We start from the raw sequence: 57223 nt of genomic DNA on the forward strand, positions 1-57223 counted from the left end.
CCGGCGCGGTCGAGTGCGAGGTGACGGCACGGGCCACCGAACCGAGGAGTGCGCCGCTGAACTCTCCGAGCCCACGGCTGCCGAGCACGATCATCGACGCCTGCGGCGCGTACTGCAGCAGGATCTCCGCGATCCGCCCCTCGTGCAGCTTGGTGTCGATGTCCAGGTCGCCGACCTCCTCGGCGACCTCCCGGGCGAGCACCGCGGCGCTGTCGAGGTGAGCGCGGCCGGCGTTCTTCAGGTCGTCGCCGTAGCCGCGCACCAGGTAGGGCTCGGTGTAGTAGTAAGCGGGCACGTGCACGACGGAGACCAGCAGCAGGGGAAGCTTGCGGGCCGCGGCGGTACGGGCGGCCCACACAACGGCCGTCGACGCCGACTCCGATCCGTCCACTCCCACCACGACTGGATTGCTTGCGCTCATGCTGCTTCCTCACTGGAGATCCGTCACCGACAGTCGGGGCATCGTGTGCCCCGCACCTATTGTCCGGGTTTTGCACCGGGTTCGCGTGGGTCGAAGGTCCCCGTGTCGCGTCTCGGTCGCGCTCGCGGCGGTGAATTGCGTCTCGGGACGAGCCCCAGACCGGGTCGCGGGGGGCCGGTGCGACCGTGCGACACAGTCCCGTTTGACGCCGGATCGGCCGCCTCCGCGGCTACCATGAGGTATGTGACCTGCGGATTCACCCGTCGGGTCGGCAGCCCGGCACCGGTGGGCGCAGCCAGGCAGGAGTGTGCGATGTCCGATCAGAGAAGCGCGAAGACCTCGCTGATGTCGCGGATGACCCCGGGCAGATGGTTGGCGCTGGCCCTGGTGGTGCTGGCGGTGATCTTCATCTTCCAGAACACCGCGACGACCACGATCCAGTTGGCCTGGTTCAGCTTCGAGGCGGCGCTGTGGGTCTTCCTGCTGGCCGTGTTCGTGATCGGGTGGATCGCCGGCTGGCTGGTCGGCCGGCGGAAGTCCGGCAGCTGACCGGCCCGATTGTCCACATCGGCCGTCCGGCGGACCCGCGACTACGTACGTGGGACGACGCCGTCCGGTCGATCCGCGGCTAGGTTCGAGTCCATGGCAGCCCGTCCGGTCGACGTCGCGGTCGCACTCGTCGTCGGTGCCGTCGCAGCCGCAGGCACGGTGGGTTCGGCGCGCCATCAGAACGCGGCCCACCCACTCGACGTCTACGCGTTCGTCCTGATCGCGGCCGCGTCGGCCGCGTTGGTGTGGCGCAGGGTCGCACCGTTGACGGTGCTGGCGGTGACGCTGGCGGCCGCGCTGGTGTTCCTGCTGCGCGGATACCCGATGGGCCCGATCTTCCTGCCGATCGTCATCGCGTTTCTCACCGCGGCGCCCCGGTACCCGCGCTGGCCGCTGTACGCGGCACCGGCGGTCGGCTACGTGGTGTACGTGTGGGGTGTGCCGTGGGTGACCGGCCGCGAGTACCCGACGCCGGCCGCGGCGATCGGCATCGGGGCGTGGCTGCTGACCCTGCTGGCGATCGCCGAGGTCATCCGGCAACGGCGCGAGGCGATCCGGGCCCGGCGCCAGCGGGCCCGCGAACTGGCCCGGGCCGCCGAGGAGGAGCGACTGAGGCGGGCCAGCGAGGAACGGCTGGACATCGCCCGCGAACTGCACGACGTGCTGGCACACAGTCTGTCGATGATCAACGTGCAGTCCGGGGTCGCGCTCGAGCTGCTCGACAGCCGACCCGAACAGGCCGGGATGGCGCTGGCGTCGATCAAGGAGGCCAGCCGCGACGCCCTCGTCCAGGTCCACGCAATGCTGCAGTCCCTGCGCCGGGGCCCCGAGGCGCCGCCGGTGGCGCCTGCGCCGTCGATCACCGATCTCGACGGTCTCGTCGCGCGGGCACGCGATGCCGGAATCGATGTCACCACAGACATTTCCGGGACCATCCGCCCCGTACCGACGGGGGTGGACCTCGCGGCGGCCCGGATCGTGCAGGAGTCGCTGACCAACGTGGCCCGGCACTCCGGGCAGTCGACCGCCCGGGTGACCCTGCGGTACCTGCCTGGGCTGCTGGAGGTCCAGGTCGACGACGACGGCCACACCGCCGCGGCGAACCCTCCCGGCAACGGCATCACCGGGATGACCGAACGCAGCCGCGCCCTCGGCGGCACGCTGTCTGCGGGGACGCGACCGGACGGCGGATTCCGGGTGCGCGCCACGCTTCCCCTGCCCGCCGACGGGGCCGGCGCGTCATGACGGTCCGGGTGCTCGTCGCCGACGACCAGGCGCTGGTTCGTGCCGGCTTCGTGGCGCTGCTCGACGCACAGAGCGGGATCGAGGTGGTCGGCGAGGCCGAGGACGGCGCGCAGGCGGTGCGACTGGCCGAGGAGCTGAGGCCGGACGTGGTGCTGATGGACATCCGGATGCCGGTGCTCGACGGCCTCGAGGCCACCCGCCGGATCGCGGACCGCCCGGAGCTGGCCGGGGTCCGGGTCGTGGTGCTGACCACCTTCGAGCTCGACGAGTACGTCTTCGAGGCGATCCGCGCCGGTGCCGCCGGGTTCCTGGTCAAACACACCGAACCCGCCGACCTGGTCCGGGCGGTGCGGGTGGTGGCCGACGGGGAGGCGCTGCTCTCCCCCACCGTCACCCGGCGGTTGCTCGCCGAGTTCGCCGCCCGCGCCAAGGCCGCCCCGGACGGCACGTTGCTGGCCACGCTGACCGACCGGGAACGCGAGGTGATGACGCTGGTTGCGGAGGGCCTGAGCAACGCCGAGATCGCCGAGCGGCTGGTGCTGAGCCCGGCCACCGCGCGCACGCACGTCGGCCGGATCCTGCTCAAGCTCGGCGCCCGAGACCGCACCCAGCTCGTGGTCCTGGCCTACGAGTCCGGTCTGGTCCGGCCCGGCTGGCGCTGAGATGCAGTCGCCGTCGCCGGTACCCGCGAATTGCGACGGCAACTGCACACCGGCCGTACGCATCCGGACGTACCGACGATTCCGCACACGGACCGACGCGTCGGCACCCGAACCGGCGCAGGCTCGACGTCATGAACACCGTGAACGCACAGACAACCCTGTTACTGGCCGACCACTGGGACGGCCCCTGGGGACCGGGATGGGGCGTCGGCCCGTGGTTCATCCTGATCCCGATCACTTTCTGGCTGATCGTCATTGCCGCGTTCGTACTCCTCGGGCGGCGGCGCCGCGGCCGCCACGGCGAATCCACGCTGCGCGACGTCTACGCCCGCGGCGAGATCACCGAGGCGGAGTACCGGGCCCGCCTCGCCGTACTGCGGGAGACCCGACGATGAGGTTCGTGGTGGTCGACACCCCTCGCGTCGGCGGCGCCGCCTGGACGGACCGCGTGAAACTGTTCGAGGACATGGGATTTCACGCCGTTCTGGTGCCGGACACCCTGTGGACACCGTCCCCGTTCCCGGTCCTCGCCGCCGCGGCGGCCGTGACCTCACGCCTGCGGTTGCGCACCTGGGTGGCGGCGGCTCCGCTCCGCACCTCGGCCGCGCTGGTTCGGGAAGTCGCTGCTCTGCAATCACTCTCGGACGCGCGGTTCGAACTCGGCATCGGCGCGGGCCGACCGGACGCCGAGGACGAGGCACGGCGGCTGGCAATGCCCTGGGGCGGCGCCACCGAACGGATCGCGCAGGTCGAGGAGTCCGCCGCGGCGGTGCGCGCGGGCGTCGATCCGGCCCCCGAGGTGGTGGCGTCGGCGGCCGGGCCGCGGATGCTGGCGGCGGCCGGACGGGTGGCGGACCGGGTGGCGCTCGCGCTGGGGCCCGCCACCACGCTTCCCGAACTGGCGGACGCCGTCATCCGGGCCCGCGAGTCCTGTGGTCCGGCAATGCCGTTCACCTTGTCCCTCGTCGGGGTCGGCGACCGGATGCCGGCCTGGATCGGCCGCGACGGCCTCACCGCGGATCGGATCCGGGCGACCGGCGGGATCGGACTGCTGGACGCCGACCCGCACCGCGCGGCGCAGGCCCTGTCCGAGCATGAGCGCCGCTTCGGCGTCGACGAGGTGACGGTGCCGGGCGAGCTGGCCGACGTGTTCACCCCGATCCTGACCCGACTGTCCCGCTGACCGACGCCGAGTGCGCACCCGAGTGCACACTCGGCGAACTGTCGGGGCTACGCGTCGATGATCGCGCGCAGCTTCTCGATCTGCGCGACCCGACCGGCGGTGTCGGGGGCCATCGCGTTGACGGTCAGGGTCGTGGCACCCGCCTCCTTGAACGCCGCCACCCGCTCGCGGACGTAGCCCTCGGGGCCGATCAGCGAGATCGAGCGAACCAGCTCGTCCGGGACGGCGGCCGCAGCCTCCTGCTTCTTGCCGTCCAGGTAGAGGTCCTGGATGGTTTTCGCCTCGGCCTCGTAGCCGTAGCGGCAGGCGAGGTCGTTGTAGAAGTTCTTGCCGCGGGCACCCATGCCGCCGATGTAGAGCGCCAGGTGCGGCTTGATCCAGTCGATCATGTGGTCGACGTCGTCGCCGATCGCGAGCGCCGGGCCTGCGAAGATCTCCAGCTCGCCGAGCGACGCGTCACGCTTGGCCTTGCCCTTGGCCACCGACTCACCCCACACGTCCATAGCACGCTCCGGGTGGAAGAAGATCGGCTGCCAGCCCTCCGCGATCTCCGCCGTCAACGCCACGTTCTTCGGGCCGATCGCGGCGATGACGATCGGGATGCGTTCGCGCACAGGATGGTTGATCAGCTTGAGCGGCTTCCCGAGCCCCGTGCCCTTCTCCGGGGGCAGCGGGATCTGGTAGTACTTGCCGTCGTACTGCACCTTCTCGCGGCGCCACACCTGGCGGCAGATGTCGACGAGTTCACGGGTCCGGCCCAGCGGCGCGTCGTACGGCACCCCGTGGAAGCCCTCGATGACCTGCGGGCCCGACGCCCCCAGCCCCAGCACGAACCGCCCGTTCGAGACGAAGTCCAGGCCGGCGGCGGTCATCGCCATCAGCGACGGGGTGCGGGTGTAGATCTGGAAGATGCCCGATGCGAGCTTGAGCGTCGTCGTCTTGGCGGCGAGGTAGCCCAGCTGACTGACGGCGTCGAACGAGTACGCCTCCGCCATGAAGGCGATGTCGAGTCCGGCGCGTTCGAGGTCCGCGACCTCGGCGACCGTTTCGGCGAACCCGCCGCTGTAGGTGATCTGCGTTCCGATGCGCACCGGGACACTCCAATCGGCTGTGAGGGACTGCTCGGGAGGGACATTACGCAGGGTCGCCGCGAAACCGTAGGACCGAGGCGAGCGGGATCGATGACCGCCGGCCGGTGAGGGCGGTCACAGCACACCGCTCCATGTGGGCAACCACACAAAATTGCATAGGTGTGCAAGTTTGCAGGATTGTGCAACTTCCGTACCTTGAATGGGGTGAGCACCCAACCCGGCCTGCGCGACCAGAAGAAGGCCGCCACCCGCCTCGCACTCAGCGAGGCGGCGATCCGGCTGGCCAAGCCCGCCGGCCTCGACGCCGTCACCGCCGAGGCCATCGCCTCCGAGGCCGGGGTCTCCACCCGGACCTTCCACAACTACTTCGCGTCGAAGGAAGAAGCGGTCCTGTACCGGTTCGAAACCGACGTCACCCATTGGGCGCAGCGGCTGCGCGAACGGCCCGCCGACGAACCGATCTGGGATTCGCTCGAGGCGGTCGTCCTGTCGATCGTGCTCGATCCGATCCGCGACCTCGGCGAGATGGCCGCCGAAATGATGCTGATCGAGGAGAGCCCCGCCCTGCTGGCCTGCCACCTGGAACTGCACGGCCGGGTCAGCCGGATCCTCGGCGAGGCGATCGCGGAACGGACCGGCACGAACGTCGCGACCGACCTGTACCCGAATCTCCTGCAGATGGCGATCGGGGCGTCCTGCAAGTGCGCGATCGAGCTGTGGTTGCAGGGCGACACCGGCCACGACACCCCCGAACCCCTCGTGCGCGAGGCGTTCGCGATGCTGCGCGCCGGCATACCCCAACCGACCGTCGAACCACCTGTCCCCTAGCGCGCCCACCGACGACACCGCCCACCCGAGACACCCGTCCCCACGCAACCCGAAGGGTCCTTCATGGCCACCTACCTGTACCGGATCGGCAAATTCGCCTACCGGCGCAAGGGCACCGTCCTGGCGATCTGGCTCGCTCTGCTCGTCCTGATGGGCGTCGGCGCCGGAACGCTGTCGGGTCCGACCAACGATTCGTTCTCGATCCCCGGGACCCCGGCGCAGAAGGCGCAGGACCTGATGGCCGAGCGGTTCCCGTCCTCGGGCAAGGATCCGTTCAACTCCATCTCCGCCCGGTTCGTCTTCGCCGCTCCAGAGGGCCAGACCCTCGACAGCGAGGAGAGCCAGGCCGCGATGGATGCGACCCTGGCCAAGGTCCGCGCCATCGACCTCGTCGATCCGGCCGCGAAGGTCGACCCGGCCACCGCCTCCCCCGAGGCCGCCCAGGGCGCGCTGGTCAATCCGGTCGTCGCCGACGCAGGCCTGACGGAGATGACGAAGGCGCAGGCCGAGCAGACCGGCAAGCCGCTCGACCAGGCGGCCGCAGACGCGCAGGCCCTGTCCCCGCTGAGCCCGGACCGGACCGTCGGTTACGTGGAGGTGCCGTTCAGCGGTGATTTCAAGGACGTCACCACGGAACTGACCGACCAGATCGACGTGGCCGCGCAGGCCGCCCGGGACGCCGGTCTGACCGTCAAGGTCAGTGGCACCGCCGCCGCCACCCAGGAGGCACCCGGCGGATCCGCCGAGCTGATCGGCCTGGCCGTGGCCGCGGTCGTCCTGATGCTGACCTTCGGCTCGCTGGTCGCTGCGGGGCTGCCGCTGATCGCCGCGATCATCGGCGTCGGTATCGGCAGCCTCGGCATCACGATCGCCACCGGATTCACCGAACTGGGTTCAATGACCCCGACGCTGGCGGTGATGATCGGCCTCGCCGTCGCGATCGACTACTCGCTGTTCATCGTCTCGCGCTTCAAGCACGAGGTCAGCGTCACCGGTAACCGGGAGGAGGCCGCCGGCCGGGCGGTCGGCACCGCAGGCTCGGCGGTCGTGTTCGCAGGACTGACGGTGATCATCGCGCTCGTCGCGCTGCGCGTGGTCGGCATCAAGTTCCTCAGCGACATGGGCATGGCCGCGGCGTTCGCGGTGTTCGTCGCGGTGCTCGTCGCGCTGACCTTCCTGCCCGCCTTCCTCGGCCTGCTGGGCCGTAGGGCGTTCGCCGGCAGGATCCCGTTCGTCAAGGCCCCGGACGCCGAGGCCGAGGACGCGGCCCCCGGCCCGGCCACCCGCTACGCCGGCTGGGTCGCGCGCAAGCCCCTGATCCCGCTGATCGCCGGCATCGCCGTTCTCGGTGCGCTGGCGCTGCCCGCAACCGGGCTGAAGCTGGCCCTGCCGTCCGAGAGCACCGGCGATCCCGCCACCAGTTCGCGGCAGGCCTACGACCTGGTCTCCGACGCCTTCGGTCCGGGCCGCAACTCCCCGCTCGTGGTCGTCGTCGACGCCAAGGACGCCACCGTCCCGGCGGCGGAGGCGTTCGGCGAGGTGGTCAAGACCATCTCCGCGCAGGACGACGTCGTCAACGCGCAGATCGTCGCGATGAACCCGGCCGGGGACACCGCGCAGATCCTGGTCACCCCCGGCAGCGCGCCGACCGACCAGAAGACCGTCGACCTGATGCAGTCCATCCGCGACGGCGAGGGCGCGCTGCACGAGCAGATCGGCGTCAACTACGGCGTCACCGGGCAGACCGCGCTCGAGACCGACGTCTCGGACCGGCTGCAGGGCGCACTGGTCCCGTATCTGATCATCGTGGTCGGGCTCGCGTTCATCCTGCTGATGCTGGTGTTCCGGTCGATCCTGGTGCCGCTGACCGCGGCCCTCGGCTTCCTGCTCAGCGTCGCCGCCACGTTCGGTGCCACCGTCGCGATCTTCCAGGAGGGCTGGGGCGGCCTGATCGCCAACCCGCAGCCGCTGGTCAGCTTCATGCCGATCTTCCTGATCGGTGTTGTGTTCGGTCTCGCGATGGACTACCAGGTCTTCCTGGTCACCCGGATGCGGGAGGAGTACGTGCACGGCGCCTCCGCGAAGAAGGCGATGACCATCGGCTTCAGCCACGGCGCCCGCGTGGTGGCCGCCGCCGCACTGATCATGATCTCGGTGTTCGGCGCGTTCATCCTCGAGGACAACGCGTTCATCAAGTCGATCGGCTTCGCGCTCGCCTCGGCGGTCTTCTTCGACGCCTTCATCGTCCGCATGGTGATCATCCCCGCGGTGATGGCCCTGCTCGGCGACAAGGCGTGGTGGCTGCCGAAGTGGCTGGACAAGATCCTGCCGAACGTCGACATCGAGGGCGAGAAGCTGCGCCGCGAACTGCCGGCGGAGCAGGACACCGCGGAGGCTCCGGCCACCGCGTAGACCGCGGCACTCGAGGCACCCCCGGCCCTGTCGGATCACCCGACACGACCGGGGGTGTCGTCGTGTCCGGCCCCGGTTCCCCACCTAGGCTGAAGTCCTGATCAGTGCGGGCGGAGGCCCGCGTCCGGCGGCAGACTAGGAATTCCATGGCACACCAGAAGCATTCGGGCGTCATCTCCGGCCTGAACCGTATCCAGAAGGCCGCCCTGACCACGGGCGCCGACTTCTGGCACACCGCCTCCGTGCCCGATGCCGCGATCCCGTCGATCATGCTGACCGACGGCCCGCACGGTCTGCGCAAGCAGTCCGAGGGCGGTGACGCGCTTGGACTGGGCGACAGCGTCCCCGCCACCTGCTTCCCGCCCGCCGTCGGGCTCGGTTCGAGCTGGAACGTCGACCTGATCCGCACCGTCGGCACCGCGCTGGGTGACGAGGCCCGCGCCGAGGGGGTCTCCGTATTGCTCGGCCCCGGCGTGAACATCCGCCGGTCGCCGCTGTGCGGACGCAATTTCGAGTACTACTCGGAGGATCCGTTCCTCGCCGGTGTCCTCGGCGCGGCATGGGTGCAGGGCGTGCAGTCCCGCGGGGTCGCCGCGTCGCTGAAACATTTCGCCGCCAACAACCAGGAAACCGACCGGATGCGCATCGACGTCCAGGCGGACGAGCGCACCCTCCGCGAGATCTACCTGCCCGCCTTCGAGCGGATCGTCACCACCGCAAGGCCGTGGACCGTGATGTGCTCGTACAACAAGGTCCGCGGCGTGCAGGTCAGCGAGAACCGTTGGCTCCTCACCGAAGTGCTGCGCGACGAGTGGGGATTCGACGGCCTGGTCGTCTCGGACTGGGGCGCGGTCAACGACCGGGTGCGGGCGCTGGCCGCGGGCCTGGACCTGACGATGCCCGCCGCGGCCGGCGACGAGAGGGTGGTCGCGGCGGTCGAGTCGGGCGAACTCGACGAGTCGGCGCTCGACGACTCGGTCGGCCGACTGCTCACCCTGATCGAGCGCACCACGGCCCCCACCGGCGCCGCGCGCGCCTACGATGCCGACGCCCACCACGAGCTCGCCGCGGTCGCGGCCACCGAGTCGGCGGTCCTGCTCAAGAACGAGGGGCTGCTCCCCCTCGACATCGCCGCCCTCGACTCGGTCGCGGTGATCGGCGAGTTCGCCCGCACCCCGCGGTTCCAGGGATCGGGCAGTTCCCAGGTCGTGCCGACCCGCGTCGACTCGGCGCTCGACGCCATCGCCGCCCTCGGCGGGGATGGTGCCTCGGTGCGCTTCGCGCCCGGCTTCCGATTCGACGGCACCGCCGACGCCGACCTGGTCGCCGAGGCCGTGGCCCTCGCCGAGTCCGCGGAGACGGTGCTGCTGTTCCTCGGGCTGCCGACCGAGGTGGAGTCGGAGGGCTTCGACCGCACCGACATCGACATCCCCGCGAACCAGCTGGCCCTGCTCGACGCCGTCGCGGCGGTCAATCCCCGTGTCGCCGTGGTGCTCTCGAACGGTGCAGTCGTCGCGACGGCGGGCTGGCAGGACCGCGCACAGGCGATCCTCGAGGGCTGGCTGCTCGGGCAGGCCGGCGGCCCGGCGCTCGCGGACCTGCTGTTCGGCCTGGCGAACCCGTCGGGGCGGCTGACCGAGACGATCCCGCTGGACCTGGCGGACACCCCCAGCCGGATGAACTTCCCCGGTTCGGACGGTGTCGTCGTCTACGGCGAACGGATCCACGTCGGCTACCGCTGGTTCGACACCCTCGACATGCCGGTGGCGTACCCGTTCGGATTCGGGTTGTCCTACACCACCTTCGAGTACTCCGACCTCACCCTCACCCCCGCCGGGGACGCGCTCGAGGTGACGTTCACCGTCACCAACACCGGCGACCGGGCCGGGGCAGAGGTGCCGCAGTTGTACGTGCGCGACGTGGACGCGAGCGTGGACCGGCCCGTGCACGAACTGAAGGGGTTCACCAAGGTGCACCTGGCTCCCGGCGAGGCCCGGAAGGTGACGATCACCCTCGATTCCCGGGCGTTCGCGTTCTGGTCGTCGCGCGAACACCGCTGGGTGGTCGAGGCCGGCGACTTCGAGATCCGGGTCGGCGCCTCCTCCCGCGACATCCGGCTGACCGCCACCCACGCCTCCCCCGGCGACGGCATTCCGCCGACCCTGACCGGGATGTCGACGCTCGGCGACTGGTTCGCGCATCCGGTCGGCGGACCCCTGTTGATGGAGGCGTTCGCGGCGGCCGGTGGCGACGACGCCCTCGGGATGGGCGAGGTCAGCCCCCTCGTGCTCCAGATGGTGATGGGCGCGCCGCTGGCCAAGCTGTCCTCGTTCAGCCCCGCGATGAGTGCCGCCCTGGTCGACGAACTGGTCGACGAGGTCCGGGCGCGGACCCCACGTTCGTAGACAGCGACAAGAGCGAGAGTGTGAGCGAGTGGCCGTGACCTCCCCCAAGCACGAAGCACCGGAGCCGATCCTTCCGGGGCAGCGGACCGGAAAACTGCGTAGTCCGCTGTTCTGGGCGGCCCCGATCGTGGTCGTGGCACTGCTCATGTCGCTGCTGGCCACGCTGTACCTGGGCAGCATCCTCGATCCGAAGGGAAACCTGCGCGGCTTCCCGATCGCGGTGGTCAACCAGGACGAGGGGGACGTCACCCCGGGTTCGGACACGCGGCAGAACATCGGCGACCAGATCGTGGACGGACTCGTCGCCGGGGTTCCTTCCGACAAGGTGGATCTGAAGCAGGTGGGGATCGGGACCGCGCAGTCGATGCTCGACTCCGCGGAGGTGTACGGCGCGATCGTCATCCCGTCCGATTTCACCAAGCGGCTGATGATCCTGGCCCAGTCCAGCGTTGTCCCCGGCGACGTGGAGAAACCCGTCATCACCGTCTACACCAACCCGCGGGCGGGGACGTTCGGGACCGCGCTCGTCGGTGCGATCGCCGGCCCGGCGTTGACCACGGTGAACGAGAAGGTCGGCACCCAACTGTCCGACCAGGTCGCGGCCGCGGTCGGCGACACGCCGGTCGCCGGTGCGGCCCGGTTGACGCTGGCGCACCCGATCGAGGTGCTGACGGTGCAGCACAAGCCACTGCCGGACGGCACCGGAAACGGGCTGTCCGCCTTCTATTACGCACTGCTGGTCATCCTCGCCGGGTTCACCGGCGCGATGATCGTGAACACCCTCGTCGACGGCATGCTCGGCTTCGCTCCCACCGAGTTCGGCCCCCGTTACGTCCACAACCCGAGGGTGGAGATCTCCCGCCTGCAGACGCTCGCCGTCAAATGGGGGGTCATGGTCGTCGTCGGTCCGCTCGTGTCGGGTCTGTACCTGTGGATCTCGCACCTGCTGTCGATGCCGCTGCCGAATGCGTTGGGGCTGTGGATGTACGGCAGCTTCGCAATCATCGCCGTGGGTGTCACCGCGATGTCGGTCCTCGCCGTCTTCGGCAGTGTGGGCATGATCCTCAACCTGATCCTGTTCATCGTGCTCGGGCTGCCGTCTGCCGGCGGCACCATCCCCATCGAGGCGACGCCGCCGTTCTTCGGTTGGCTGGCGAGTTTCGAGCCGATGCATCAGGTGTTCCTCGGGGTGCGGGCGCTGCTGTACTTCGGTGAGGGCGGTTCACGGGAGATGACGCACGCGGTCGCGATGACGACGATCGGCCTGGTGATCGGACTGGTACTCGGCGCGGTCGTGACGACGCTCTACGACCGCAAGGGATTTCATCGAGGGGTCGCCACCCCCGCACCGGTCGCCGAACCCGATCCTGCCGCCTGATTCGCGCGGGCGAACGCCCGGTTGGCGACGGCGATGTGGCGACGATCGGGCAGCGCGGCGGCAACGAGCCTGCGCCGCAGCGCATACCGGGTGAGCGCACCGGACCCCGAGGACTGCACCCCGTACAGTTCCCGTGCCCGCGGATGCATCATCTGCCGTACCGCGGCGGACGGCACGCGTTTGACCACCCAGTGATCCGGCCGCAGCACCTGGTCGCGGTAGTACTCACCGTCCGGGCCGAGTGCCAGTTCCCGGGCACATGCGTCGGCGAACCACTTCTCGAAGCCGCCCCACGTCTCCGGCATCGCCCGCGCCGAGATCCCGTACCGGCGGTACCACGAGCAGCACTCGCGGTACAGCTGCTCCCGCTCGTCGCCGTGCAGCGGCCGGATGAAGGTGTCCACCATCGTCATCAGGGTGTCGACGTAGGTGGCGTGCTGGAAGAAGAAGACGTCCGGGTTCAGCGCGTGGTAGCGGACTCCGCTCTCCAGGCGCCCCTTGACCTGCTCGTGCCCGAACCGGATCACCGAGGACAGGTCCCGGTCCTCGTAGGCGATCGCGATCAGTTGCGGGACGGTGTGACGGGCGTGCATCCACACGTGCCGCGGGGTGCGCGAGTGCTCACGGATGCCGCGCGCGATCACCGGGTGCAGCATCTGCAGCGACACCGCGCGGGGCAGGGTGAGCAGGAATCGGCGGTCTCCGAGGTAGTCCCAGAGCAGGCTCCCCGGACCCAGTTCGTCGTCGACGCGCGCCATCAGATCAGGTTCGAGCCCTTGCCGATTCGCCGGCGCAGGTCTCGCATCAACAGGTAGCTGCCCCCGTTGCGGATGAAGCCGGGCAGGAACCGGTTGACGAACGAGACGAAGATGAACAGGTGCTCGAACCGTCGGCGGTCGTCCTCGGTCCACTCCAGGTCGAGCTGCTCGCGGAACAGCGGCGACAGGAACCCGATCGTCAGGAACCTGAGCAGGTTCCGGAAGGTCGCCCGCAGCGGCCACGCGATCATCCGCAGGCCCACGAGGTCCTCGAAGAACTCCTTCGTCCGCTCGTCGAAGACCACCCGCTCGCAGGCGGTGTTCCAGTACACGTCGAAGTCGGCGCGGGTGGCCGGCCACATGTCCTCGGTCACCTGCAGGGTCGTGCCGAGTGTGGAGGACCGCTGGTAGAAGTGCTCGAGGTCCTCGGCGGACAGCTTCCCGTGCAGCAGTTGGTGCGAGTCCTCGAAGCCGATGTACAGGCACGCCGCGACCCACAACTGGAGTTCCCGGTTGAAGGCGTTGTACCTGACCGGGCTGGTCTCGTCGGACCGCACCTGCCGGTGCGCGCCGTTGACCGCCTCCCGGTACGCCTCCCGCTCGGCGTCGGTGCCGAGGATCGCGACCGCCAGGTACTGGGTGGTGGTGCGGGCCCGCTTCCACGGATGATGCATCAGCGCGCCGGACGGCACCTTGCTCTCCATCACCCCGTAGGCGACCTCCGGCCAGCCGATCTGCATGGCCACGTTCGCGGCGGCGCCGGCGAACGACCAGAAGTCCAGCGCATCGGTGAGGTCCGGGTTCTTCCGGGTCCACCGCTTGCGGGTGCTGGTGATCGTGATGCGGGTCCGCGCGGTGGTCAGCCGCGGCCGCTCGTCGAGATTGACATAGCTGCGAGGCATACGCCCCTCCTTCGATGGATCCCCCGTGGGCGAAACGGTCGGCACACCAACAGTTCTCGAACCCGATCGTGACCGCCCCTCCACGGTCACGATCGGCACCTATGCGAATTGCGGTTAACATACCACTCGCCTGAGCGGCGTCAAGACCGTTCACCCGGAGCACCCGCCACGGGCGATGGCGTCCCACCCCACCCGTCCCCGCTACACTGCCTACTGCAGCGGGGACGGGCAGCGATGCCCGCACCCCACGCCCTCGTAGCTCAGGGGATAGAGCACGGCTCTCCTAAAGCCGGTGTCGCAGGTTCGAATCCTGCCGAGGGCACAACATCTTCCCAGGTCAACCGGATGTTCGGCCGGTCGATCACAACTTCTCCGGCGCCTGACCGCGCTCGTACAGGTCCGTCCGGTCCACGACGTTCCACAGTTCGACGGTCTGCACGATCCAGAACGTCGCGAACTCCGCGATGAGCAGGACCTCCGCGACGAGGACCAGATGCCCGAAGTCCGGGAACGCCAGATGCACGACGAGGACCGCCACGAGGGTGGCGAACATCCAGCCGGCGATCGCCTGGTACGCGCGGACGTAGGTCCCGGCGTTCGGCGTGTACGAGGCCGAGACGGCGCTGGCCACGGCCACACCGACGATCCCCGCGAACATGAGCGATGCCGCGATCGTGTGGCCGTGTGCCGCGAAGAAGTCCGGAAAGAACAGGAAGCAGGACACCCCGGCCGCCAGCAGCACCCACCCGAAGTTGCGGACCCACCGGGCCACCGGTTTGAGCGACCGGTCGGCGCCCGTCCGCCACGCGATCACCAATGTCACCACCTGGGCGATCACCGCAGCGATCAGGATCGCCCAGACACTGTTGCGCATCGCGTCCGACAGGCCACCCTCGAACGCGATCTCCCGCCAGCCACACGAACCCGGCTCCGGCGGTGCAGTGGGCACCACCGCGACGACGAACGCGAGAAATCCGGACAGGTTCAGCGCGACGTCCTCTGTGTCCGAACTGCCCTTGTAGACGATCAGACAGACGCCGAGCGCACAGAGGACCGCGACGAGGACGTTGTGCGCCGTGCTGTAGTAGTACGCACTGATCGAGTCCCGCCAGCAACCGGACTTCGCCGTCGCGACGAGCACCGAGGCGGCGAGCGTGACGACCAGCACGACCATGGCCAGCCTGAGGTACCGATAGGTGGAGAGAACTGCGCTGCCGCGACCGTCGCCCATCCGCCGACCTCCTGCACGCCCATACGCAGTATCGCTCGCCGCACGGCGCGCCCGCGAGGGTTCCTGACGCCGCCGAGCCGACCCAGGCAATCGACCCACGTAACGCTCATCAGAGTAAACCGACATACCGGTTGGTAGGTTGCAGCCAATCACGGTAGGGGGAATTCATCGATGATCGACATCTCGGTCAAGCGCGTATTCGCGGGGGGCCTGGTCGCGGTCGCGGTCGGCGTTGGGGTGGTGGCGCCGGCGGGTGCCACATCCACGGATTCGTTGGAGTCGATCACCGCATCGGCTTCCAGCCTCGTCAACCCTCCGAGCATGACCCTTCAATCCCTGATCGCCGCCCGGAATGCGGGTTTCCCGATCTACGAGGCGGCCGAAAGGGTCCAATACCAATCCCCGAAGAGGGCGTTCTGGATGATCGAATATCGGCGAGTGTCCAGCGACTACGACCTGAGTTCGCCGACCACGAAGTTCGTGACGTTCGGCGAAGCCGGGCCGGATACCTTCTGGGTGTCCCCTGACTCGATCCCCAGCGTGATCGACATCAATCGGACCTGGCGACACCAAGAGAACGTCGGCTTCCCGATGGTGGAATTCGAGCCCACCGATCAGCGCTTCACCAACAGCCCACCGGTACAACTGCTCGGCGGCGGACCGAGCATCGGAATCGCACTCATCACGTCCGGACCCACGCTGTCCTCGTGACCTGGATTCAATGCCTGCCACCCACCGAAGCCAGGTGCGCCCACGGGCCGCACGGACACCCCGCCGCATGGCGAACCGCCGACTCCGCAGACACCCGTTACCCGGCGTTGCATCATCTGTTGCCGCCGGTCGTCCACGCAGGCACTATGTCCGGGTGCCCCGAATCGGACATCGACCCGCCGCCCTGTTTCCGCTCGCACTGGCCGCGGTCCTCGCAGTGTCCGGCTGCTCGTCGTCGGACGCAGGCACCGCGGCCGCACCCACGTCGACCCCGGTTCCGAACGCGTACACGAAGCTGCCGTCGACCGCGGCGATCGGCGACTGCGGCCCCGATACCGGGGCGACGAGGGCCCCGGGGACCCTCACCGTCGCCACAGACTCCCCCGCATACGCACCGTGGTTCGTCGACGACGACCCGGCCAACGGCAAGGGATTCGAAGGTGCGGTCGCGCGCGCGGTGTCGGAGCGCCTCGGCTACGACCCCGCGCAGGTGACGTTCGTCCGGGTGCCGTGGGCGGAGGCGATCGCGCCCGGGCCGAAGTCCTTCGACTTCGACATCAACCAGGTGACGATCGTCGGCGACCGCCGGGACGCCGTCGACTTCTCGTCCCCGTATTACGCGGTGACGCAGGCGATCGTCGCGATGGCGGGCACCCCCGCCGCCTCGGCCCGCAATCTCAACGACCTCACCGGGTTTCAGCTCGGGGCCCAGGCCGGCTCGACGAGCCTCGCCGCCATCGAGGGAACCATCCGGCCGGGCGACGAGCCGCTCGCGTTCGCCACCACCGACGAGGCGAAGGCCGCACTCGCCGACGGCCGGATCGACGCGCTGGTGGTGGACATTCCGACGGGCTTCCAGATCACCGAGTCGGATCTGCCGGAAAGTGTTCTGGTCGGCCAGTTCCCGCGGCCGAACACCGTGACCGAGTTCTTCGGGCTGGTGCTCGAGAAGAACAGCCCGTTGACCCCGTGCGTCTCCGCAGCGGTCGATTCGCTCTACGCCGACGGCACTCTCGACGAACTCGCGCAGGCGTGGCTGGTCGACTCCGTCTCCACCCCGATCCTGGAATAGCCGCCACCCGATCGGCTCCTGCGGGAGCGTGACCGATCCGACACGGCCGAATTTATACCCCCAGGGGTATACTGGGCCGTGATGTCGAACCCGACCCCGGAGAGTGTCATGCCCCTGCCCCGCCACGACGGCTGGACCGTCGCACGTGTCGTCCCGCTGCTCGCCGGCGTGCTGGTGCTGCTGAGCGCTGCCCTCGCCGCGGTCCTGTCCCCCTGGTGGCTGGTACTCACCGGGTTCGTCGGCGCCAACCTGGTGTTCTACGCCGCGATGGGCTGGTGTCCGGCGAGCCTGGTGATGCAGCGACTCGGCGTGCCCGTCACCTGCGCGGCAACCCGCTCCTGATCGCCCGGTCCACGGGGCGATCGGCCACCGTGATCGAGGACACCGACGAGGCGGGACGTTCGCCCCTAGCCGCCGCGGCCCATCTCGACGAGCATGGGATCTGCGGGGCACCGACGGACCGACCGCCGACCCGCTCCGCGGAGGAGGCGACATGATCATCAATCCCCCGATCGTGGTGGGCGTCGACGGATCGGAGACCTCGAACGCGGCGGCCCTGTGGGGGGCCCACGCCGCGGCGCGACACAAGGCACCGCTACGAGTGGTGTCCGCACTCCCGACGCCGGTCGTGTACGGCGGGGTCCTGGTCACGTCCCAGGAATACTTCGACGACCTCGCCGCCGAAACGCAGCGGATCCTCGCCGCGGCAACGGAGCTCGCCAAGAAGGCCGCACCCGGCGTCGAGGTCGAGACGGCGGTGCTCCGCGGCTCTCCGATTCCCTCCCTGCTGGACCTGTCGGAGTCCGCCCGCATGATCGTGCTCGGCTGCCGAGGGCTCGGCGCCGTCCGGGGCGCACTGCTCGGCTCGGTGACCTCGGCACTGGCCACGCACGCGCGCTGCCCGCTCGTGGTCGTCCCCGGCGCGGAGACCGTGCCCGACGCAGGCCCGGTCGTCGTCGGTGTCGACGGGTCCGCGAACAGCGTGCCCGCCATCGAGGCCGCGTTCACCGAGGCCTCGCTGCGCGGTACGTCCCTCGTGGCGGTGCACGCCTGGAGCGACGTCGACTTCGACACCCTGCCCGCCGCGGTCGAGGACCTGCCGTGGGAGGGCCTGGCCGAGAACGAGGAGGCGGCGCTGGCCGAGAGCCTCGCCGGCTGGCAGGAACGCTTCCCCGACGTCGCCGTGCAGCGTGTCGTGGTCCGGGACCGCGCGGTCGAACAGCTGCTCGACCAGTCGAAGTCGGCTCAGCTCACGGTCGTCGGCAGCCACGGACGCGGTGGTTTCCGCGGCATGCTGCTCGGCTCGACGAGCCGGACCCTGCTGCACCGCGCCGAACGACCGCTGATGATCGTGCGGGAACGCCGCTGACGCCCAGGCACCTGTGTTCCTGACGGCCGGCCGTCAGGAACACAGGATGGCCGGCCGGTCACCCGTAGAGGGCGACGAACGTCTTCAGTGATGATTCGATGTCTCCCTTGAGGGCACGGGCCACTCCGGAGCCGATCGGACCGAACAATGGAGCGCCGCCGAGGTCGATGTTCAATCCGACCTCGGCGCCGTTGTGCTTCGGCGCCACCGACAGCACGAGCCCGATCTTCACGCCGCCCTTGCCGTCCCCCTTGAGGACGAGCTTCTGCGGGGGCGCGTAGTCGGTGATGGTCCAGCGGACGCGGTTGCGCAGTCCCTTGACCGAGACCACCGACTCGGCCGTGATGCCGGTGGCCAGCTCCACCGGGAGCTCGCAGCGCCAGCCGTCGTGGATCGACAGCCACTTCTCGAATTCCGCCAGATCGCTTGCCTTTTCCCACGCGGCGTCGGGAGCGAGCGGCACATCGACCGAGACCTTCAGCTTTGCCATGGGCGAATCGTAGCGGCCCGCTCGTTCCAGGTGACCCCGTCATGCGAACGTCCCGCACCTCGGGCGAGGGCTCCGAGGTGCGGGACGGATCTGGTGGGGCCGAGCCCCGGGGTGCAGCTAGTGCGCGACCGCCTTCTCCACACCGACACCGGTGAGGGATCGGACCTCCATCTCGGCCTGCTTGGCCGGGTCCTCGAGCTTGCGCCGGCCGACGTAGGTGCCGACGATGCCGAGCACGAAGGCCAGCGGGATGGAGACGATGCCCGGGTTGGCCAACGGGAACCAGGAGAAGTCGCTGTTCGGGAACATCGAGCTCTTGGCGCCGGAGACGGCCGGGGAGAAGACGATCAGCACCAGGCAGCTGACCAGGCCGCCGTAGATGCTCCACAGGGCGCCGGTGGTGTTGAAGTTCTTCCAGAACAGCGAGTACAGCAGCGTCGGCAGGTTCGCGGACGCCGCGACGGCGAAGGCGAGTGCCACCAGGAACGCGATGTTCTGCCCCATCGCGAGGATGCCGAGCACGATGGACGCCAGGCCGATCACGACGACGGTGATCCGCGAGACCTTGACCTGCTGCTCCTCGGAGGCGTTGCCGCGCTTGATGACGCTGGCGTAGATGTCGTGGGCGAACGACGCCGACGCGGTGATCGCCAGACCGGCGACGACGGCGAGGATGGTGGCGAACGCGACCGCGGAGATGATCGACAGGAACAGCGTGCCGCCGAGTTCGAACGCGAGCAGCGGGGCGGCGGCGTTCTCCTTGCCGGGGGCGGCGAGGATCTTGTCCGGGCCGACCATCCGGGCCGCACCGTAGCCGAGGACCAGGGTGAACAGGTAGAAGGCGCCGATCAGGCCGATCGCCCAGGTCACCGAGCGGCGGGCCTCCTTCGCGGTGGGCACCGTGTAGAAGCGCATCAGCACGTGCGGCAGGCCGGCGGTGCCGAGCACCAGGGCGATGCCGAGCGAGACGAAGTCCAGTCGCGACATCGAGCTGATGCCGTACTTGGCGCCCGGCGCGAGCACGTCGCGGCCGGCGACGGCCTCGTTGGTCGAGTTCGTGACCATGTCCTGTGCGTCGGCGAGCAGCTGCGAGAAGTTGCCGCGGACGGCGAGCAGGACCAGCACGAACATGATGCCTGCACCGGCGATCAGCAGGACGGCCTTGACCATCTGCACGTAGGTGGTGCCCTTCATGCCGCCGACCAGCACGTACACGATCATCAGGACGCCGACCACCGCGACCACGATGGCCTGACCGGCCTTGTCGTGGATGTCGAGCAGCAGTGCGACGAGGCCACCGGCGCCGGCCATCTGCGCGAGCAGGTAGAACAGCGAGACCACCAGCGTGGACAGCGCGGCGGCCATCCGGACCGGCCGCTGCTTGAGCCGGAAGCTGAGCACGTCGGCCATCGTGAACCGGCCGGTGTTGCGCAGCATCTCGGCGACCAGCAGCAGCGCCACCAGCCAGGCGACCAGGAAGCCGATCGAGTACAGGAAGCCGTCGTAGCCGTAGACGGCGATGGCACCGGCGATGCCGAGGAACGACGCCGCGGACAGGTAGTCACCGGCGATCGCGAAACCGTTCTGCGGGCCGGAGAACTGGCCGCCACCGGTGTAGAAGTCGGAGGCCTTCTTCGTGGTGCGGCTCGCGCGGATCACGATGCCCATCGTGATCACCACGAACGCCACGAAGATGGCGATGTTGAGGGCCGGGTTGCCCACCTGGGAGCCGCCGGCGGCGAGGATGGTCGTCATCGGTCCTATCCCTCCAGCTCGTCACGGATGGCGGCGGCACGCGGGTCCAGCTCGCGGTTCGCGAACTTCACGTACAGCGCGGTGATGACGAACGTCGTCACGAACTGACCCAGACCGAGGACGATGCCCAGGTTGACGTTGCCGATCACCTTGGTCGCCATGAAGTCCGAGGCGTAGGTCGCCAGCAGCACGTAGACGGCGTACCAGGTCAGGAAGAACGCCGTCATCGGGAAGACGAAGCGGCGCAGCCTGCGTCGCAGGTCCTGAAATTCAGGACTCGCCTGCATCTCGATGAAGGCCTGCGCGTCCGGGGTGCGCCGGGACGGCGTCGCCTCCGAACTCAGGTCTGCTGTGGTCACGTCGGACTCCTCGGTCTGTGGGGCCGGCTGTGAGGACCGGCAGGCCACAGACGTTATTGAGACCCAGGTCACAAAAGAAGACCGTGACGGCAGTCACACGCCCAGCTGCCGGATCGCGCGCCGGACGGTCGGTTCGGCGCGACGAACGGCGCAGGCGCCTCCGGCGCCCGTGAGCACTTGTGGCCCGCACCGGGACCACAAACACTCACAGGCAGCGGAGCTGCCTACAGGTCGCGCTCGCGGTCGCGGCCGACGCCGAGCCGTTCCGGGGCGTGCATGCGGGTGAAGGTGCGCCCGACATCGGCGGGCACGCTGCCGCGGGTCGCGCGGCTGACCGCCACCATCGTCACGAACGCCAGCGGCACCGTCACCGCGGCCGGGTACCCGACCAGCACCTGCAGCCAGCCACTCCACGGACCCGCGCCGACACCGCCGAACGCGGTCACCAGCGCCGCCGATCCGGACGCCACTCCACCGACGATCAGCCCGGCCGCGGCGCCCGTGGCGGTCAGGCCGCGCCACCAGATGCCGAGCACCAGCAGCGGGCACAGGGTCGACGCGGCGACCGCGAAGACCATCCCGACGGTCCGCGACAGGTCGATCGAGGACACCCCGATCGCCATCGCGAGCGGCACCACACCCGCGACGACGGCAGCCACCCGGAAGTCGCGGATCCGGCCGCGCAGCACGTCGGTGCTGAGCACGCCCGCGACGCTGACCAGCAGACCGGACGACGTGGCCAGGAACGCGGCGATCGCGCCCGCCGCGACGAGCGCCGCCAGCAGCTGTCCCCCGACCCCGGACACCACCGACGCGGGCAGCAGCAGCACCGCCGCATCGGAGGTCCCGGTGATGAGCAGCTGCGGCACCCACAGCCGGGCGAACACCCCGAGCAGGGTCGGGAACAGGTAGAAGCCGCCGACCAGGCCGATCACGACCAGCGCGGTCCGCCGCCCCGCCCGGCCGTCGGGATTGGTGTAGAACCGCACCAGCACGTGTGGCAATCCCATGGTGCCCAGGAAGATTCCGACGATCAGCGAGTACACCTGGAAGAGCGGGTGGGCGCCGCCGAGGCCCCAGCCCGGCTCGAGCCACTGCTGTCCGGTGGGCGGCGCCCCCGCGACGACGGGCACCGCGGCGCCCGCGTCGAGCACCAGCGCGGTGCCCGCCCCGAGCGTGTGCTCCCCGACCGCCAGCGCGACCGGACCGTCCACCTGCTGCCCGTCGAGGGTGCCGGACATCATGGCGGGCAACGGTTCCGACACCTGCACGACCACGTCGGTGGTGATGTCGACGGTGGTGCGCTCGGCGACCGTCGGCGGCGCGGGTGTGCCGAGGGCACCGCCGGCACCGGCGAGATGGCCCGCGAGGACGAGCGCGGGCACCGCGACGGCGGTCAGTTTGAGCCAGTACTGGAACGCCTGCACGAAGGTGATCGACCGCATGCCGCCGCCGACGACGTTCGCGATCACGATCAGCGCCACCACCACCGCGCCCACCCAGGTGGGCCATCCGAGCAGGATCCCGAGCGCCAGGCCCGCGCCCTGGAACTGCGGCACCATGTACAGGATGCAGATCACCGCGACCACGACCATCGCCAGCAGGCGCAATCGCTTACTGCCGAGCCGGAATTCGGCGAAGTCCGGCACGGTGTACGCGCCCGAGCGGCGCAGCGGGGCCGCCACGAACAACAGCAGCCCGAGGTAACCGGCGGTGAACCCGACCGGGTACCACAGCGCGTCCGCGCCGTACTTGGCGATCAGTCCCGCGACCCCGAGAAACGAGGCGGCGGACAGGTACTCACCGGAGATCGCGGCGGCGTTCCACCGCGGCCCGACGCTGCGGGAGGCGACGAGGAAATCGGAGGTGGTGCGCGCCAGGCGAACGCCGTAGAAGCCGATCGCGACGGTCGCCACGGCCGCGATCGCGAGCGCGACGACGGTCACCAGTGGAATCGGCTGCCCCGACACGCGTCACCTCCGCCGCTCAGTCGTCGGCCAGGTCGACGAATTCCTGTTCGGTGCGCTCGGCGAGGCGGATGTAGAGCCGTCCCGCCCCGTACAGCACCGGATAGGCCGCCACCCCGAGCACCAGCCAGGGCAGCCGCACCCCCGCGACGGTGACGTCCCCGAGAGACGGGAAGGCCGCGAGCAGCAGGGGGATCGCAGCGGCCACCAGCACCACCGCGGCCGCGAACCGCAACGCCAGGCCGAGCTGCGCGCGCACCAGCGCCCGGATCATGGCCTCGCCCACCTCGGTCTGTTCCTGGACCTCGACGCGAGTGCGGACCGTCCGGGCTCCCTGCCGGTGCGCGAGCACCACTCGCTCACGCGCCCGGGGTCGACCGTCCGGGGGTCCGCTCATCGGCTCGTCCAGCTCTGCCGCGGCACCCGGACCAGACGGTCCTTGAGTTCGCGGGTGTGCCTGCGACTGACGGGCAGCTCCACCACCGGGGCGTCCTCACCGACCCGCAGGCACACCACCGTTCCGGTTCCCACGCTGCGGATGCCGGTGACCAGCGGCAGCGCGACGAGGTACGAGCGGTGCACGCGCAGGAACCCGGCGGGCTGCCAACGGGATTCGAGCGACGAGATCGGAATCCGGACCAGGTGCGAGCCGGTGGCGGTGTGCAGGCGCGCGTAGTCTCCGTCCGCTTCCACCCACGCCACGTCGGATCGGTGCACGAGTGTGGTGACGCCGCCGAGCTCGACGGGGATCACCTCGTCCGCCTGGGTCGCGTCCGGTTCCGAGGGCGCCGGCTCGGAGGTTCGGCGGGTGGCACGGATCCGGCGCACCGACTCGGTCAGTCGCTCCTCCCGCAGCGGCTTGAGCAGGTAGTCGACGGCACCGAGGTCGAAGGCGTCGACCGCGCGGTCGTCGTGGGCGGTCACGAACACCACCGCGGGCGGGGTCGCGAACGCCGCGAGCACCCCGGCGAGTTCGAGACCGTCCAGTCCGGGCATGTTGATGTCGAGGAACACCGCGTCGATCGGCGCTGCCGCACCGAGCCGGTCCTTGATCACCCGCAGGGCGGTGGTCGCGTCACCGGCGGTGAGGATCTCGCCGACGTCGTCCTGGGCGCGCAGCAGATACGCCAGTTCGTCGAGCGCGGGGCGCTCGTCGTCCACGGCCAGCACGGTCAGCGGGGTTTCGGAAACCCCTTCGGGAGTCTGTGTCACAACAGGTCAATGGTGCCACGCCGGACCGGGTCGAACGGCTCACACCCACCCCGGTGGAGCCGGGAACCCTCAGACCCGGATCCCGGGTCGGAACTTCGGCACCCGCATGCTCACCCGTGTGCCTGCGCCGGGCGCGGTCTCCACCACCAGGCCGTAGTCGTTGCCGAATGCGGCCCGCAGCCGGTCGTCGACGTTCGCGAGTCCGACGTGCGCGGATTCCTTCGCGGCCGGACCTCCGGTGCCGGAGGCGACGGCGTCGAGCGAGCCGGACCGCAGCAGCTCCGGGTCCATGCCGACCCCGTCGTCCTCGACGCTGATCACGCAGTCGGTGCCCTCGTCGGCGGCGACGATGGTGACGGTGCCGTGGGTCTGCCCGGCGAGGCCGTGGCGTACGGCGTTCTCGACCAGCGGCTGCAGTGCGAGGAACGGGAGCACCACGCCGAGCACCTCCGGTGCCACCTGCAGGCGCACCTCGAGCGCGCTCCCGAACCTGGCCCGTTCCAGGGTCAGGTAGCGGTCGATGTTGCGCAGTTCGTCCGAGAGCAGGGTGTACTCGCCGGCGGAGCGGAACGAGTAGCGCGTGAAGTCGGCGAACTCGAGGATCAGTTCGCGGGCCCGATCCGGGTCGGTCCGCACGAACGACGCGACGGTGTTGAGGGCGTTGTAGATGAAGTGCGGGCTGATCTGGGCGCGCAGGGCGCGGACCTCGGCGCGGTCGAGGCGGGCGCGGGACGCGTCGAGCTCGGCGAGTTCGATCTGGCTGCACGCGTACCGCGCGACCTCGCTGATGGCCCCGAGCATCCCGGGCCCGGGTTCGACTCCGGTGAGCACCCCCATCACGCCGACCACCCCGACGTCGTCGACCACCAGCGGCTGCACGATCAACGCGCGGATCCCCGGGCCCGGGTGCGCGATGAGTTCCCGCCGACCCGTCTCGGCGGCGGCGCGGGCGGCAACCGCGAACGTGTCGGTGAGATGGTCGTTGGGTCCGTTCCACGCGAGGACGGTGCCGTCGCCGTCGGCGAGGGCCAACGAATCGGCGGCGGTGAGCCGGCGCAGGTGCGGCGCCGCCTCGGCGGCGGAGGTGGCGTCCAGGCCGCGCCGCAGTGGCCGCGCCGCGAGTGACGCCGTGTGCAGGGTCGCGTGCACGGCCCGCTCCTCCGGGGTGGTCAGGGTACGGCGGGTGCGCAGGCGCAGCATCGCCGCAGCGAGGGCGACGACCGCCACCGCGACCAGCAACGCAACGAGGGCGGTCCCGGACATCAGCGCTCGCCCGCAGGCGTGTCGAGCCGGGCGAGCAGCGTCTTCGGGGCCACGGTTCGGTACGCGTCCTCGACGATGTCCTCGATGTCCCGCCAATCCTCTTGCCCGGGAATGCCGTTCGCGCCGACGTCGAGATACACCCCGATCCAGCCACGGCCGCCGACATAGGGCGGTACGAAGAAGCGCCCCGGGTCGCGGGCCACCCAATCCTGTTGCGCGCCGGACGGTGCGGCCGCCCAGAACGCGACCCGGTCGTCGTGGTGCCGGTCGGCGTAGGTGGCGAACTGCGGCGCCCGCCGCACGAACCACGCGGGCTCGCCGTGACTGATCCGTTCGGTGGCCTCGGGTAGGCACAGACACAGCTCGCGAAGCCGGTCGAGCGGGCTGGGGACGGTCATGCGCTCACGCTACGGCAGCGCCTCCCGGAGCCCGCAGATTCGTTGTACACGCGAACAAAACCCAAGGTTACGAAATGTCCGTTTAGCGCCCGCCAACCGTCCCACCCGGTTACCGTCTGGCCAACTGGTAACCGATCTGAAAGGTAATCGTTATGAACCGAACCATGAAACGCCTGCCTGTCCTGGTCGCCGCGGCGGGCTCCACACTCCTCCTGACCGGTGGTCTCGCCGGCGCGGCCGAACCCGACCTCGGCCAGACCGAGGGCCCTGTCCGCTTCGTCGCCGTCGACAAGGGCGACTGCAACGTCGAGTTCGCCATCGACAACAACACCAACATCACCAGCTACACGATCGACTTCCGCATCGACGACGAGGATCTGACCGGCCCCGACTACGGGCAGACGCCGGCCGGGCCCACCGGCCGCACCTCCGGCCTGCACGCCGAGGCCGCGTCCCCGTCGTACCCCGAGTACCCGAACACCCCCGAGACCCCAATGGTCAAGGACCGGGAGACGGTCTCGGTCAGCTACCTCCGGAACCTGAAGACGGACCTGAAGGAGACCGATCCGCCGCTGCCCAACGCGGACGCGGACACCCACAAGCTCGACTACCGCATGGTCCTGGGCCCGCCCGGGAACCTCGGAGACGGCGGCCCGGAGTGGATCGGCGACCGGCAGTGGCACAGCGTCACCGTCACCGGATGCAACCCCACGACCGAACCGCCCGCCGGCGGGTCGCTGGACTTCGAGTCTCTCGACCTCGGCTCACTGGGCTCGATCTTCGGTTCCTGATCCCCTGACGTCCGGCACCTCTCGGGCCCGCTCCGGAATCGGAGCGGGCCCGACCGCTGTCGCGCACATCTCAGCGCGATGTCGCCTCCCGGGAATTGATTGCGATGTCGACACGTTAGTTGAGTCAGAATCACTCAACTTTCAGGAGGCTCGTCAATGCCTGCATTCTTCGGCCCCCAGGGCCCCGGCCGCATCGACATCAGCCGACTCATGAGCCGGTCCACCCAGGAGCTCGTGAACGCGGCCGCCCGCTTCGCCGCGGGCCGCGGTGACGCCGAACTCGACGCCCTGCACGTCATCCACGTGATGGCCGGGCAGGACCCGATCCGGACCCTGATGCAGCGCTCCGGCGCCGAGCCGTCGGCCGTGGCCGAGGCCGCCGAGGCACTCCTGCCGCAGGGCCGCGACGGATTCACCGCATCGCCCTCGCTGAGCCCGGCCCTGAAGACCGCGCTGCTCGAGGCGCACCAGCTCGCGCGCGCCCTCGGTTCGACCTACATCGACCCCGAGCACCTGTTCCTCGCGCTCGCCTCCGACCGTGACCACAAGGTCGGCCGGGTGCTCGCCGAGCTGGGCATCACTCTCGAGTCCCTGCAGCGCGCCGTCCAGGCCGGCCCCGAGGCCGCAGCCGAGAACCCCACCGACACCCCGACGCTCGACCAGTACGGCGTCGACCTCACCGCGCGCGCCCGCGCCGGGGAGATCGACCCGGTGATCGGTCGTGCACTGGAGATCGAGCAGACCGTCGAGATCCTGTCCCGGCGCACCAAGAACAACCCGGTGCTGATCGGCGAGGCGGGTGTCGGCAAGACCGCGATCGTGGAGGGTCTGGCGCAGCGGATCGTGGACGGAGACGTCCCCGACCGCCTGCTCGGCAAGCGCATCGTCCAGGTGGAGATGTCGTCGATGGTCTCCGGCACCCGCTACCGCGGCGACTTCGAAGAGCGGCTGACGAAGCTGGTCGACGAGATCACCGCCCACAAGGGCGAACTGATCGTGTTCATCGACGAGATCCACACCATCGCCGGGGCAGGCGCGGGTGCGGACGGCGCGATGGACGCAGGCAACATCCTCAAGCCGAAGCTCGCACGTGGGGATCTACACGTCGTCGGCGCCACCACCCTCGACGAGTACCGCAAGCACATCGAGAAGGACCCCGCCCTCGAGCGCCGGTTCCAGCCGGTGATCGTGGACGAGCCGAGCACGGCGGACGCGATCACGATCCTGTCCGGGTTGAAGGACCGGTACGAGGAGCATCACGGCGTCCGGTACACCGACGACGCGATCGTCGCCGCCGTCGAACTCTCGCACCGGTACATCGGCGACCGTTTCCTGCCGGACAAGGCGATCGACCTGATCGACCAGGCCGGCGCCCGGCTGTCGCTGCGCTCACCGAAGGTCGACACCGACGCCCTGAAGTCCCAGCTCGCACAGCTGGAGAAGGACAAGGAGCAGGCCGTCGCCGACGAGGCGTACGAGAAGGCATCGCAGCTGCGGGACCGGATCGCGCAGGTGCAGAGCCGGATCGACGGCACGGCGACCGCGGCGTCCGCCGACACCCCCGAGGTGACGGCCGAGTCGATCGCGGAGGTCGTGGCGCGTGCGACGGGCATCCCGGCGAGCCGGATGACGCAGGAGGAGAAGGACCGGCTGCGGTCGCTCGAGGACGAGCTGCATCAGCGGGTCGTCGGCCAGGACGACGCCGTGCACGCGGTCGCGCGGGCGGTGCGCCGCTCCCGGGCCGGCATGGGCGACCCGAATCGTCCGGTGGGCAGCTTCCTGTTCCTCGGCCCGACCGGCGTCGGCAAGACCGAACTCGCGAAGGCACTGGCGGCGTCGCTGTTCGGTGACGAGGACAAGATGATCCGTTTCGACATGAGCGAGTTCGGCGAGCGGCACACCGTCTCCCGTCTGGTCGGCGCCCCTCCCGGGTACGTCGGCTACGACGAGGCGGGCCAGCTCACCGAACAGGTGCGGCGCAACCCGTACTCGGTGATCCTGCTCGACGAGATCGAGAAGGCGCACCCGGACCTGTTCAACACCCTGTTGCAGGTGCTCGACGACGGCCGGCTCACCGACGGTCACGGCCGCACGGTCGACTTCACCAACACCGTGGTGATCATGACCAGCAACCTCGGTTCCGACCTGATCTCGAGCAAGGGCGGCGCACTCGGCTTCATCACCGGCGATCAGGCCGCGGCCGAGAAGCCGCTGCGGGACCGGGTGATGGCCCGGCTGCGTGAATCGATGCGGCCGGAGTTCCTGAACCGGATCGACGAGATCGTGGTGTTCCGCAAGCTCGACGCCGACCAGCTGCACCGGATCACCGACCTCATGCTCGACGACAGCCGGAAGCGGCTGGCGGACAAGGGCATCGGGATCACGTTCAGCGACGCGGCCGTCGACTGGATCGCCGAGCACGGGCACCAGCCCGAGTTCGGGGCCCGGCCGCTGCGCCGGTCGATCCAGCGGGTCGTCGACGACCGGGTCGCGGACCTGCTGATCGACGACGTGATCGCCGAGGGCGCCGAGGTCCGGGTCGAGGTCGCCGACGGCGAGCTGGAGCTGCAGGTGGCGTAGGGAGTCCGATGAGTCGGGGGCACGGGCATTGCCCGTGCCCCCGTTCATGTCGTCGATCGGCGTCAGCCGAGCGCGCAGCTCCCGCCCCGCCCGCGCAGCCGGTGGCGGTTCCGCGCGACGAGCCGGTACAGCACGTCCTGTAGCTGGCGGATGACTGGAATCGCATACACGTGCAAGGGAAGTCGGCTGCCGAGGATCCCGGACAGGGCGGCGTTGACGGCGCCGGCTCCGTGATGCCGCTCACCGCGCCAGTCCAGCGCCCAGGCCTGCTCGAGGGCTTGATCGAGGCTGACCCCGAAGTGGTCGACCGCGCCCGGCGCCTGCAGCGGTGTCGCGGTGACCCGACCGCGGCGGTCCAGCCGGCCGAGCCACCCGACGCACCACACACAGAAGCCGCAATCCCGATCGAACATCAGCTCCACGCGGCGGTCCGCGGTGGGTGTGCGGTCGGACATTGCGGCTCCTGTGCGGAATGGCTACTTGCCGTCGACAGCGTCCTTGACCTTGTCAGCGGCGTCCTCGGCGGCGTCCTTGACATTCGCGGCAGCGTCCTGCACCGCGTCCTTGGCGTCCGCGGCGGCGTCCTTGACCTCGTCGACCGGGTCGCTGTCCGGGATGATCTTCTTGGCGGCGTCCTGCACCTTGTCGACGTGCTCGGCGAACTTGCCGCCCGTCTTCTCGTCGATGAAGTCGCCGGCCTTCTCGACCGCGTCCTCGATCTTGTCGGCGTTGTCGGCGACGAGCTGCTTACCCTTGTCGACGAGATCCTTGACCTTGTCCTCGAAGCCCATGCCGTCTCCTCTCAGTGCGCAGAGCACACACCCAGCTGCCGGGGGTCACTCCCCCGCGTTCCCCCATTTTCACAGGTGTGCCATTTGTTTGCCATAACATCGATCCTCCCGGCGTGGCGCAGTCAGTCCGCCGACCGGCTTGGGGTCTCCGGCAGTGAGAACAGCCGCCGATGTTCCCCGTGCAGACGTCCCGAGACCCACCAGCCGATTTCGACCAGAACGATGCCCACCGCACCGCACACGAACGCGGTGGTGGTCGCCGCGACGTTCGACGGGTCGAGCTTGAAGAACTCGCGGGCGAAGGGAATCGAGAACAAGATCACATACCCGGCGGCGGATCCGGCGATGAGCACGATCTTCCACCACACGTACGGGCGGGCCACGATCGCCAGCACCCAGAGCGCGATCATGATCAACGTGATCAGCGCCGTCGTGCCCGCCTGCACCTGCTGCGTCTCGGTCTGCTCGGGGCCGGCGTAGACGAGGGCGTAGGACACGAACGTGGCGATGCCGATGACCAGCCCCGACGGGATCGCGAACCGCATCACCCGGGGGACGAAGCCGGTGCGCGCCCGCTCGTTGTTCGGCGCGAGGGACAGGATGAACGCCGGGATGCCGATCGTGAACCACGCCGCGATGGTCACGTGCCGCGGCAGGAACGGGTAGGGCATCGGATCGAAGGCGAACAGCTGTGCGGCGATCCCGGACAGGCCGACGAGCAGCGCCAGCAACACCGAGTACACCGTCTTGGTCAGGAACAGTTGCGAGACCCGTTCGATGTTGCCGATCACCCGGCGGCCCTCGCCGACGACATGGGGCAACGTGGCGAAGCTGTTGTCCAGCAACACGATCTGCGCGACGGCTCGGGTGGCGGGGCTGCCCGATCCCATCGAGACGCCGATGTCGGCGTCCTTGAGCGCGAGCACGTCGTTGACGCCGTCGCCGGTCATCGCGACGGTGTGCCCGCGCGACTGCAGGGCCCCGACCATCGCCCGCTTCTGGTCCGGGCGCACCCGGCCGAACGTGGTCGAGGAGTCGAGCACGTCGGCGAGCGCCTCAGAATCCTCCGGCAGCTCGCGGGCGTCGACGGCCCGGTCCCCGCCGGGCAGCCCGAGGGACCCGGCGACCGCGCCGACGGAGACCGCGTTGTCGCCGGAGATGACCTTGACCTCGACCTTCTGCTCGGCGAAGTACGCGAGCGTGTCGGCCGCGTCGGGCCGGACCCGCTGCTCGAGCACCACCAGCGCCCGCGGGGTGACCCGGCCGGGCGCCGCCGCGTCGTCCACCGGCAGGTCGCTCTCGCCGAGCAGGAGCACCCGCAGCCCGGTGGCACCGATCGACTCCGCGGTGCGGGCCGCCTCCGACTCGGGGTCGAGCAGCACATCGGGGGCGCCCAGCACCCAGTTCCCGTTGTCGCCGTAAGAGTTTCCGCTCCACTTCTTCGCCGACGAGAACGGCGCGACCGCGGTCTGGGTCCAGCCCGGGTCGTGGTCGAACGCCTCGGCGATCGCCTGCACGCTCGCGTTCGGCCGCGGGTCGTCGGCCGCCTGCGCGGCCAGCGCGTTCTCCAACCGGGCCTGCGCGCCGCCCGGTTCGTCGGCGGTGAGCAGCCGCAGTTCGGACAGCCGCATGCCGTTCTCGGTGAGGGTGCCGGTCTTGTCCGCGCACACCACGTCCACCCGGGCCAGGCCCTCGATGGCAGGCAGTTCCTGCACCAGGCACTGCCTGCGGCCGAGCCGGATGACACCGACCGCGAACGCCAGCGACGTCATCAGCACCAGGCCCTCGGGCACCATCGGGACCAACGCGGCGACCATGCCGCTCAGGGCCTCTCCCAGGTTCTGCTCGCTGACGAACAGCTGGTTGTAGATGATCAGCGCACCCGCCGGGATCATCATGTACGTGATGACCTTGAGGATCTTGTCGACGCCGCTGCGCAGCTCCGAGTGGACCAGGGTGAACTTGCTGGCCTCCTCCGCGAGCTTGGCGGCGTAGGCATCCCGGCCCACCTTGGTCGCCCGGTAGGCGCCGCTGCCGGACGCCACGAAGCTGCCCGAGAGCACCTGATCGCCGGGCCGCTTGTGCACCGGGTCGGCCTCGCCGGTCAGCAACGACTCGTCGATTTCGAGCAGCTCCCCCTCGACGACCGTGCCGTCGACCACCACCTGGTCGCCGGCGCCGAGTTCGATGATGTCGTCGAGGACGACGTCGCTCGGCGCGACCGCCGAGGCGGTGCCGTCGCGGCGGACGACCGGCCGCGACTGGCTGACGATCGCCAGTTTGTCGAGGGTGCGCTTCGCGCGGGTCTCCTGGATGATGCCGATCGCGCTGTTCGCGATGATCAGCAATCCGAACATGCCGTCGATGATCGATCCGGTCGCCAGCACGATCACCAGCAGGACACCGAGGATGGCGTTGATCCGGGTGAACACGTTGGCCCGGACGATCTCCCGGACCGAGCGGCTGGCCCGACCGGGCACATCGTTGGTCCTGCCGTCCGCGCGGCGCTGCGCCACCTCGGCGGCGGTCAGTCCGGTCCGAACGTCCACCTCGGTGGGCGGGAGGGTCCCGACAGCGCGGGTCTCGTCGTTGGCCATGCCAGTCAGGTTATGCCAGCCTGAGCCACCAGTGACGTTGGGTGCTCGGGCGGAGCACGTCGATTCGCTGGCCGGGCATCGGCACCCGCACGGTGGTGCCGAGCGGCTCGGCCGCGGCGAGCAGCCGGGTGATCGGCTCCGCCCACGGGTGGAACGCCAGGTTGAACGTCGCCCAGTGCACCGGCACCAGTACTCCGGCCGCTGCGTCCCCGAGGCCGAGGTCGGCGTGCATGCGCACCGCCTCCTCCGGGTTCATGTGCACGTCCGGCCAGTGCTCGTCGTACGCCCCGACCGGCAGAAGCGTCAGATCGAACGGGCCGTGCCGGTCCCCGATCTCCGCGAACCGCGGCGTGTAACCGGTGTCGCCGCCGAAGAACACGCTGTGACTCGGCCCCCGCACCGCCCACGACGACCACAGGGTGGTGTTGCGCCGCAGGCCGCGCCCGGAGAAGTGCCGCGCCTCGGTGCAGGTGAGGACCAGCTCGCCGACGGTCGTCTGCTCGTCCCAGTCGAGTTCGACGATCCGCTCCTCGGGCACCCGCCAGTGCCGCAGGTGCGCCCCGATTCCCTTGGGCACCACGAAGGGTGCGTCCTGGGTGCGCAGCAGCGCGGTGACCGTGGCCTTGTCGAGATGGTCGTAGTGGTCGTGTGAGATGAGCACAGCGTCCACCCGCGGCAGCGCCGCGACGTCCACCGGCGTCGGGTGCAACCGGGCCGGACCGAACACCGTGGACGGCGAAACCCGTTGGCTCCACACCGGATCGGTCAGCACCCGGTACCCGTCGATCTCGACCAGAGCGCTCGCGTGGCCGTACCAGGTGACGGCGAGTTCCGCGGCCTCGGCGGGGGCCAGGGGCGTCGCGAGCGGGATCGGGCGACGAGGGCGGCCGAGCCCGCGTCGCGTCAGCACCGACGACAGCAGGCTCGACTCGTCGCCTCGGACGATCTGGGTGCCGGGGTCGGTGTTGTGAAATCGGTTGTCCCGGTAGCGCGACGAGCCGGTCGCCCGCGGTGTGATCGCCGCGACCGAGGCGCCGATCTGTCCGGGGACCCCCCACGCCGCGCGCCCGAGCGCCGCGGCACCGACTGCCGCGAGCGTCGCGACGACCGCTCCCCGCGCCCGCACCTCAGCGCCCCCGGAAGGTGGGAGTGCGCTTCTCCTGCCGGGCCCGCGACGCCTCGAGCATGTCCTCGCTCGACCACGCGGCGTGCAGCGCCTCGAGCTGCTCCGGTGTCGGTTCGTCCTGGGTGCCATCGTCATTGAGCACGAGCTTGAGGTGCCGCAGCGACAGCGGCGCCAGCGCGGAGATCCGCTTGGCCCAGTCCTGCGCGACCGTCAGGTCGCCGATCTTGTTCGCCAGACCGAAGTTGTAGGCGTCGTCGGCACCGATCTGTTCCGCGCCGAGCAGGACGGTCCGGGCCGGTCCACCACCGACGAGGGACACCAGGCGCCGGACGGTCCACGAATCCACGGAGATGCCGAGCTTCACGGCCGGCACCGCGAAGAACGCATCCGGCGCGACCACCCGCAGATCGGACGCGAGCGCCAACTGGGTGCCCGCGCCGACGGCGGGACCGTTGATCGCGGCGATCACTGGGATCGGCGCCGAGTCGACGGTGTGCAGCATCTCCAGGAGCGTGTCGGTGAAACCGTCCGCGTACACGTCGCCGGACAGGTCGGCGCCCGCGCAGAACGCGCTGCCCTGGCCGGTCAGCACGATCACCCGCGCGCCGTCGCCGACCGCCTCGTCGACGGCGTCCCGCAGCAGCACGCACAGTTCGGTGTTGAGCGCGTTCCGTCGTTCCTCGCGCTGCAACTCCAGGGTCACCACGTCGCCGTCCCGGCTGGTCCCGATCATGATGGTGACCGTACCGTTTTGACCTGGGAGGTTGCCAGCATGCTCGAGTCCGTGGATGTCGCGGTGATCGGCGCGGGCCAGTCGGGGCTGTCCGCCGGCTACTACCTGCGCAAGCTCGGAGCCGACGCGGGCATCCGGTTCGTGATCCTCGACCATGCCCCCGGGCCGGGTGGCGCCTGGCAGTTCCGCTGGCCGTCACTGACCCTGAGCACCGTCAATCGGGTCCACGACCTGCCCGGCATGCCCTTCTCGGACGTACTCGACGCGTCCGCTCCCGAGCAGGTCGAGGCCGCCGAGGCGGTACCGCGGTACTACGCCGAGTACGAACGCCGGTTCGAGCTGCCGGTGCGCCGGCCCGTCCACACCCGGGTCGTGTGCGATCACGGCGATCACCGCGTCGGAGCCGCGGATGATCGCAGTGGCACGCTGACCGTGGAGACCGACGCCGGGACCCTGACGGCGCGCGGCATCGTCAACGCCACCGGCACCTGGGAGCGGCCCTTCGTGCCGCGGTACCCGGGCGCGGAGAGGTTTCGCGGCCGGATGCTGCACACCCGCGACTACAAGAGCGCCGACGAGTTCGCCGGCAAGCACGTCCTGGTGGTCGGCGGAGGCATCTCCGCGGTGCAGCTGCTCGACGAGATCTCCCGGGTCACCACCACGACCTGGGTGACCCGCCGGGCGCCGGAGTTCCGCGACACCCCGTTCACCGGCGACGAGGGCCGCGCCGCGGTCGCGATCGTGGAGGATCGGGTGCGCCGCGGCCTGCCGCCGGGGTCGGTGGTGTCGGTGACCGGGCTGCCGCTCACTCCCGCGCTGCGGGCGGCCCGCGAGCGCGGGGCACTGGACCGGCTGCCGATGTTCTCCGAGATCACCGCCGACGGGGTGCGGTGGCCCGACGGGACCGAGCAGAAGGCCGACGTGATCCTGTGGTGCACCGGTTTTCGCAGTTCCCTCGACCATCTCGCCCCGCTGCGACTGCGCGGGCCCGGCGGCGGGATCACGATGACCGGGCGGCTCGCCACCCAGGTCGCAGCCGATCCGCGTGTGCACCTGCTCGGGTACGGCCCGTCCGCGAGCACCATCGGCGCAAACCGCGGCGGGCGCGCCGCGGCGGCGGAGCTGATCGACCACCTGACGGCAGGCTGACCCGCCCCGGCAGGACCCCGGTGCACACGGGTTCTGCGGCATGCACACCCCTTCTGCACGCCGAACTCCCCTGTGCACGCACGAAGACCCGTGTGCACACACGTTCTGCAGCCCGGGAACTCAACTCGGGTCGACGCCGAAGATCTCCCGGTACTCCTTGACGAAGGCCCGGTTCCCGAACAGCCGCCAGGCGAGCCGGGCCGACAGCGGCATGTCCGCGAGCAGTCGGGTGCGCTGCTCCGGCGGCGCCCCGAGCATCATGAAGCCGAGGAACACGAGCTGCCGGTTCCGTGGGATCGCGGCGCGGCCACGTTCGCCGAGCTTCTCCCACTCGGCCACCGACATGGTCTGCTCGACGAGCGGCAGGATGTGGGTCTCCTCCTCGGCGAGATGCTCGTCGAGCACTGCGACCAGCGCGGTGAGTGTGGCCGCGAGTGCCTCACCGTCGTCCGCGGCCGCAGTCTGCTCGAACCTGGCCGCGCGGGTCCGGCTGCGCTCGACCAGCTCCCCGATCCGTTCGTGCTGTTCCTCCATCCGCAGCACCAGCGCGTGATCCGTGGGCGCCCGGTCGAGCAGGAGCGGCCACATCAGCTCGTCCTCACCGGTGTGGTGATGGTGCAGTCCGGTGCACATCTCGGCATGGAAGGCGACCAGCCGGCGAGCGCGGACGGTGTCCCCCGCAGGGACGGCACGCACCAGCTCGGGCAGCGAGCCGAACCCGCGTCGGAAGATGTTGTGGGCGAGGAGCATGTCCCCGGTGTCCGGGCGATCGGTGGTGAGGGCGGTGCTCATGGTGTCCTCCTGGGTCGGGTTAGCTGACCTCGTCACGATCACCCGCGCCACTTGCGGCCCTCTTGGCGCCGACTTGTACCGCGCCAGTACCCCGCAACCCTACCCTTGTGCGGTGTACATACGGGTGCTCGGCTCGATGGACGCGGAGACCGGGACCGGGGTCCTCGATCTCGGCGGCCCCCGCCAGCGCGCCGTGCTCACCCTGCTGCTGATCGCCCGCGGCGCGGTCGTGTCGGTGGACCGGCTGATCGACGACCTGTGGCACGGCGAACCCCCGCCGCGGGCACTGGGCGCCCTGCAGGCGTACGTCTCGAACCTGCGTCGCGCACTCGAACCCGACCGCGCGCCCCGCACGCCGGCGGCGGTCCTGGTCAGCCGTGCGCCGGGGTACTGCCTCACGCTGGGGACCGACGACGTGGACGCCTGGCGGTTCGAGTCGCTGCTGCGGGCGGCTGACGGTGCGCCCGCACCGGATCGGCGCCGGCTGCTCGAAGAGGCGGTCGCGCTGTGGCGCGGGACGGCCCACGCCGAGTTCGCGGCCCACGACTGGGCCGCGCCGGAGGTCGCGCGGCTCGAGGAGCTGCGGCTGGTGGCGCACCAACGGCTCGCCGCGGCGATGCTCGACACCGGTGACGCAGCGGCGGCCGCGGCCGAGGCCGGCGCGCTGACCCGTACGCATCCGTTGCGCGAGGAGGGCTGGCGGCTGCTGGCATTGGCGCTGCACGCCGGCGGCAGGCAAGCCGACGCGCTGGCCGCGCTGCGCCGTGCCCGCGGGACCCTCGCCGACGAACTCGGCCTCGACCCCGGGCAGCCGTTGCAGCAACTCGAGGCGGACCTGCTCGCCCAGCGTCTGCCGCTCCCCGGCCCGCGGCGCGAACGGACCGTGGGGGTGACGGAGGAGGCGGCGGCCACGCCCGCCCCGATGCCTACCGCGCCCGGATTCGTCGGCCGCCGAGACGAACTCGACTCCCTGCTCGCCGCGTCGCGTGCGGTCTCGGACCGGGCCCGTGTCGCCCTCGTCTCGGGTGAGGCGGGCGGCGGCAAGACCGAGTTGCTGCTGCGCCTTCGGGCGGCGCTCGACGACAGCCTGGTCCTGGTGGGACGCTGCCCCGAAGCCGAGGGCGCCCCGCCGGCCTGGGCGTGGGTCGAGATCCTGCGTGCCCTCGTACCCGAGGTCGACCCCGGGCCCCTGGCCGCCGCCCTCGCACCGCTGCTCGACGACGCGCGGATGGCCGCCGACGAGGCCGCCTCCTCGGCGCACGGCCGGTTCCTGCTGCACCGCGCCGTCACCGACTACCTCGATCTCGCGCGGCGGGCGCGACCGCTGGCGGTGTTCCTCGACGACCTTCACCGCGCCGACACCGAGACTCTCACCCTGCTGACCCGGGTCGCGGAGTCCGTGCCGCTGCTGCTCGTCGCCGCGTACCGTCCGGACGAGGTGACCCCGGCACTCGAGGAGGCGCTCGCGGTGCTCGCCCCGCTGACGCCGGAACGGATCCGGCTCGGCGGTCTCGGGGCGGTGGACGCCGCGGCCCTGGTACGGGAGGTCGCCGGGGTCGACGCCGACGATGCGACCGTCGCGGCGCTCACCGAACGCACCGGCGGAAATCCCTTCTACCTGCGCGAAAGTGCCCGACTGCTGGGCAGTGAGGGCGGACTCGTCGCAACCTCGGAGGTGCCCGCGGGGGTCCGCGACGTGCTGCGCAGGCGGTTTGCCCGGCTGCCGGAGGTGACGGTCGCGGTGCTGCGGCTGATCGCGGTGATCGGCAGGCAGGCGGACGTCGAGGTGCTGCTGCGGGCCGTGGAACTCGACGAGGAGGCAACCCTCGAAGCCGTCGAGGCGGGTGTGGTCGCAGGACTGCTCGACGAGCCGGACGCGATGACCGTGCGGTTCACCCACGCCCTCGTCCGGGACACCCTGTTCGGCGATCTGGCCCAGGTTCGCCGGGCCCGCTGGCACCTGCGGGTCGCCGAGGCCATCGAGCAGGTGCATCCGCACGACGCGCCGGCGCTGGCCCATCACTTCGGAGCCGCGTTGTCGGCGAGCACCGCGCGCCGGGCCGCGAACCACGCACTCGAGGCCGCCCGTCAGGCAGAGGCGCGCTTCGCCCACGACGCGGCGGCCGCGCACTACGAGCAGGCGCTCGCCGCAATGGACCGCCTGCCGGGCGGAGGGGACGTGGACGAACGCGTCGAGGCGCTGGCCAGGCTCGGCCGCAGCCACCTCGCGGCGGGGGCGGCGCAACCGGCCCGCGACGCCCGCGACCGTGCCCTGACGGCCGCGGAGTCCGCCGCGCGGCCCGACCTCGCGGTCCTTGCCCTCACGGCCTGGGACAGTCCGACACCGTGGATCAACCGCCCCTACGGGCTGGTGGACCTGCGGGTCGTGACGGCGATCGAGCGGGCGTTGGAACTGCCCGCGCTCACGGACGAGCAACGCTGCCGGCTCCTGGTGATCCTCGTCGACGAGGTGTACGGCGAGGACGATGCGCGCACCGAGGTGGCCGGGGTCGAGGCCGAGTCACTGGCCCGCCGTCTCGGCGACCCGCATCTGCTCGGCCTTGCGCTGAACGCACGACTGGCCCTGCGGCACGGCGCGTATCCGGCGGCGATGCGGGCCGCGATCGCCGCGGAACTGATCGCGATCGGCAGCGACGACGATCTCGCGGTCTTCGCGCTGATCGGTCACTACAACACTCTGCAGATGCTCTGTGCCCGTGGCGATCTGGACCCCGCGCGCGAGCATCTGCGGCACAACGAGGCGCTCGCCGACCGGTATCGGTGGCGGCAGGCGCAGGCCACCAACGCGATGGTGCACGGCATGCTCGCGCACGCGACCGGCGACCTCGACGGCGCCGAGTCCCGCTATCTGCGCGCACACCGGGAGTTCCTGGGACACGGCGGATTCGATGCCGACGGCATCCTGCTGATGGCGCTGCTCTCGCTGCGGGTGACGCAGGGCCGGACCGGCGAGTTCGAGGTGCTGCTGGAATCGCTCGACACCGCGGCACCGGACATGCTGATCGACCCGCTGACCCTCGCGCTCGTCGCCAACGGGAAGGCAGGCAGCGCGCCCCCGCTGCGGGTGGGCATGCGGCCGGTGCGGTCCGACTTCTTCCACGGACTGCTGCTCACCCTGCGGGGCGTGGCGGTGGCCGCGCTGGGATCCCGGGACGAGGCCGCCGACCTGTATCCGGCGCTGTCGGCGTATTCCGGCCAGATCGGCGGCGCCGACACCGGTTCGTTCGCGCTCGGACCGGTGGACACCGTGCTCGCCGACCTCGCGCTGCTGCTGGACCGCCCCGAGGCCGCCGGCACCCACCTGACCGCGGCGCTCGAACTCGCCGAGCGGTGCGGGTGCCCGCAGTGGATCGAGGCCGCCCGCAGCAGGCTGCAAGTCGTTCACTAGCGACCGGCGCGACGGTGGTGCCATGAGCACCTTCCTGAGTCGAATCGGATCCGCGGCCGCCGCGCACCCCTGGCGCGTCGTGTCGGCCTGGCTGGCGGTCCTCGCGATCGCCGTGACGCTCGCCGCCACGGTCGGCGATGACCCGCACGACGACTACGACATCGAGGGGCTGGCCTCCACCCCGGGCAGTCACCTGCTCTCCGACCGGTTCCCGGAGATGTCCGGGGCCGACGCCCGGGTGGTCGTGCACTCCCCGGACGGCGCGGTCCCGACCGCCGACCTGTCCGCGCTGGGTGCGCGGCTGTCCGCCCTGCCCGGGGTCGGTGTCGTGGCGCCGCCGCGACTGTCGGCAGGCGGGGACACGGCGATCCTCGACGTGCGGTACACGGTGCCGGTCACCGACTTCGCAGGTGGCGAGGGCACCGGCGCGCTCGAGGCCGCCGCCGGGGACACCCGTGCCGCGGGCCTGCAGGTCGAGTTCGGGGGCCAGGTCCACGAAAATCAGTCGGCGCCGTCCGGGACGGCGGAGTCCATCGGCATCGGGATCGCGCTGCTGATCCTGGTGTTCGCGTTCGGCTCGGTGGTGGCGGCCGGCCTGCCACTGGCGGTGGCACTGATCGGGGTCGGGGTCGGCGGCGCGCTGATCACGGCCCTGGCCGGGTTCACCGACGTGGGCACCACCGCTCCGACGATCGCGACGATGGTCGGGATCGGTGTCGGCATCGACTACGCCCTCCTGCTGGTGACCCGGTTCGCGGACGGCCTGCGGGACGGGTTGACGCCGCGGCGGGCGGCCGGGCACGCGAACGGGACCGCCGGGGTGTCGGTGCTGTTCGCCGGGTCGACGGTGCTGGTGTCGCTGTTCGGTCTCCGGCTGGCCGGGCTTCCGGTGTACTCGTCGTTCGGGTACGCGACGTTCCTCACGGTCGGCGCGGTGATGCTGGCCGCGGTGACGTTGGTCCCGGCCCTGTGCGGGCTGGCCGGACATCGGGTGCTCGGCCGGACGCGAACGCGCCGGGACGACTCGGGCACCGCGACCGCGCGCTGGGCGCACCGGGTGGGAAGCAGGCCGTGGCCGTGGGCCCTCGGCGCGCTGCTGGTGCTCCTGGCGCTGGCGGCGCCGGTCCTGCAGATGCGGACCTGGCCCCAGGACGCGGGCAGCCAACCGCCCACCAGCACCGTCCGGGTCGCCCACGACCTGGTGGCGAGCGAGTTCGGCCCCGGCGCCAACGGCCCGCTGCTGGTGGCGTTGGATCTCGACCGCGGTGCGGACCCGGCCGCCGTGGCCGCCGTGCTGCGGGCGGACCCGGGCGTCGCGCGGGTCGACGGTCCCGTGTCGAACGCCGCGGGCACCGCGGCGGTGCTGCGGGTGGAACCGACCACCGCGCCACCGGACCCCGCGACCGCCGACACGCTGGAGCGGCTACGTGCGCAGCTGCCGGAGGGCACCCACGTCACCGGACTGACCGCCCTGTTCGCGGACATCTCCCAGCGGCTCGCCGAGCGCCTGTGGCTGGTGGTCGCCGTGGTGGTCGCGTTGTCGGTGGTGTTGCTCACGGTGGTGTTCCGGGCACCGGTGGTCGCGGTGAAGGCGGCGGCGATGAACCTGCTCTCGGTGGCCGCCGCCTATGGCGTGATGGTCATGGTGTTCCAGTGGGGTTGGGGTGCAGGCATTCTCGGCCTTCCCGGACCGGTACCGGTGTCGAGTTGGGTACCGATCCTGATGTTCACGATCCTGTTCGGCCTATCGATGGACTACGAGGTGTTCCTGCTCTCACGGGTCCGGGAGTTCTGGCTGCGCACCGGTGACCCCCACGGCTCCGTGGTCCGGGGTCTGGCATCCACCGGCCGGGTCATCACCTGCGCCGCCGCCATCATGATCGCGGTGTTCACCGGGTTCGCACTCGACGGGGACATCACGGTGAAGATGATGGGTGTCGGATTGGCGGTGGCCGTGCTGATCGACGCGACCGTGGTGCGGATGGTGCTGGTGCCTGCCACGATGGCGCTCCTCGGACGGGCCAACTGGTGGCTGCCGCCCTGGCTGCACCGGGCGTTGCCCCGCCTCGACGTCGAGGGTGGCGTCACGGACCCGCCGCGGCCCGCCGACGCACCTCCCGCGGTGTCTCACCGGTGAGGTCGCGCACCGCGCGGCCGAACTGACTCAGGCCGGAAAACCCGCTGCGGCGCGCGATCTGCCCGATCGACAGTCCCGCCAGCGCCGGGTCGGCGAGCAGGTCGACTCCGCACCGCACCCGCCTCCTGCGGATCACTCCGTAGACCGACTGGACCTCCGACTCCATCAGTTTGTGCAGGTAGCGACTGCTGACATTGACGCCGGCGGCGACCCGTTCGACCGTGAGCGTCGGATCGGTGAAGTTCCGCTCGATGAACTCGTACACCCGGGACCGCAGGTCCGTGGCACCGTCATCGGGTCGGGCGTCGGACGGGTGCGCCGCCCTCAGCACCGCCAGAGCGAGGTCCGTGACCGCGTGCGCGATCAGCGAGACCTGCTCCACCCGAGCCCGACTGGTGGTCAACGGTTCCAGCACTCCCGCGAGAGCCGCCACGGTCGGGGAGTCCGTCAGCACCGCTCCGGCGATCCGGTGCCGATCGACGGACCGGGACAACACGACGGACCGCGGGAGGTAGACGAAGGCCAGGTCACTGCCGTCGGCGATGTCGAGGAACAGGGAACACCCGAAGTCGACGCACACCGCATCGCCGGGACCTGCGCGGTGAATCACCTGATTCTGTTCCACCACAACGGAACCCGACCGCACACAGGCGACGGCGACGTAGCCGGACATGACGTCCCCGAGCTGACCGGCCCCCCGGACACCGAGGACGGCGGTCGAGCACATCCGGTTCACCCTGATGGACCCCAGGTCCACCGAGATCATCGAGGCCGCAAAGGAACTGGGATCATCCGAACTGAAGCGACACATCCCCGACAGCATCTCGAGGCCGTCGCGTCCGGCCATGCTGATTCCACCCCGGAAGCGCTCCGTCAGCGCTCCGGTGCCACCACTGTCCAACCGCTCGATCCCCTGCCTGCCCACAGAAGTTTGCTCGACCCTAACTCGGGTCGGGCGCACACCCCGGCAACACGCCAGAGAGCAGGACCGCGACGGCCGTGGGTCAGATCACCGAGACCCCGACGAACCATCCGATGACGGCCAGCACGACCAGTAGCACACCCCCGGCGACAAACGGACCCCACGTGTTCCAGAACGTCCGGTCCCGCTCGGCCTCGGCCGCCGGAGCCGCGACGAACGCCCCGACCTCCGACGCGGCCGCGGCGGGCACCGCGGGCACGACGGCAGCCGCGGCGACCGTCTCGCCGAGCACGTCCACCACCCGCCCCGCCGCGACGTCGTCCGCACCGACCGCACGCACGATCAGTTCCGACAACTCGGCAGGCACGTCGGGGCGAACCGCACTCGGCGAGAGCGGGCGACCGTCACCGGTGTGATGCATGCCGGTGAGCAGCTCGCACAGGACGTTGCCGAGGCCGCGAACGTCGCCGCGCGCGGTCGCGTCGGCCGGTACCCCGGGAAAGGCCAGGTACGCCACGCCGTCGGCGTCGACCCGGACACGTCCGGGGTTGTCGATCGCGACGAGGGCCCCCTCGCCGTTCGCATCCCGCACCAGCCGGGCGAGGGGAACGACGGCCGCCGCCGCATCCGCCGGTCGACCCGCCCGCACGAGCCCGAGCGCATGGCTCTGCTTCCACTGCGCGACGATCACCGCGCGGCCGTCGATCTCGAACATGTCCAGGATCGCGGCCGTCGCGTCGGAACGGATCCGGCACAGCCAGCCGGTGCGGTCGAAGAACGCCGCGGCACCGTCGGCCTCCGGGAATTCGACCACGGTCAGAGCGACGTCCCGGGCCAGGACGGTGTCACGAGCCCGCCAGTAGGCGATGTCGGTGCTTCCCCCGCAACGTTCGAGCAACCGGTAGCGATCGCCCGCGAACTGGGAGCCCGGGACCAGCGCCCAGACCGGCGGACGGGTCGGGGTACGCGTCGCCGAACGGGCGGGCACGAGCGACTTGACCGGCACCCGCGTCGCACCGGCGGCCGGCACCGCACCCGGCGCGTCCCTGACCGGAGTTCCGGCGGGCGCGGCCGCCGAGACCGGGCCGGTCGACGCCGCGGTCTCCCGAGCAGCCGGCCGGGTGGACTGCGGGGTCACCGGTGCGGCCACCGGCCGGGTCACCACCTTCGAGCCGGTTTCCGTCCGCATGCTCATCCCTCCCTCATCACCGAAGCCGTGCGTCGCGCGCAGCGGTCGGCGCACGGCTCATGTCACGACTCGAATCTTCGCAGCACGAAAGACCCGCCGGTCTGTCCAGTTTCTCCGGTTTCGCGGACCGTGCGGATTTCGTGGAATGCCCGTGCGCGGAAAGCCGAATCGTGATCAGAAAATACCTGCTCAACTATCCCATATCGAAAGTCGCGGGATCGCCACCGAGTCGGTTGCCGGCGTCCATGCCCGCGATGTCAGCGAGGTCGTCGCCGTCGAGTTCGAAGTCGAACACCTCGATGTTCTGCCGAATCCGATAGGGGGTCACGGACTTCGGGATCGCGACGTTGCCCAGCTGGAGATGCCACCGCAGTGCCACCTGCGCGGTCGACCGTTGATGCTTCTCGGCGATGCGGGCGAGCGTCGGGTCGTCGAGCAGACCTCGGCCCTGACCGAGCGGCGACCACGCCTCGGTGACGATGCCGAGTTCGGCGTGCACGGCCCGCAGCTCCGGCTGCGCGAAGTCGGGGTGCAGCTCGACCTGATTGATGACCGGCACCACACCGGTGTCGTCGATGATCGTGCGCAACTGCGCCGGCTCGAAGTTGGAGACGCCGATCGACCGCACCCGCCCGTCCGCGCGCAGCTCGGTGAAGGCCCGCCAGATGGCGCGGTAGTCGTCCCGCATCGGCCGGGGCCAGTGGATCAGGTACAGGTCGAGGTAGTCGAGACCGAGCCGGTCCAGGGAGGCGTCGAACTCGAAGAACACCGCATCGCGGGTCCACGGCTGTGCGGAGTTGTTCCACAGCTTGGTGGTGACGAACAGCTCGTCCCGCGGCACCCCGGAGTGCGCGATCGCCCGGCCCGTGCCCACCTCGTTGCCGTACACGGCGGCCGTGTCGATGCTCCGGTAGCCGATGCTCAACGCGCTGGTCACCGCCGTGTAGCTCTCGTCGTCGGGCACCTGCCACACCCCGAACCCGATCTGCGGGATCGTGTTGCCGTCATTGAGGGGGACGTTCGGTACCGAGGCAGCGGTCATGGCTCGACACAACCACGAGAGCGCTCTCGTTGTTCCCCCACCACGCGCATTCACACCCCGTGACGGTGGCCACATCACCGGAAATCGCGGCTCCACCGTGCTCACGGCACCGCCGCCGCACGTCGTGACCGTCGTCACCCTTCGACCCGGCACCGGCCTCCACCCCGTCCGGCGCGACATCGCACCCTGAGAGACTGGCCGGCATGACCGCCACGCTGCACGCCGACGACGTCTCCGCCGCCCGCGGCGAGCGCACCCTGTTCACCGGACTCGATCTCGTGGTGGCGCCGGGAGACGTGATCGGGCTGGTCGGCGCAAACGGGGCGGGAAAGTCGACGCTGCTGTCCATCCTGTCCGGGCGCACCACCGCCGACGTGGAGGGCACCGTCACCCTCAGCCCGCCGGACGCGACGGTCGGGCACCTGGTGCAGGAGCCGGAGCGAATCCCCGGCGAGACCGTCGAGGCGTACCTGGGCCGGCGCACCGGCGTCACCGATTCCGAGACGGAGATGAACGCGGCCGCGGAGACCCTCACGGAGCCGGGAGGCGACGACCGCTACGCCCACGCCCTGGAACGCTGGCTCGGGCTGGGCGGCGCCGATCTGCACGAGCGCGCAGAACAGGTACTCGACGACCTCGGGCTCACCGTCGGACTGCACGCCGAGATGACGTCCCTGTCCGGCGGGCAGGCCGCCCGCGTCGGGCTCGCCGCACTGCTGCTCTCCCGCTACGACGTGCTGCTGCTCGACGAGCCGACCAACGACCTGGACCTCGACGGCCTCGAACGCCTGGAACGGTTCGTCGCCGAGACCCGCACCGGCGTCGTGGTGGTCAGCCACGACCGGGAGTTCCTGGCGCGCACCGTGACCGGGATCGTCGAACTCGATCTCGCGCAGCAGCAGATCGCCGTGTACGACGGCGGCTACGAGTCGTACCTGACCGAACGGGCCGTCGCCCGCAGGCACGCCCGCGAACGCTACGACGAGTACGCGGACACCAAGGCCGGCCTCGAGGCCCGCGCGCAGATGCAGCGCAACTGGCTCGAGCACGGCGTCCGCAACACCCGACGCAAGGCCAAGGGCGCCGACTCGGACAAGATGGGCCGCAAGGCGCGCGCCGAGTCCACCGAGAAGCAGGCCGCGAAAGCCCGTCAGACGCAACGCCGAATCGAACGGTTGGACGTCGTCGAGGAGCCGCGCAAGGAGTGGGAACTGCGGATGGAGATCGCGGACGCACCCCGCAGCGGCGCGGTCGTGGCGACACTGACCGGCGTGGTGGTTCAACGTGAAACCTTCCGGCTCGGCCCGATCCACGCCCAGATCGACTGGGGTGACCGCATTCTCGTCACCGGCCCCAACGGCTCCGGCAAGACGACGCTGCTCCGCGTCCTGCTCGGCCGACTCGCCCCCGACGAGGGCACCGCGGCACTCGGTTCCGGCGTGGCGGTCGGCGAGGTGGACCAGGCCCGCGGACTGTTCGAGGGAGATCAGACCCTCGCGGCCGCGTTTGGCGCGCAGGTCCCGGACTGGCCGGACGCGGACGTGCGCACCCTGCTCGCGAAGTTCGGCCTCAAGGGCCACCACGTCCTGCGGTCGGCGAATTCCCTGTCCCCCGGCGAACGCACCCGCGCCGCGCTCGCCCTCCTCCAGGCACGCGGCGTGAACCTGCTCGTCCTCGACGAGCCGACCAACCACCTCGACCTGCCCGCCATCGAGCAGCTCGAACAGGCGATGGAGTCCTACACCGGAACCCTGCTGCTCGTCACCCACGACCGGCGGATGCTGGACACGATGCGCAGCACCCGCCGGTGGCGGATGGACGGCGGGCGGCTCATCGAGGAGTGAGCGCGGTGGCGGCTTCGGCGTCGTCGCTGCTCGCGCGCAGCGGCACCTGCTTGATGAACACCACGAGGACGAAGCCGACCGCGACCATCGGCAGCAGCATCGTGAACACCGGGGTCAACGCGTCGTTGTAGGCGCCGACAATCAGGTCCTCGAGGGCGTCCGGCAACGCGTTGCCGGCCGCGGGAGTGAGCGAATTCGTGTCGACACCGCTCGCCGCGGTGTCGACAGGCAGCCGCTCGGTGAGCAGGTCGGTGAGCCGGCTGGTGAACAGGGCGCCGACCACCGCGCCGCCCAGGGACGCACCGATCTCGCGGAAGAAATTGTTTGCCGCGGTCGCCGTGCCGACGACCCTGTCCGGAAACGAGTTCTGCACGATCAGGACGAGGATCTGCATGGCGAAGCCGATACCCGCGCCGAGAACGAACAGGTAGGTCAGCAGCAACGCCAGCGGGGTGGACGGGGAGAGCGTCGACAGCAGCAGGAAACCGATGGCGAGGACGATCATGCCGACGATCGGCATCCACTTGTACCTGCCGGTGCGGGAGGCGAGGGCACCGCTGGTCACCGACGTGACCATCAGGCCCACGACCATCGGGAGCAGGAGCAGGCCGGATACCGTGGCACTGACGCCGGTGACCATCTGAAGGTAGGTCGGCATGTAGGAGATCGCGCCGAACATGGCAATGCCGACGAACAGTCCGGCGGTCGTGGCGAGCACGAAGTTCCGGCTCTTGAACAGTGCGAGCGGGATGATCGGCTCGTCCGCCTTGTACTCGGCGAGCACGAACAGTGCCCAGAACACGACCGTGGTGACGATCAGGCCGATGATCAGCGGCGAGTCCCACTCGTGTTCGGTGCCGCCCCACGAGGTGACGAGGATCAGCGACGTGACCGCGACGGCCATCGTGAGGATGCCCCAGACGTCGAGCCTGACCCTCACATCGTGCTTGGGAAGCTTCAGGAAGATCGCAGCGCACGCGATCGCGGCGATACCGAGCGGGATGTTGATCCAGAACGCCCATCGCCACCCGATGCTCTCGGTGAACCAGCCGCCGAGCAGCGGTCCTGCGACGGCGGAGACACCGAACACGGCTCCCATGGCGCCCATGTACTTCGACCGTTCCCGCACCGGAACGACGTCGGCGATGATGGCCTGCGCCAGGATCATCAGTCCGCCGCCGCCGAGGCCCTGCACGGCGCGCCCGACGATCAGCCATGTCAGGTCGGCTGCCAGCCCGCCGATGATCGAGCCGATCAGGAACAGGATCAGCGCGCCGATGAATATGGATTTGCGGCCCACCAGGTCGCCGAGCTTGCCGTAGATCGGCATCATGACGGTCGCGGCGACGAGATATGCGGTGGTGACCCACAGCATGTGATCGACGCCGTTCAGTTCACCGACGATCGTCGGCAGAGCGGTCGCGAAGATCGTCTGGTCGAGCGACGCGAGGAGCATCGCGACGAGCAGCCCGGCGAACACCGCGCCGATGTGCCCCTTGCGTGCGGTGTCCCCGACCGGGCCACCGCTGCTGTGCCCGGCGGTCAGGCTGTCCGTTGTCATGGCCACGAGTCTGCTCGGCGCAGCGTGCCGCGTCGTCCCGCCACCGGGGGATTTTCACGTACCGCGGACGCGGTATCCGCGACGTGGCCGAGTTCCTCCGGGAACGCCGAATCCCGGTTCGAGATAAGTCGATTCGCGGATGGACCGGTCCGCGATCACTGGGCCGCGACGACGAGCTGCGCGCGGTCGTGGGCGTGGAGCCCGGTCACGACGCGCTTCACGTGGGTCTCGGCGGTGGGCGGGGTCCGGCCCGGTGGTCACGGGCGGTCTTCCGGGGTGGCGGGTCGGTCGTCGACGGTGTCCACCGGGTCGACGGGTTCGACGGGCAGCTCCGCGACGAGAATCCAGGTACCGATCCCGTCGAGTCCGTAGGACAGTGTTCCGCGCACCGACTCCACCCGTTCACCCAAGCCGATCAGGCCCTGCCTCGTGCCGGGCGCGGCACGCGCCGCGCCGTCCGGCGCGGTCGGGTTGGTCACGGTGATGCGCAGCGAACGGGGCAGGTACTCGACGAGCACGTCGGCTTCGCGTCCGGTGCCGTGTTTGTGGGCGTTCGTGAGCGCTTCCTGGATCACCCGCAGCGCGGTGACGTCGACGGTCGGGGGCAGCTCGTACCTGTCTCCGTCGATCCGGACCGTGACGTCCACTCCGTGACCGGCGAATTCGCGTACGACGTCGTCGAGTTGGGACAGGCCCGCGGGACCGGCTGCAGCGGCGGCGGGGTCCCTCAGCGTGGCCATCAGGTCGCCGATCTCGGTCAGGGCGGCGCGCGAGGCGCGGCGAATGACGGTCAGTGACCGCTCGGCATCGAGGGGCCGGTCGCGCAGGGCCGACGAGGCGACGCCGGCGTGCAGGTTTATCACCGAGATCTGATGCGCGACAACATCGTGCAGGTCCCGTGCGATCGCCAGACGGGCCTCGGCGACCCGCTGACGGGCGAGTGCTTCGCGCGTGCGCTCGGCGCGTTCCGCTCGCTCGGTGATCGATGTGACGTAGTCGCGTTGGGTGCGGACCGCATCGCCAACGGCGCCTCCGAGCAGGACGGTCAGAACGTTCTGGAAGCCGTTGTACCCGTCGACCGTGACCGCGACGAGCATGACGGCGGCGACGCCGACGGCGATCAGCACGCCCTGGGGACGGGACACCCGTACCGTCGCGGCGTAGACCGCGATTGCCGTGGCCGTGGCGATGCCGGGATTGAACAGGTCGAGCGGAACACTCACGACGACGAGAGCGACCAGGGCGGGCAGCATCACGAACGGGGCGCGATGCCGGGCGAGCAGGATCACAACCACGGCGACGTCCAGGGCCATCACGGGTGGGGACCAGACGAACCCGTCACCGGGGCGGGGCGCAAGCGTGCCCGAAACCAGCACCACGACTGCGACGGCGAGATGCCCGATCCAGTGCATCGTCGAACGACCCGACGGAGTGTGAATGCGCGCCACTGCGTCTCCTCTCGGTTGCCGGATCGTCGACTATCGCCGACGCCGGGTCACCGCGCGTCCCCCGACAGGATGGACTTCCATACCGCAACCGCGGTATCCACGTGCCCACCCGAGCGGAATTCTTCCAGAAGGGAAGACGCGGATGCCCGCGCCGGTGGGTGCCGGGCCTCATGCCCGGCACCCACCGGCCGCGGTTGAAGTGGCGGCTCAGCCGATGCCGAGCAGCGACTGCCCCAGGTACTCCCCCTCCCGGCAGCCGGGCAGGATCGCGAAGACCGCGGACCCGACGGGGGTGGACCAGGTGTTGAACAGGTCCGCGTCCGCCAGCCGTTGCTGCACCGGGACGAACTGGGTGACCGGATCCGCCTGGTACGAGACGAAGATCAGCCCGGAGTCGGACACGTCCTCCCCCGCCGGTGCCTCGTCGTAGTTGTACGAGCGACGGTGCATCCGTTCCGCGGTGTTCGCCGATCGGGCGAGGGCGATGTGCGAGTTCGGTGCGATCACCGTCAGGCCGCCCGGTCCCCGCGCGGTGAAGTCCGGCTCGTCGTGCTCGGCGTCCCCGGTCAGGGGTGCGCCGTCGGACAGCCTGCGTCCCATGACGATCTCGCGTCCCGGACGGTCCAGTTCGTCCCACGCGTCGAGGTCGAGCCGAATCCGGCGGATCACCACCGACGTGCCTCCCGCCAGTGACGACCCGTCGGTGATCCACACCAGGTCGTCGAAGTCGGCGGTGCCTGCCCGCGGATTGACAGTGCCGTCCACCTGTCCCATCAGGTTCCGCATCGTGGTGCCGTCGGGTTCGCTGCCACGGGCCCGGCGGAAACCACGCTGTGTCCACCGGACCGTCGCGACCGAACGGGCACCCTTGAGCAGAACACGTTGGGCGTGCGCGAGGGCCACGGGATCGTCGGAGCCGAGCTGCAACAGCAGGTCCCCGTCGCTCCACCTCGGGTCGAGCCGGTCGATCCCGAACGGCGGCAACGGCGCCAGCCACGCGGGCCGACGCTCCTCGATCGCCGCGGCCGCGAACGCACCCGGCCCGAACCCGACGGTGACGGTCAGCCGGGCGGGCACCGTCGCCAGGTCGGGTTCGGTGTCCGCCAGGGCAGGACGGCCCGCCGCCAGACGCACGGCGTCGTCGGTCCACACCCGCATCAGGCGGATCAGCGCCTCCCGATCCACGTCGGGCCGCAGGTCCAGCCCGACGAAAACGGCGTGCGCGGGCGGCGCGGTGGCGATCCCCGACTGATGCTCACCGTGGAACGGCACGGTCGCGGCGACGGGTGTCTCGGCCCGGACCGCTGCGGTGCCCAGTCCCACCGCGGCCCCGCCCACCGCGGCCCCGCCGAGCGCGACGGCGCCGACTCCGAGCAGTCGGCGCCGGCTCAGCTCAGCCACCGTGCTGCTCCGAGTACTCCTCCTTCGCCCCGGTGAAATCGCGGACCTGGGCCTCGATCTCGGCGGTGCTGCCGTCCGAGAAGGTCAGGGTCAGCGGCAGTCGGGTGCCGGCGCGCACGGGGCCGGTCAGGTCGAACAGCATGATGTGCTCACCGCCGGGTTCGAGCACCTGCTCACCGCGTGCGGGGATCTCGAACCCACCCTCCTTCTCCCGCATCGACATCGAGCCGGCGCCGTCGGACGCCATCTCGTGCAGCTCCACCCGCGACGAGACCGCGGTGTCGACCGAGGTGAGCGTGACCGGGGAGCCGGAGCTGTTGGCCAGGGTGCCGAACACCGCGGTCATGCCGGTGTCCGCGGCCTTCGCCCAGGCGTCGGTGACGCTCACCGCGGCCGCCGCGGATGTGGCCGATTCGGAGTCGGAGGAGCAGCCCAGCAGGGCCGCGCCCATCGTGAACGCGACGCTGCCGGCGAGCAGGGTCCGACGAAAACGGTTCTTCGTCATCATGATTCGGTTGTCCTTCGCTGAAGATCGAGGGGCGCGCACGCGCGCGCCGAAGTGACGTGCCGACCGGGTCGTCGGCACGCAGGGGTGGTCTCTGAGGATCAGACGAGGACTGGAGGGCCGCGACGCGGCAGGCCCGTGCGGCAGAACATCTCGGCGAGCGGCCTGGTCCGGACCGCGACCGGCGCGGAAACAGCAGGGCCGACGGGGTCGATCCGCGCGAGTCGAACGGCGACCACCGCTCGCAGCGCCGCCGCAGAGGCGGGGCCGATCCGCTCCGCGGCGGCGATCAGGCCCGCACAGACGAGGAGCGCGAGGCCGTGCGCGGCGAGCATCGGGCCGCCGGCCACGACCGGGTCGGCGGGATGGTGGCCACCGCCGACCGCCAGGGTCAGATGGGACAGCACCTGCCCGGTGGCGAGCACGACAGGCAGGAACGCCGTGCCCCGGCGCAGCACGGGGACGGCCGCCGTCAGGGCAGCGAGGACGGTCGCCGTCCCGACGAGCAGGACCAGCGTGGAACCCGCCGGAAGACCCCCGCCGGCCGCGCCGTGGGCCGCGACGGCCAGGGCCACGGTGGTTGCGCCGACGGCACCACCGCGCACCCGAGCGGACAGCTCGTCCCCGGCGGTGGTGCACACGCCCACAGGCTACTACATCTCGTCGTAGAACGACGGGAGCACGACTCAGCGCATTAAGACAACTTGACGAGTTGTTGTGTTTTTACAACACTGACGGCATGAGCCCGGTACGGCGCGGGGAGTCCCGCCCCATCTTCAACCGCATCGCCGTGCTCCGCGCGGAACGTGCCCTGAGCCGGGCGGGGTTGGCGGAGCTGATCGAGGTGAACCCGCAGACCGTCGGCGCACTCGAACGGGGCGACCACTACCCCAGCCTCGACCTGGCGATGCGGATCTGCGACGTCTTCGAACTGCCGGTCGAAGCGGTGTTCTCCAGACACCCGTTCACCCCACTCTCCACCGAGCTCTACCGGCGCGACCGAGAGGAAGGAGAGGGCCGCAGTGCCTGAACAGAATCTGATCGAGCGCTACCAGGCAGGCCGGGCGCGACGCTTCCTCGCCAACTCCGAGAAGTGGCAGTCGATGCTGCCCGGGTGGCGCACCCGCAGCCGGCGCCGCATCCTGGTCGGCGGCCTCGCCGTCACCTTCGCGTTCATGCTCACCGTGGGCGTGCTGTGCCACTTCCACGAGCGGGCGCCGCTGCTGTGGCTGCCGGCCTGCCTGCTGTTCTTCCCGATCTGGACGGCACTGCAGATCGCATCCGGGCGACTCGGCGACGCACCGGCCGAAGCGCTCGACGAGTGGGAGATACAGCAGCAGAACGCCGCCCGATCCGTGGGACTGACCATCACCCAGTGGCTGGTGATGATTCCCGTCGCCTACCTGACCATCGGCAGCGTCGTCACGGACGGTGACCACTCGACCATGGCCTACGCGGGCGGCCTGCTCACGCTGACGACGCTGATGATCGGCGGATGCTCGCCGACCATGATCCTCGCCTGGACCAGGCCCGACCCGTACCTCGACGACGATCGCCAGGAGGCGTTGTGAGCGGGAACACCCTTGCCATCGACCATCTTTCGAAACGCTACGGCGATGTGGTCGCCCTCGACGACCTGAGTTTCGAGGTCCACCCCGGCGAGATCTTCGGTTTCGTCGGCTCCAACGGGGCCGGCAAGACCACCACGATGCGGATCGTCCTCGGCGTGCTCGCCGCCGACGCAGGCAAGGTCACACTCGGGGGCCGCCCGGTCGACCTCGAGGTGCGCCGCACCATCGGCTACATGCCCGAGGAACGGGGCCTGTACCCGAAGATGAAGGTCGGCGAGCAGCTGTCGTACCTCGCTGAACTGCACGGTCTTTCCCGATCCGCGGCCAGGACCGCGGTGACCCGGTGGACGGACCGCCTCGGCATCGCCGAGCGGCTCGGTGACACCGTCGACTCCCTGAGCCTCGGCAACCAGCAGCGGGTGCAGCTGGCCGCCGCGCTGGTGCACGACCCCGCGGTACTGGTCCTCGACGAACCGTTCTCCGGACTCGACCCGGTGGCCGTCGACGTGATGAGCGACGTGCTGGTGGAGAAGGCGAACACCGGCGTGCCGGTGGTCTTCTCGAGCCACCAGCTCGACCTGGTGCAGCGTCTGTGCCACCGCGTCGGCATCATCGCGTCGGGTCGGGTGCGGGCGCTCGGGACGGTCGACGAACTGCGCGGGGGCGGCGGCACCCAACTGGTCGTGCGGGCCCCCGACGCCCCGCCCGGATGGGTGGACCACCTGGCAGGCATCCGCACGCTCGAGCACCGCGACGGCCGAACCGTCCTCGAACTCGACCCCGGCGTCGACGATCAGGAAGTCCTCGCCGCCGCGCTGAAAACCGGTCCCGTGCACGAGTTCTCCCAACACCGGCCGTCCCTGACCGAACTGTTCCGAGAGGTGGTGTCCGGATGAGCGCGCCGACTCGGACTGTGGCGCAGGCCCAGGATCCGTCGCCGAGCCACGCCCGCGCCATCGCGCTGGTCGCCCGGCGCGAGTTCCGTGCGCAGACCCGCAAGAAGAGCTTCGTGGTCAGCAACCTGATCGTGCTGATCGCGATCGTCGGCGCGGTGGTGGGCTACTCGCTCTTCTCCGGCGCCGACGAACCCGACCTGGCCTCCGTGGGACTCGTCGGCGACCAGTCCCTCGGCGCCGCACTCGTGACCGCGGGCGACCAGGTCGGCACCGGCATCGAGGTCACCGCGGTCGACGACGAACAGACCGCCCGGGACCGCGTCACCTCCGGCGACCTGGACGTCGCGCTGATCCCGCGCCCGGACGGATCCGCCACCGCCGTCACCGAATCCGAGCTGGAGGCAGGCCTGCGCACCGCCCTCGACGTCGCCGTCGCCACCCGGGCCCAGCAGGAGGCCCTCGCCGCGCAGGGCGTCGACACCACGCGGCTGGCCGCGGCCACCTCGGGTGCAGTGGTCACCGTCGACGCACTCGACCCGCCGGATCCCGAACGCGGACAGCGGGTGGCGCTGTCCGTCACGGCGGTGATCCTGCTGTACATGCAGATCCTCGGGTTCGGCATGTACGTCGCGATGGGCGTGGTCGAGGAGAAGTCGAGCCGGGTGGTCGAACTGCTGCTCTCGACGCTGCGTCCGCTGCAGCTGCTCTGGGGCAAGATCATCGGCATCGGCGCGGTCGGCCTGGTGCAGTTGACCGCGTACGGCGTCGTGGGGGTCGCCGCGGGCCTGGCGACCGGACTGCTCACCGTCACCGGCACCGCGCTGGCGGTGTTCGCGTCCACCCTCGGATGGTTCGTGCTCGGCTTCGCCTTCTTCGCGGTGCTGTATGCGGCGGCCGGGTCGATGGTCTCCAGGCAGGAGGACGTCAACTCCACCGCCATGCCCCTGATGCTGCTGATCATGGCGATGTTCTTCACCGCCTTCTCCGCCGTCGGCAACCCCGACGGCACCCTGAGCAACGTGCTGAGCTGGATTCCACCGTTCTCCGCGATCCTGATGCCGCTGCGGATCGCGGCCGGGGTGGCCGGCCCGGGGCAGGTGATCGGCACCGTCGCGATCATGCTGGCCGCCACCATCGGTGCCTCGCTGATCGCGGCGAAGATCTACCAGCGCTCGATCCTGCGGGTCGGAAAGACGGTCTCCTGGCGGGAGGCATTCGGACGGTGAACGGCCCGGGCTCCGCCGGCCGGCCGACTTCTCGAGGGCTTCAGCCCTGTTCGCGCTGCGCCGCGAGCGATACAGCTCGCTCGAAGGTGTCGACGAGCACCGCACGCCGGGCTTCCTTGTAGTCGGCATCCGGATCGAGATCGTCGATGTACCCGTCCCATGCACGCAGGTACCGGTCACGCCAATCGGCCACCACCGCCACCGCCGGAAAGGTCGCACCAACCCGTCCCGGCTCGACGATCCCGACCAGGATCTCGAGCCACGCCGGCACCATCTCCCCGCCCCACTCATCCGGTTCGAGAGCCGAATCGTCGGATCCGTCGCCGAACTGCTCCGCAATGTCGGCGATGATCCCGTCCGTCAGCGCACTCAATCCGTCCGCAACGGTGTCACTGTCGAAATTCCCCGGACCCCAGACACCCACCGCAATCCTCCCTGCCCGTCGTAACCCTTCTCGGGTGCCCCACCATAGGGGTGCCGCGAGTTCCCGGCCGGGACCACCCCTCGCGATGAACCTGTACCCGCTGACGGCCGGGACCGTTGGCTAATGTCGAGCACATGCCCGCGCGACTGTCCGCCCACGACGTTCTCGACCTGGTCCTCGACGAGGACAGCTACCGGTCCTGGGACACCGCACCGCTCGAGGTGGACGCCGACGCCGGCTACCGCGCCGACCTCGAAGCAGCGCGGGCGAAGACCGGACTCGACGAGTCCGTCATCACCGGGGAGGGCACCGTCCGCGGTCGTCGGGTCGCGGTGATCGCCTGCGAGTTCGGCTTCCTCGCCGGCTCGATCGGCGTCGCGGCGGCCGAGCGCATCGTCACCGCCGTCGAACGCGCGACCGCGCAGCGGTTGCCGCTGCTTGCCTCCCCGACCTCGGGCGGCACCCGGATGCAGGAGGGGACCCTCGCGTTCGTGCAGATGGTGAAGATCGCCGCGGCGATCACCGTGCACAAGGCGGCGGGCCTGCCGTACCTGGTGTACCTGCGGAATCCGACGACCGGCGGCGTGTTCGCGTCGTGGGGTTCGCTCGGGCACGTGACCGTCGCGCAGCCGGGCGCCCTGGTCGGGTTCCTCGGTCCGCGCGTCTACCAGGCCCTGTACGGGGAGGCGTTTCCCGAGGGGGTGCAGACGTCGGAGAACCTGTACGCCAACGGCGTCATCGACGGGGTGGTCGAGCCGAGGGAGCTGCGGCATCTGGTCCCCCGCGCACTGCGGGTGATGACCGGCGAGACGGACGAGTTCGTCGACACGCGCCCAGAACCCGCCGCCATCCCGGACGTGCCCGCCTGGCAGTCGGTGATGCTGTCGCGGCGCGCCGACCGCCCCGGTATCCGGCAACTGTTGCGGTACGCCGCAACCGAGCAGGTGCCGCTTTCGGGCACCGGGCAGGGCGAGGCCGACAAGACGGTGCTGGTGTCGCTGGCACGGTTCCGGGGACAACCGTGCGTGCTGTTCGGACAGGACCGCAGCGGCCAGTCCCCCGAGACGACGATGGGTCCCGGCGCCCTGCGCGAGGCCCGGCGGGCGATGAAACTGGCCGGGGAACTTCGCATCCCGCTGGTGTCGGTGATTGACACCCTCGGAGCGTCGCTGTCGAAGGAGGCCGAGGAGCGGGGCCTCGCCCCCGAGATCGCCCGCTGCCTGGCGGATCTCGTCACCCTCGACACCCCGACGGTGTCGGTGCTGCTCGGTCAGGGCACCGGCGGTGGCGCCCTGGCACTGCTGCCCGCGGACCGCGTGCTCGCCGCGCAGAACGGCTGGCTCGCGCCCCTGCCGCCGGAGGGCGCCAGCGCGATCGTGCACCGCGACACCACCCACGCGCCGCGAATGGCCGAGGCACAGGGAATCC

General features: G+C 70.4%; 52 protein-coding genes and 1 tRNA gene (2 of these 53 running past the window's edge). 25 read left to right on the forward strand and 28 right to left on the reverse strand.

All coding sequences use genetic code 11. The features are described 5' to 3' along the window. A protein-coding gene (locus tag ACWEPG_RS07960) for a universal stress protein (protein WP_450113340.1) crosses the window boundary here: on the reverse strand, positions 1-421 show its 5' portion. 485 nt of this gene lie to the left of the window's left edge; 421 of the gene's 906 nt are visible here — the first part of the coding sequence; it begins with the start codon at positions 419-421; its stop codon lies off the left edge, out of view. A 312-nt stretch (positions 422-733) separates the two neighbouring features. Between ACWEPG_RS07960 and ACWEPG_RS07965 the strand changes: the two genes are divergently transcribed. The 5 genes from ACWEPG_RS07965 to ACWEPG_RS07985 all read left to right on the forward strand — a co-directional run bounded on the left by ACWEPG_RS07965 (position 734) and on the right by ACWEPG_RS07985 (position 4060). Then, the gene (locus tag ACWEPG_RS07965; protein ID WP_450113341.1) at positions 734-970 is read left to right on the forward strand and encodes a LapA family protein; all 237 of its coding nucleotides are present in this window, start codon (positions 734-736) and stop codon (positions 968-970) included. Between the two features lie 93 nt (positions 971-1063). After that, positions 1064-2215, forward strand: coding sequence for a sensor histidine kinase (locus ACWEPG_RS07970; RefSeq protein ID WP_450113342.1), 1152 nt, complete (start codon positions 1064-1066; stop codon positions 2213-2215). Continuing rightward, entirely contained in the window at positions 2212-2877 is a 666-nt protein-coding gene (locus ACWEPG_RS07975; protein ID WP_452594200.1) for a response regulator, read from the forward strand. Before ACWEPG_RS07970 ends, ACWEPG_RS07975 begins: the two co-directional genes overlap by 4 nt. Before the next feature lie 131 nt (positions 2878-3008). Continuing rightward, positions 3009-3272 (forward strand): SHOCT domain-containing protein, encoded by a 264-nt coding sequence (locus ACWEPG_RS07980; RefSeq protein WP_450113344.1) that lies wholly within the window; start codon positions 3009-3011, stop codon positions 3270-3272. Continuing rightward, positions 3269-4060, forward strand: coding sequence for an LLM class flavin-dependent oxidoreductase (locus tag ACWEPG_RS07985; protein WP_452594201.1), 792 nt, complete (start codon positions 3269-3271; stop codon positions 4058-4060). The genes ACWEPG_RS07980 and ACWEPG_RS07985 overlap by 4 nt, the downstream gene beginning before the upstream one ends. A 47-nt stretch (positions 4061-4107) precedes the next feature. On the opposite strand, the gene ACWEPG_RS07990 is transcribed toward ACWEPG_RS07985, so the two are convergent. Beyond that, positions 4108-5151, reverse strand: a complete 1044-nt coding sequence (locus ACWEPG_RS07990) for an LLM class F420-dependent oxidoreductase (RefSeq protein ID WP_450113346.1) — start codon at positions 5149-5151, stop codon at positions 4108-4110. Between the two features lie 204 nt (positions 5152-5355). On the opposite strand from ACWEPG_RS07990, the gene ACWEPG_RS07995 reads away from it, so the two are divergent. The 4 genes from ACWEPG_RS07995 to ACWEPG_RS08010 all read left to right on the forward strand — a co-directional run bounded on the left by ACWEPG_RS07995 (position 5356) and on the right by ACWEPG_RS08010 (position 12174). After that, positions 5356-5979: a TetR/AcrR family transcriptional regulator gene (locus tag ACWEPG_RS07995; RefSeq protein WP_450113347.1), complete on the forward strand. Its 624-nt coding sequence runs from the start codon at positions 5356-5358 to the stop codon at positions 5977-5979. A 63-nt stretch (positions 5980-6042) separates the two neighbouring features. Further along, a complete protein-coding gene (locus tag ACWEPG_RS08000; protein ID WP_452594202.1) occupies positions 6043-8391 on the forward strand; it encodes an MMPL family transporter in 2349 nt (782 codons plus the stop codon). 104 nt (positions 8392-8495) lie between these two features. Further along, entirely contained in the window at positions 8496-10796 is a 2301-nt protein-coding gene (locus ACWEPG_RS08005) for a glycoside hydrolase family 3 C-terminal domain-containing protein (protein WP_452594203.1), read from the forward strand. A gap of 34 nt (positions 10797-10830) precedes the next feature. Then, positions 10831-12174, forward strand: coding sequence for a YhgE/Pip domain-containing protein (locus ACWEPG_RS08010; RefSeq protein ID WP_450113350.1), 1344 nt, complete (start codon positions 10831-10833; stop codon positions 12172-12174). On the opposite strand, the gene ACWEPG_RS08015 is transcribed toward ACWEPG_RS08010, so the two are convergent. Next, positions 12120-12932, reverse strand: a complete 813-nt coding sequence (locus ACWEPG_RS08015) for an oxygenase MpaB family protein (protein ID WP_450113351.1) — start codon at positions 12930-12932, stop codon at positions 12120-12122. The two genes, ACWEPG_RS08010 and ACWEPG_RS08015, sit on opposite strands and share 55 nt — an antisense overlap. Then, positions 12932-13834, reverse strand: a complete 903-nt coding sequence (locus ACWEPG_RS08020) for an oxygenase MpaB family protein (protein ID WP_450113352.1) — start codon at positions 13832-13834, stop codon at positions 12932-12934. Before ACWEPG_RS08020 ends, ACWEPG_RS08015 begins: the two co-directional genes overlap by 1 nt. 249 nt (positions 13835-14083) lie before the next feature. Here ACWEPG_RS08020 and ACWEPG_RS08025 point away from each other — a divergent pair. Then, positions 14084-14156: transfer RNA gene (locus ACWEPG_RS08025), tRNA-Arg, on the forward strand. Between the two features lie 39 nt (positions 14157-14195). Here the strand turns inward: ACWEPG_RS08025 and ACWEPG_RS08030 are convergent. Next, positions 14196-15065, reverse strand: a complete 870-nt coding sequence (locus tag ACWEPG_RS08030; protein WP_450113353.1) for a hypothetical protein — start codon at positions 15063-15065, stop codon at positions 14196-14198. A gap of 171 nt (positions 15066-15236) precedes the next feature. Here ACWEPG_RS08030 and ACWEPG_RS08035 point away from each other — a divergent pair, with 171 nt between their 5' ends. The 4 genes from ACWEPG_RS08035 (at position 15237) to ACWEPG_RS08050 (ending at position 18217) form a co-directional block, all read left to right on the forward strand. Then, complete coding sequence (locus ACWEPG_RS08035; RefSeq protein ID WP_450113354.1) at positions 15237-15776, forward strand: hypothetical protein; 540 nt, start codon at positions 15237-15239, stop codon at positions 15774-15776. Positions 15777-15939: 163 nt separating this feature from the next. Further along, positions 15940-16848 (forward strand): ABC transporter substrate-binding protein, encoded by a 909-nt coding sequence (locus ACWEPG_RS08040; protein ID WP_450113388.1) that lies wholly within the window; start codon positions 15940-15942, stop codon positions 16846-16848. Between the two features lie 81 nt (positions 16849-16929). Continuing rightward, complete coding sequence (locus ACWEPG_RS08045) at positions 16930-17190, forward strand: YgaP family membrane protein (RefSeq protein ID WP_450113355.1); 261 nt, start codon at positions 16930-16932, stop codon at positions 17188-17190. A gap of 151 nt (positions 17191-17341) precedes the next feature. Beyond that, positions 17342-18217 (forward strand): universal stress protein, encoded by an 876-nt coding sequence (locus tag ACWEPG_RS08050; RefSeq protein WP_450113356.1) that lies wholly within the window; start codon positions 17342-17344, stop codon positions 18215-18217. A gap of 58 nt (positions 18218-18275) precedes the next feature. Here the strand turns inward: ACWEPG_RS08050 and ACWEPG_RS08055 are convergent, their stop codons facing one another. The 8 genes from ACWEPG_RS08055 to ACWEPG_RS08090 form a co-directional block, all read right to left on the reverse strand. Further along, positions 18276-18707 carry a type II toxin-antitoxin system Rv0910 family toxin gene (locus ACWEPG_RS08055; protein ID WP_450113357.1) on the reverse strand — a complete coding sequence of 144 codons (432 nt, stop codon included), beginning with the start codon at positions 18705-18707 and terminating at the stop codon, positions 18276-18278. A gap of 117 nt (positions 18708-18824) precedes the next feature. Then, entirely contained in the window at positions 18825-20462 is a 1638-nt protein-coding gene (locus ACWEPG_RS08060; protein ID WP_450113358.1) for a solute symporter family protein, read from the reverse strand. Between the two features lie 5 nt (positions 20463-20467). Further along, positions 20468-20821 carry a DUF485 domain-containing protein gene (locus ACWEPG_RS08065; RefSeq protein ID WP_450113359.1) on the reverse strand — a complete coding sequence of 118 codons (354 nt, stop codon included), beginning with the start codon at positions 20819-20821 and terminating at the stop codon, positions 20468-20470. A 224-nt stretch (positions 20822-21045) separates the two neighbouring features. Further along, positions 21046-22791 (reverse strand): sodium/solute symporter, encoded by a 1746-nt coding sequence (locus ACWEPG_RS08070; protein ID WP_452594204.1) that lies wholly within the window; start codon positions 22789-22791, stop codon positions 21046-21048. A 16-nt stretch (positions 22792-22807) separates the two neighbouring features. After that, positions 22808-23185 (reverse strand): hypothetical protein, encoded by a 378-nt coding sequence (locus ACWEPG_RS08075; protein ID WP_450113361.1) that lies wholly within the window; start codon positions 23183-23185, stop codon positions 22808-22810. Next, positions 23182-24000 carry a LytR/AlgR family response regulator transcription factor gene (locus ACWEPG_RS08080; RefSeq protein WP_450113362.1) on the reverse strand — a complete coding sequence of 273 codons (819 nt, stop codon included), beginning with the start codon at positions 23998-24000 and terminating at the stop codon, positions 23182-23184. Before ACWEPG_RS08080 ends, ACWEPG_RS08075 begins: the two co-directional genes overlap by 4 nt. A 69-nt stretch (positions 24001-24069) precedes the next feature. After that, positions 24070-25263, reverse strand: a complete 1194-nt coding sequence (locus ACWEPG_RS08085; RefSeq protein ID WP_450113363.1) for a sensor histidine kinase — start codon at positions 25261-25263, stop codon at positions 24070-24072. Then, a complete protein-coding gene (locus tag ACWEPG_RS08090) occupies positions 25263-25661 on the reverse strand; it encodes an MmcQ/YjbR family DNA-binding protein (protein ID WP_450113364.1) in 399 nt (132 codons plus the stop codon). Before ACWEPG_RS08090 ends, ACWEPG_RS08085 begins: the two co-directional genes overlap by 1 nt. A 164-nt stretch (positions 25662-25825) precedes the next feature. On the opposite strand from ACWEPG_RS08090, the gene ACWEPG_RS08095 reads away from it, so the two are divergent. Together ACWEPG_RS08095 and ACWEPG_RS08100 are read left to right on the forward strand one after the other, a co-directional pair. Beyond that, the gene (locus ACWEPG_RS08095) at positions 25826-26452 is read left to right on the forward strand and encodes a hypothetical protein (protein ID WP_450113365.1); all 627 of its coding nucleotides are present in this window, start codon (positions 25826-25828) and stop codon (positions 26450-26452) included. Between the two features lie 156 nt (positions 26453-26608). Continuing rightward, entirely contained in the window at positions 26609-29032 is a 2424-nt protein-coding gene (locus ACWEPG_RS08100) for an ATP-dependent Clp protease ATP-binding subunit (RefSeq protein ID WP_452594205.1), read from the forward strand. A gap of 62 nt (positions 29033-29094) precedes the next feature. On the opposite strand, the gene ACWEPG_RS08105 is transcribed toward ACWEPG_RS08100, so the two are convergent. From ACWEPG_RS08105 to ACWEPG_RS08125, 5 genes are all read right to left on the reverse strand, one after another. Continuing rightward, positions 29095-29487, reverse strand: coding sequence for a thiol-disulfide oxidoreductase DCC family protein (locus ACWEPG_RS08105; protein ID WP_452594206.1), 393 nt, complete (start codon positions 29485-29487; stop codon positions 29095-29097). Between the two features lie 21 nt (positions 29488-29508). Further along, positions 29509-29823 carry an antitoxin gene (locus ACWEPG_RS08110; protein ID WP_452594207.1) on the reverse strand — a complete coding sequence of 105 codons (315 nt, stop codon included), beginning with the start codon at positions 29821-29823 and terminating at the stop codon, positions 29509-29511. A 122-nt stretch (positions 29824-29945) separates the two neighbouring features. Continuing rightward, complete coding sequence (locus tag ACWEPG_RS08115; protein WP_452594208.1) at positions 29946-32420, reverse strand: cation-translocating P-type ATPase; 2475 nt, start codon at positions 32418-32420, stop codon at positions 29946-29948. 10 nt (positions 32421-32430) lie between these two features. Then, positions 32431-33546 carry an MBL fold metallo-hydrolase gene (locus ACWEPG_RS08120; protein WP_450132950.1) on the reverse strand — a complete coding sequence of 372 codons (1116 nt, stop codon included), beginning with the start codon at positions 33544-33546 and terminating at the stop codon, positions 32431-32433. 1 nt (position 33547) lies between these two features. Next, positions 33548-34279 (reverse strand): enoyl-CoA hydratase, encoded by a 732-nt coding sequence (locus ACWEPG_RS08125; protein WP_450113371.1) that lies wholly within the window; start codon positions 34277-34279, stop codon positions 33548-33550. Between the two features lie 39 nt (positions 34280-34318). Here ACWEPG_RS08125 and ACWEPG_RS08130 point away from each other — a divergent pair, with 39 nt between their 5' ends. Beyond that, a complete protein-coding gene (locus ACWEPG_RS08130) occupies positions 34319-35428 on the forward strand; it encodes an NAD(P)-binding domain-containing protein (RefSeq protein ID WP_452594209.1) in 1110 nt (369 codons plus the stop codon). Positions 35429-35548: 120 nt separating this feature from the next. Here the strand turns inward: ACWEPG_RS08130 and ACWEPG_RS08135 are convergent, their stop codons facing one another. Further along, complete coding sequence (locus ACWEPG_RS08135) at positions 35549-36220, reverse strand: hemerythrin domain-containing protein (RefSeq protein ID WP_450113373.1); 672 nt, start codon at positions 36218-36220, stop codon at positions 35549-35551. Between the two features lie 112 nt (positions 36221-36332). Here ACWEPG_RS08135 and ACWEPG_RS08140 point away from each other — a divergent pair, with 112 nt between their 5' ends. Beyond that, entirely contained in the window at positions 36333-39629 is a 3297-nt protein-coding gene (locus ACWEPG_RS08140; RefSeq protein WP_450113374.1) for a BTAD domain-containing putative transcriptional regulator, read from the forward strand. Positions 39630-39651: 22 nt separating this feature from the next. Next, positions 39652-41766, forward strand: coding sequence for an MMPL family transporter (locus ACWEPG_RS08145; RefSeq protein WP_452594210.1), 2115 nt, complete (start codon positions 39652-39654; stop codon positions 41764-41766). On the opposite strand, the gene ACWEPG_RS08150 is transcribed toward ACWEPG_RS08145, so the two are convergent. The 3 genes from ACWEPG_RS08150 to ACWEPG_RS08160 all read right to left on the reverse strand — a co-directional run bounded on the left by ACWEPG_RS08150 (position 41714) and on the right by ACWEPG_RS08160 (position 44919). Then, a complete protein-coding gene (locus ACWEPG_RS08150) occupies positions 41714-42613 on the reverse strand; it encodes an AraC family transcriptional regulator (protein ID WP_450113376.1) in 900 nt (299 codons plus the stop codon). The two genes, ACWEPG_RS08145 and ACWEPG_RS08150, sit on opposite strands and share 53 nt — an antisense overlap. Positions 42614-42770: 157 nt before the next feature. Next, positions 42771-43883, reverse strand: a complete 1113-nt coding sequence (locus ACWEPG_RS08155) for a hypothetical protein (protein ID WP_452594211.1) — start codon at positions 43881-43883, stop codon at positions 42771-42773. A gap of 187 nt (positions 43884-44070) precedes the next feature. Beyond that, positions 44071-44919, reverse strand: coding sequence for an aldo/keto reductase (locus ACWEPG_RS08160; RefSeq protein WP_450113378.1), 849 nt, complete (start codon positions 44917-44919; stop codon positions 44071-44073). 203 nt (positions 44920-45122) lie between these two features. On the opposite strand from ACWEPG_RS08160, the gene ACWEPG_RS08165 reads away from it, so the two are divergent. Beyond that, entirely contained in the window at positions 45123-46763 is a 1641-nt protein-coding gene (locus tag ACWEPG_RS08165) for an ABC-F family ATP-binding cassette domain-containing protein (RefSeq protein WP_450113379.1), read from the forward strand. Here the strand turns inward: ACWEPG_RS08165 and ACWEPG_RS08170 are convergent. The 5 genes from ACWEPG_RS08170 to ACWEPG_RS08190 form a co-directional block, all read right to left on the reverse strand. Continuing rightward, the gene (locus tag ACWEPG_RS08170; RefSeq protein WP_450113380.1) at positions 46750-48324 is read right to left on the reverse strand and encodes an MDR family MFS transporter; all 1575 of its coding nucleotides are present in this window, start codon (positions 48322-48324) and stop codon (positions 46750-46752) included. The two genes, ACWEPG_RS08165 and ACWEPG_RS08170, sit on opposite strands and share 14 nt — an antisense overlap. A gap of 257 nt (positions 48325-48581) precedes the next feature. After that, a complete protein-coding gene (locus tag ACWEPG_RS08175) occupies positions 48582-49772 on the reverse strand; it encodes a sensor histidine kinase (protein ID WP_452594212.1) in 1191 nt (396 codons plus the stop codon). A 207-nt stretch (positions 49773-49979) separates the two neighbouring features. Beyond that, positions 49980-51173, reverse strand: a complete 1194-nt coding sequence (locus ACWEPG_RS08180) for a Dyp-type peroxidase (RefSeq protein ID WP_450115252.1) — start codon at positions 51171-51173, stop codon at positions 49980-49982. Then, positions 51166-51681 (reverse strand): copper chaperone PCu(A)C, encoded by a 516-nt coding sequence (locus ACWEPG_RS08185; protein ID WP_450115251.1) that lies wholly within the window; start codon positions 51679-51681, stop codon positions 51166-51168. Before ACWEPG_RS08185 ends, ACWEPG_RS08180 begins: the two co-directional genes overlap by 8 nt. A 98-nt stretch (positions 51682-51779) precedes the next feature. Beyond that, positions 51780-52319: a hypothetical protein gene (locus ACWEPG_RS08190; RefSeq protein ID WP_450115250.1), complete on the reverse strand. Its 540-nt coding sequence runs from the start codon at positions 52317-52319 to the stop codon at positions 51780-51782. Between the two features lie 98 nt (positions 52320-52417). Here ACWEPG_RS08190 and ACWEPG_RS08195 point away from each other — a divergent pair, with 98 nt between their 5' ends. From ACWEPG_RS08195 to ACWEPG_RS08210, 4 genes are read left to right on the forward strand one after another with little or no spacing between them, the layout of a single operon-like run. Then, positions 52418-52708 carry a helix-turn-helix transcriptional regulator gene (locus ACWEPG_RS08195; RefSeq protein ID WP_450115249.1) on the forward strand — a complete coding sequence of 97 codons (291 nt, stop codon included), beginning with the start codon at positions 52418-52420 and terminating at the stop codon, positions 52706-52708. Next, on the forward strand, positions 52701-53249 hold the full coding sequence (locus tag ACWEPG_RS08200; RefSeq protein WP_450115248.1) for a hypothetical protein: 549 nt from the start codon (positions 52701-52703) through the stop codon (positions 53247-53249). Before ACWEPG_RS08195 ends, ACWEPG_RS08200 begins: the two co-directional genes overlap by 8 nt. Next, entirely contained in the window at positions 53246-54145 is a 900-nt protein-coding gene (locus ACWEPG_RS08205) for an ABC transporter ATP-binding protein (protein WP_450115247.1), read from the forward strand. Before ACWEPG_RS08200 ends, ACWEPG_RS08205 begins: the two co-directional genes overlap by 4 nt. Next, positions 54142-55371, forward strand: coding sequence for an ABC transporter permease (locus ACWEPG_RS08210; protein WP_450115246.1), 1230 nt, complete (start codon positions 54142-54144; stop codon positions 55369-55371). Before ACWEPG_RS08205 ends, ACWEPG_RS08210 begins: the two co-directional genes overlap by 4 nt. A 40-nt stretch (positions 55372-55411) precedes the next feature. Here the strand turns inward: ACWEPG_RS08210 and ACWEPG_RS08215 are convergent, their stop codons facing one another. Further along, complete coding sequence (locus tag ACWEPG_RS08215) at positions 55412-55795, reverse strand: DUF4259 domain-containing protein (protein ID WP_450115245.1); 384 nt, start codon at positions 55793-55795, stop codon at positions 55412-55414. A 134-nt stretch (positions 55796-55929) separates the two neighbouring features. Here ACWEPG_RS08215 and ACWEPG_RS08220 point away from each other — a divergent pair, with 134 nt between their 5' ends. Then, on the forward strand, positions 55930-57223 hold the 5' portion of the coding sequence (locus ACWEPG_RS08220) for a carboxyl transferase domain-containing protein (RefSeq protein WP_450115244.1). Its footprint extends 200 nt past the window's final position; only the first 1294 of its 1494 coding nucleotides appear in the window; it begins with the start codon at positions 55930-55932; its stop codon lies off the right edge, out of view.

The organism is Rhodococcus sp. NPDC004095, assembly GCF_053604015.1.

Coding starts and splice junctions, on each gene's coding strand:
- ACWEPG_RS08145 (WP_452594210.1), top strand. CDS start 39,652: ATGAGCACCTTCCTGAGTCGAATCGGATCCGCGGCCGCCGCGCACCCC.
- ACWEPG_RS08085 (WP_450113363.1), bottom strand. CDS start 25,263: ATGTCCGGGACCGCCCTCGTTGCGTTGCTGGTCGCGGTGGCGGTCGTC.
- ACWEPG_RS08055 (WP_450113357.1), bottom strand. CDS start 18,707: ATGGCAAAGCTGAAGGTCTCGGTCGATGTGCCGCTCGCTCCCGACGCC.
- ACWEPG_RS08095 (WP_450113365.1), top strand. CDS start 25,826: ATGAAACGCCTGCCTGTCCTGGTCGCCGCGGCGGGCTCCACACTCCTC.
- ACWEPG_RS07980 (WP_450113344.1), top strand. CDS start 3,009: ATGAACACCGTGAACGCACAGACAACCCTGTTACTGGCCGACCACTGG.
- ACWEPG_RS08135 (WP_450113373.1), bottom strand. CDS start 36,220: ATGAGCACCGCCCTCACCACCGATCGCCCGGACACCGGGGACATGCTC.
- ACWEPG_RS08210 (WP_450115246.1), top strand. CDS start 54,142: ATGAGCGCGCCGACTCGGACTGTGGCGCAGGCCCAGGATCCGTCGCCG.
- ACWEPG_RS07975 (WP_452594200.1), top strand. CDS start 2,212: ATGACGGTCCGGGTGCTCGTCGCCGACGACCAGGCGCTGGTTCGTGCC.
- ACWEPG_RS08130 (WP_452594209.1), top strand. CDS start 34,319: ATGCTCGAGTCCGTGGATGTCGCGGTGATCGGCGCGGGCCAGTCGGGG.
- ACWEPG_RS08110 (WP_452594207.1), bottom strand. CDS start 29,823: ATGGGCTTCGAGGACAAGGTCAAGGATCTCGTCGACAAGGGTAAGCAG.
- ACWEPG_RS08115 (WP_452594208.1), bottom strand. CDS start 32,420: ATGGCCAACGACGAGACCCGCGCTGTCGGGACCCTCCCGCCCACCGAG.
- ACWEPG_RS08125 (WP_450113371.1), bottom strand. CDS start 34,279: ATGATCGGGACCAGCCGGGACGGCGACGTGGTGACCCTGGAGTTGCAG.
- ACWEPG_RS08160 (WP_450113378.1), bottom strand. CDS start 44,919: ATGACCGCTGCCTCGGTACCGAACGTCCCCCTCAATGACGGCAACACG.
- ACWEPG_RS08020 (WP_450113352.1), bottom strand. CDS start 13,834: ATGCCTCGCAGCTATGTCAATCTCGACGAGCGGCCGCGGCTGACCACC.
- ACWEPG_RS08185 (WP_450115251.1), bottom strand. CDS start 51,681: ATGATGACGAAGAACCGTTTTCGTCGGACCCTGCTCGCCGGCAGCGTC.
- ACWEPG_RS07965 (WP_450113341.1), top strand. CDS start 734: ATGTCCGATCAGAGAAGCGCGAAGACCTCGCTGATGTCGCGGATGACC.
- ACWEPG_RS08100 (WP_452594205.1), top strand. CDS start 26,609: ATGCCTGCATTCTTCGGCCCCCAGGGCCCCGGCCGCATCGACATCAGC.
- ACWEPG_RS08045 (WP_450113355.1), top strand. CDS start 16,930: ATGTCGAACCCGACCCCGGAGAGTGTCATGCCCCTGCCCCGCCACGAC.
- ACWEPG_RS07970 (WP_450113342.1), top strand. CDS start 1,064: ATGGCAGCCCGTCCGGTCGACGTCGCGGTCGCACTCGTCGTCGGTGCC.
- ACWEPG_RS08015 (WP_450113351.1), bottom strand. CDS start 12,932: ATGGCGCGCGTCGACGACGAACTGGGTCCGGGGAGCCTGCTCTGGGAC.
- ACWEPG_RS07985 (WP_452594201.1), top strand. CDS start 3,269: ATGAGGTTCGTGGTGGTCGACACCCCTCGCGTCGGCGGCGCCGCCTGG.
- ACWEPG_RS08030 (WP_450113353.1), bottom strand. CDS start 15,065: ATGGGCGACGGTCGCGGCAGCGCAGTTCTCTCCACCTATCGGTACCTC.
- ACWEPG_RS08170 (WP_450113380.1), bottom strand. CDS start 48,324: ATGACAACGGACAGCCTGACCGCCGGGCACAGCAGCGGTGGCCCGGTC.
- ACWEPG_RS08075 (WP_450113361.1), bottom strand. CDS start 23,185: ATGAGCGGACCCCCGGACGGTCGACCCCGGGCGCGTGAGCGAGTGGTG.
- ACWEPG_RS08165 (WP_450113379.1), top strand. CDS start 45,123: ATGACCGCCACGCTGCACGCCGACGACGTCTCCGCCGCCCGCGGCGAG.
- ACWEPG_RS08105 (WP_452594206.1), bottom strand. CDS start 29,487: ATGTCCGACCGCACACCCACCGCGGACCGCCGCGTGGAGCTGATGTTC.
- ACWEPG_RS08060 (WP_450113358.1), bottom strand. CDS start 20,462: ATGACGACCATCCTCGCCGCCGGCGGCTCCCAGGTGGGCAACCCGGCC.
- ACWEPG_RS08090 (WP_450113364.1), bottom strand. CDS start 25,661: ATGACCGTCCCCAGCCCGCTCGACCGGCTTCGCGAGCTGTGTCTGTGC.
- ACWEPG_RS08050 (WP_450113356.1), top strand. CDS start 17,342: ATGATCATCAATCCCCCGATCGTGGTGGGCGTCGACGGATCGGAGACC.
- ACWEPG_RS08150 (WP_450113376.1), bottom strand. CDS start 42,613: ATGGCCGGACGCGACGGCCTCGAGATGCTGTCGGGGATGTGTCGCTTC.
- ACWEPG_RS08000 (WP_452594202.1), top strand. CDS start 6,043: ATGGCCACCTACCTGTACCGGATCGGCAAATTCGCCTACCGGCGCAAG.
- ACWEPG_RS08035 (WP_450113354.1), top strand. CDS start 15,237: ATGATCGACATCTCGGTCAAGCGCGTATTCGCGGGGGGCCTGGTCGCG.
- ACWEPG_RS08155 (WP_452594211.1), bottom strand. CDS start 43,883: ATGAGCATGCGGACGGAAACCGGCTCGAAGGTGGTGACCCGGCCGGTG.
- ACWEPG_RS08195 (WP_450115249.1), top strand. CDS start 52,418: ATGAGCCCGGTACGGCGCGGGGAGTCCCGCCCCATCTTCAACCGCATC.